General features: G+C 60.2%; 42 protein-coding genes (1 of these 42 cut by a window edge). 24 read left to right on the forward strand and 18 right to left on the reverse strand.

All coding sequences use genetic code 11. The features are described from left to right. Positions 1 to 123 precede the first annotated feature (123 nt). The 3 genes from acnD (at position 124) to prpD (ending at position 5658) form a co-directional block, all read left to right on the forward strand. On the forward strand, positions 124 to 2715 hold the full coding sequence (gene acnD, locus ACYZUD_RS33225; protein ID WP_462021976.1) for a Fe/S-dependent 2-methylisocitrate dehydratase AcnD: 2592 nt from the start codon (positions 124 to 126) through the stop codon (positions 2713 to 2715). 55 nt (positions 2716 to 2770) lie between these two features. After that, positions 2771 to 3961, forward strand: a complete 1191-nt coding sequence (gene prpF, locus ACYZUD_RS33230; protein WP_462021977.1) for a 2-methylaconitate cis-trans isomerase PrpF — start codon at positions 2771 to 2773, stop codon at positions 3959 to 3961. 212 nt (positions 3962 to 4173) lie between these two features. Beyond that, entirely contained in the window at positions 4174 to 5658 is a 1485-nt protein-coding gene (gene prpD / locus ACYZUD_RS33235; RefSeq protein ID WP_462021978.1) for a 2-methylcitrate dehydratase, read from the forward strand. Between the two features lie 57 nt (positions 5659 to 5715). On the opposite strand, the gene ACYZUD_RS33240 is transcribed toward prpD, so the two are convergent. After that, a complete protein-coding gene (locus ACYZUD_RS33240; protein ID WP_462021979.1) occupies positions 5716 to 6648 on the reverse strand; it encodes a DMT family transporter in 933 nt (310 codons plus the stop codon). 92 nt (positions 6649 to 6740) lie between these two features. Between ACYZUD_RS33240 and ACYZUD_RS33245 the strand changes: the two genes are divergently transcribed. After that, positions 6741 to 8150, forward strand: a complete 1410-nt coding sequence (locus ACYZUD_RS33245) for an aminotransferase-like domain-containing protein (RefSeq protein ID WP_462021980.1) — start codon at positions 6741 to 6743, stop codon at positions 8148 to 8150. A gap of 27 nt (positions 8151 to 8177) precedes the next feature. Here ACYZUD_RS33245 and ACYZUD_RS33250 read toward each other — a convergent pair whose 3' ends face one another. Then, positions 8178 to 9089: a LysR family transcriptional regulator gene (locus ACYZUD_RS33250; protein ID WP_462021981.1), complete on the reverse strand. Its 912-nt coding sequence runs from the start codon at positions 9087 to 9089 to the stop codon at positions 8178 to 8180. 118 nt (positions 9090 to 9207) lie between these two features. On the opposite strand from ACYZUD_RS33250, the gene ACYZUD_RS33255 reads away from it, so the two are divergent. After that, positions 9208 to 10050 carry a type 1 glutamine amidotransferase domain-containing protein gene (locus ACYZUD_RS33255; protein WP_462021982.1) on the forward strand — a complete coding sequence of 281 codons (843 nt, stop codon included), beginning with the start codon at positions 9208 to 9210 and terminating at the stop codon, positions 10048 to 10050. Between the two features lie 115 nt (positions 10051 to 10165). On the opposite strand, the gene ppsR is transcribed toward ACYZUD_RS33255, so the two are convergent. Then, positions 10166 to 10984 (reverse strand): posphoenolpyruvate synthetase regulatory kinase/phosphorylase PpsR, encoded by an 819-nt coding sequence (ppsR, locus tag ACYZUD_RS33260; protein WP_462021983.1) that lies wholly within the window; start codon positions 10982 to 10984, stop codon positions 10166 to 10168. Positions 10985 to 11316: 332 nt separating this feature from the next. Between ppsR and ppsA the strand changes: the two genes are divergently transcribed. The 8 genes from ppsA (at position 11317) to ACYZUD_RS33300 (ending at position 19481) form a co-directional block, all read left to right on the forward strand. Continuing rightward, positions 11317 to 13692, forward strand: a complete 2376-nt coding sequence (gene ppsA, locus ACYZUD_RS33265; protein ID WP_462021984.1) for a phosphoenolpyruvate synthase — start codon at positions 11317 to 11319, stop codon at positions 13690 to 13692. Positions 13693 to 13898: 206 nt separating this feature from the next. After that, a complete protein-coding gene (locus ACYZUD_RS33270) occupies positions 13899 to 14888 on the forward strand; it encodes an alpha/beta fold hydrolase (RefSeq protein ID WP_462021985.1) in 990 nt (329 codons plus the stop codon). Between the two features lie 120 nt (positions 14889 to 15008). After that, positions 15009 to 15500, forward strand: a complete 492-nt coding sequence (rraA, locus tag ACYZUD_RS33275) for a ribonuclease E activity regulator RraA (RefSeq protein WP_462021986.1) — start codon at positions 15009 to 15011, stop codon at positions 15498 to 15500. Positions 15501 to 15526: 26 nt separating this feature from the next. Continuing rightward, positions 15527 to 16522 carry a zinc transporter ZntB gene (locus tag ACYZUD_RS33280; protein WP_462021987.1) on the forward strand — a complete coding sequence of 332 codons (996 nt, stop codon included), beginning with the start codon at positions 15527 to 15529 and terminating at the stop codon, positions 16520 to 16522. A gap of 63 nt (positions 16523 to 16585) precedes the next feature. Then, positions 16586 to 16834 (forward strand): CrfX protein, encoded by a 249-nt coding sequence (locus ACYZUD_RS33285; RefSeq protein ID WP_462021988.1) that lies wholly within the window; start codon positions 16586 to 16588, stop codon positions 16832 to 16834. 2 nt (positions 16835 to 16836) lie between these two features. Next, a complete protein-coding gene (locus ACYZUD_RS33290; RefSeq protein ID WP_008048604.1) occupies positions 16837 to 17661 on the forward strand; it encodes a mechanosensitive ion channel family protein in 825 nt (274 codons plus the stop codon). An 87-nt stretch (positions 17662 to 17748) separates the two neighbouring features. Next, the gene (sigX, locus tag ACYZUD_RS33295; RefSeq protein WP_026331741.1) at positions 17749 to 18339 is read left to right on the forward strand and encodes an RNA polymerase sigma factor SigX; all 591 of its coding nucleotides are present in this window, start codon (positions 17749 to 17751) and stop codon (positions 18337 to 18339) included. A 107-nt stretch (positions 18340 to 18446) separates the two neighbouring features. Continuing rightward, positions 18447 to 19481, forward strand: a complete 1035-nt coding sequence (locus ACYZUD_RS33300) for an OmpA family protein (RefSeq protein ID WP_462021989.1) — start codon at positions 18447 to 18449, stop codon at positions 19479 to 19481. A gap of 62 nt (positions 19482 to 19543) precedes the next feature. Here ACYZUD_RS33300 and cobA read toward each other — a convergent pair whose 3' ends face one another. From cobA to ACYZUD_RS33330, 6 genes are all read right to left on the reverse strand, one after another. Beyond that, positions 19544 to 20365 (reverse strand): uroporphyrinogen-III C-methyltransferase, encoded by an 822-nt coding sequence (gene cobA, locus ACYZUD_RS33305; RefSeq protein WP_462021990.1) that lies wholly within the window; start codon positions 20363 to 20365, stop codon positions 19544 to 19546. Positions 20366 to 20376: 11 nt separating this feature from the next. After that, a complete protein-coding gene (locus tag ACYZUD_RS33310) occupies positions 20377 to 23094 on the reverse strand; it encodes a nitrate reductase (RefSeq protein ID WP_462021991.1) in 2718 nt (905 codons plus the stop codon). Beyond that, positions 23094 to 23411, reverse strand: a complete 318-nt coding sequence (gene nirD, locus ACYZUD_RS33315) for a nitrite reductase small subunit NirD (protein ID WP_008146292.1) — start codon at positions 23409 to 23411, stop codon at positions 23094 to 23096. Before nirD ends, ACYZUD_RS33310 begins: the two co-directional genes overlap by 1 nt. Then, positions 23408 to 25861, reverse strand: coding sequence for a nitrite reductase large subunit NirB (gene nirB, locus ACYZUD_RS33320; protein WP_462021992.1), 2454 nt, complete (start codon positions 25859 to 25861; stop codon positions 23408 to 23410). The genes nirD and nirB overlap by 4 nt, the downstream gene beginning before the upstream one ends. Positions 25862 to 26257: 396 nt before the next feature. Then, positions 26258 to 27928, reverse strand: coding sequence for a protein kinase domain-containing protein (locus ACYZUD_RS33325; protein ID WP_462021993.1), 1671 nt, complete (start codon positions 27926 to 27928; stop codon positions 26258 to 26260). 7 nt (positions 27929 to 27935) lie between these two features. Continuing rightward, entirely contained in the window at positions 27936 to 29147 is a 1212-nt protein-coding gene (locus ACYZUD_RS33330; protein WP_462021994.1) for a nitrate/nitrite transporter, read from the reverse strand. Between the two features lie 37 nt (positions 29148 to 29184). On the opposite strand from ACYZUD_RS33330, the gene ACYZUD_RS33335 reads away from it, so the two are divergent. Beyond that, complete coding sequence (locus ACYZUD_RS33335) at positions 29185 to 29370, forward strand: hypothetical protein (protein WP_462021995.1); 186 nt, start codon at positions 29185 to 29187, stop codon at positions 29368 to 29370. A gap of 115 nt (positions 29371 to 29485) precedes the next feature. Here the strand turns inward: ACYZUD_RS33335 and ACYZUD_RS33340 are convergent, their stop codons facing one another. Further along, positions 29486 to 30061, reverse strand: coding sequence for an ANTAR domain-containing response regulator (locus tag ACYZUD_RS33340; protein WP_008027390.1), 576 nt, complete (start codon positions 30059 to 30061; stop codon positions 29486 to 29488). Positions 30062 to 30076: 15 nt separating this feature from the next. Beyond that, positions 30077 to 31288: a CmpA/NrtA family ABC transporter substrate-binding protein gene (locus tag ACYZUD_RS33345; RefSeq protein WP_462021996.1), complete on the reverse strand. Its 1212-nt coding sequence runs from the start codon at positions 31286 to 31288 to the stop codon at positions 30077 to 30079. 230 nt (positions 31289 to 31518) lie between these two features. Here ACYZUD_RS33345 and ACYZUD_RS33350 point away from each other — a divergent pair, with 230 nt between their 5' ends. Continuing rightward, positions 31519 to 32538: a quinone-dependent dihydroorotate dehydrogenase gene (locus ACYZUD_RS33350; protein ID WP_462021997.1), complete on the forward strand. Its 1020-nt coding sequence runs from the start codon at positions 31519 to 31521 to the stop codon at positions 32536 to 32538. 239 nt (positions 32539 to 32777) lie between these two features. On the opposite strand, the gene rmf is transcribed toward ACYZUD_RS33350, so the two are convergent. After that, on the reverse strand, positions 32778 to 32993 hold the full coding sequence (gene rmf, locus ACYZUD_RS33355; RefSeq protein ID WP_003223300.1) for a ribosome modulation factor: 216 nt from the start codon (positions 32991 to 32993) through the stop codon (positions 32778 to 32780). 529 nt (positions 32994 to 33522) lie between these two features. On the opposite strand from rmf, the gene rlmKL reads away from it, so the two are divergent. Both rlmKL and ACYZUD_RS33365 read left to right on the forward strand, forming a co-directional pair. Continuing rightward, positions 33523 to 35799 (forward strand): bifunctional 23S rRNA (guanine(2069)-N(7))-methyltransferase RlmK/23S rRNA (guanine(2445)-N(2))-methyltransferase RlmL, encoded by a 2277-nt coding sequence (gene rlmKL / locus ACYZUD_RS33360; RefSeq protein ID WP_462021998.1) that lies wholly within the window; start codon positions 33523 to 33525, stop codon positions 35797 to 35799. A 208-nt stretch (positions 35800 to 36007) separates the two neighbouring features. Beyond that, the gene (locus ACYZUD_RS33365) at positions 36008 to 38407 is read left to right on the forward strand and encodes a sensor domain-containing diguanylate cyclase (RefSeq protein ID WP_462021999.1); all 2400 of its coding nucleotides are present in this window, start codon (positions 36008 to 36010) and stop codon (positions 38405 to 38407) included. 134 nt (positions 38408 to 38541) lie between these two features. Here ACYZUD_RS33365 and dacB read toward each other — a convergent pair whose 3' ends face one another. Next, positions 38542 to 40002 (reverse strand): D-alanyl-D-alanine carboxypeptidase/D-alanyl-D-alanine endopeptidase, encoded by a 1461-nt coding sequence (gene dacB, locus ACYZUD_RS33370; RefSeq protein ID WP_462022000.1) that lies wholly within the window; start codon positions 40000 to 40002, stop codon positions 38542 to 38544. Between the two features lie 234 nt (positions 40003 to 40236). Here dacB and ACYZUD_RS33375 point away from each other — a divergent pair, with 234 nt between their 5' ends. After that, positions 40237 to 40581 carry a YggL family protein gene (locus ACYZUD_RS33375; protein WP_007896965.1) on the forward strand — a complete coding sequence of 115 codons (345 nt, stop codon included), beginning with the start codon at positions 40237 to 40239 and terminating at the stop codon, positions 40579 to 40581. 137 nt (positions 40582 to 40718) lie between these two features. On the opposite strand, the gene ACYZUD_RS33380 is transcribed toward ACYZUD_RS33375, so the two are convergent. Continuing rightward, a complete protein-coding gene (locus ACYZUD_RS33380) occupies positions 40719 to 41909 on the reverse strand; it encodes a benzoate/H(+) symporter BenE family transporter (protein ID WP_462022001.1) in 1191 nt (396 codons plus the stop codon). 344 nt (positions 41910 to 42253) lie between these two features. Here ACYZUD_RS33380 and ACYZUD_RS33385 point away from each other — a divergent pair, with 344 nt between their 5' ends. After that, positions 42254 to 43018, forward strand: a complete 765-nt coding sequence (locus tag ACYZUD_RS33385; RefSeq protein WP_217834020.1) for a GntR family transcriptional regulator — start codon at positions 42254 to 42256, stop codon at positions 43016 to 43018. Between the two features lie 181 nt (positions 43019 to 43199). Here the strand turns inward: ACYZUD_RS33385 and guaD are convergent, their stop codons facing one another. The 4 genes from guaD to xdhA form a co-directional block, all read right to left on the reverse strand. Beyond that, complete coding sequence (gene guaD, locus ACYZUD_RS33390) at positions 43200 to 44504, reverse strand: guanine deaminase (protein WP_462022002.1); 1305 nt, start codon at positions 44502 to 44504, stop codon at positions 43200 to 43202. An 8-nt stretch (positions 44505 to 44512) separates the two neighbouring features. Then, the gene (xdhC, locus tag ACYZUD_RS33395) at positions 44513 to 45358 is read right to left on the reverse strand and encodes a xanthine dehydrogenase accessory protein XdhC (protein ID WP_462022003.1); all 846 of its coding nucleotides are present in this window, start codon (positions 45356 to 45358) and stop codon (positions 44513 to 44515) included. 116 nt (positions 45359 to 45474) lie between these two features. After that, positions 45475 to 47874 (reverse strand): xanthine dehydrogenase molybdopterin binding subunit, encoded by a 2400-nt coding sequence (gene xdhB / locus ACYZUD_RS33400; RefSeq protein ID WP_462022004.1) that lies wholly within the window; start codon positions 47872 to 47874, stop codon positions 45475 to 45477. After that, the gene (gene xdhA / locus ACYZUD_RS33405) at positions 47867 to 49321 is read right to left on the reverse strand and encodes a xanthine dehydrogenase small subunit (RefSeq protein ID WP_462022005.1); all 1455 of its coding nucleotides are present in this window, start codon (positions 49319 to 49321) and stop codon (positions 47867 to 47869) included. Before xdhA ends, xdhB begins: the two co-directional genes overlap by 8 nt. A gap of 266 nt (positions 49322 to 49587) precedes the next feature. Between xdhA and ACYZUD_RS33410 the strand changes: the two genes are divergently transcribed. The 5 genes from ACYZUD_RS33410 to ACYZUD_RS33430 all read left to right on the forward strand — a co-directional run. Then, on the forward strand, positions 49588 to 50247 hold the full coding sequence (locus tag ACYZUD_RS33410) for a GntR family transcriptional regulator (protein WP_462022006.1): 660 nt from the start codon (positions 49588 to 49590) through the stop codon (positions 50245 to 50247). Between the two features lie 2 nt (positions 50248 to 50249). Next, positions 50250 to 53738 carry a chromosome segregation protein SMC gene (gene smc / locus ACYZUD_RS33415; protein ID WP_462022007.1) on the forward strand — a complete coding sequence of 1163 codons (3489 nt, stop codon included), beginning with the start codon at positions 50250 to 50252 and terminating at the stop codon, positions 53736 to 53738. 257 nt (positions 53739 to 53995) lie between these two features. Next, positions 53996 to 54850 (forward strand): cell division protein ZipA, encoded by an 855-nt coding sequence (zipA, locus tag ACYZUD_RS33420; RefSeq protein WP_462022008.1) that lies wholly within the window; start codon positions 53996 to 53998, stop codon positions 54848 to 54850. Between the two features lie 142 nt (positions 54851 to 54992). Continuing rightward, positions 54993 to 57368, forward strand: a complete 2376-nt coding sequence (gene ligA, locus ACYZUD_RS33425) for an NAD-dependent DNA ligase LigA (RefSeq protein ID WP_462022009.1) — start codon at positions 54993 to 54995, stop codon at positions 57366 to 57368. A gap of 81 nt (positions 57369 to 57449) precedes the next feature. Beyond that, positions 57450 to 57671 carry the 5' end (the start) of a zinc-binding metallopeptidase family protein gene (locus tag ACYZUD_RS33430; protein ID WP_462022010.1) on the forward strand. 942 nt of this gene lie beyond the right edge of the window, so only the first 222 of its 1164 coding nucleotides appear in the window; it begins with the start codon at positions 57450 to 57452; its stop codon lies off the right edge, out of view.

Raw genomic sequence — 57671 nt, forward strand, 5'->3', positions numbered from 1 at the left:
TCAACATTGATGTCGACAGTTGCATCGCTATCGCGAGCAGGCTCGCTCCCACAGTGGATTGTGTTCAGTTCAAGCCTTGTGCCAGGCCTCACCTTTTGAAACTACCGTGACCGAGTCCTGACGATGAACACTGAATTCCGCAAACCGCTGCCCGGCAGCCATCTGGATTACTTCGACGTCCGCGCGGCTGTCGAGGCCATCCAGCCCGGCGCCTACGATACCCTACCGTACACCTCCCGCGTGCTGGCGGAAAACCTTGTGCGTCGCTGCGACCCGGCCACGCTCACCGAATCCCTGAAGCAATTCATCGAGCGCAAACGCGACCTCGACTTCCCATGGTTCCCGGCCCGCGTGGTGTGCCACGACATTCTCGGCCAGACCGCTTTGGTCGACCTCGCCGGCCTGCGCGACGCCATCGCCCTGCAAGGTGGCGACCCGGCGCAAGTGAACCCGGTGGTGCCGACGCAACTGATCGTCGACCACTCCCTGGCCGTTGAGCGCGGTGGCTTCGATCCGGAGGCGTTCGAGAAGAACCGCGCCATCGAAGACCGTCGCAACGAAGACCGTTTCCACTTCATCAACTGGACCAAGAAAGCCTTCAAGAACGTCGATGTGATTCCGCCGGGCAACGGGATCATGCACCAGATCAACCTGGAGAAAATGTCGCCAGTGATCCAGGTGCGCGACGGCGTGGCATTCCCCGACACCTGCGTCGGCACTGACAGTCACACCCCGCACGTCGATGCGCTGGGCGTGATCGCCATTGGCGTGGGTGGTCTGGAAGCCGAAAGCGTGATGCTTGGCCGCGCATCCTGGATGCGTCTGCCGGAAAGCGTCGGCGTCGAATTGACTGGCAAGCTGCAACCGGGCATCACCGCCACCGACATGGTGCTGGCACTGACCGAGTTCCTGCGTCAGCAAAAAGTGGTCGGCGCGTGGCTGGAATTCTTCGGTGAAGGCGCCTCCGCGTTGACTCTTGGCGACCGTGCGACCATCTCCAACATGGCCCCGGAATACGGCGCTACCGCAGCGATGTTCTACATCGACCAGCAGACCATCGACTACCTGAAACTCACCGGCCGTGAAGACGAGCAGGTGCAACTGGTCGAGAGCTACGCCAAGACCACCGGCCTGTGGGCTGAGAGCCTGAAAGGCGCGCAATACGAGCGCGGGTTGACCTTCAACCTGTCCTCGGTGGTGCGCAACATGGCCGGCCCGAGTAACCCGCACGCCCGTGTGGCGGTTTCGGACCTGGCCGCCAAAGGCATCTCCGGCCAGTGGGACGAAGTGCCCGGCCAGATGCCGGACGGTGCGGTGATCATCGCCGCCATCACCAGTTGCACCAACACCAGCAACCCGCGCAACGTCATCGCTGCCGGTCTGCTGGCGCGCAATGCCAACAAGCTCGGATTGACCCGCAAGCCGTGGGTCAAATCGTCCCTGGCGCCCGGTTCGAAAACCGTGGCGCTGTACCTGGACGAAGCCGGCCTGACCACCGAACTGGAACAACTCGGGTTCGGCATCGTCGCCTTCGCTTGCACGACGTGCAACGGCATGTCCGGTGCGCTGGATCCAGTGATTCAGCAAGAAATCATCGACCGCGATCTGTACGCTACCGCCGTACTCTCCGGCAACCGCAACTTCGACGGGCGGATTCACCCGTACGCCAAGAATGCGTTCCTCGCTTCGCCGCCATTGGTCGTGGCTTACGCCATCGCCGGCACCATCCGTTTCGACATCGAAAAAGATGTGTTGGGCGTGGTCGACGGCAAGGAAATCCGCCTGAAAGACATCTGGCCGAGCGACGAAGAGATCGACGCGGTGGTCAAGGCGTCGGTCAAACCGGAGCAGTTCCGCCAGGTCTACATCCCGATGTTCGCCATCCACGAAGACACCGGCCCGAAAGTGACGCCGTTGTATGACTGGCGCGAAATGAGCACCTACATCCGCCGTCCGCCGTACTGGGAAGGCGCACTGGCCGGGGCGCGTCCGCTCAAGGGCATGCGCCCGCTGGCGGTGCTGCCGGACAACATCACCACCGATCACCTGTCGCCTTCGAACGCCATCATGCTGGACAGCGCCGCCGGCGAATACCTGGCGAAAATGGGCCTGCCGGAAGAGGACTTCAACTCCTACGCGACGCACCGCGGCGACCACCTGACCGCGCAACGCGCGACCTTCGCCAACCCGAAACTGTTCAACGAAATGGTTCAGGAAAACGGCAAGGTCAAGCAGGGTTCTCTCGCTCGCGTCGAGCCTGAAGGCCAGGTCATGCGCATGTGGGAAGCCATCGAAACCTACATGGAACGCAAACAGCCGCTGATCATCATCGCTGGCGCTGACTACGGTCAGGGTTCGTCCCGGGACTGGGCGGCCAAAGGCGTGCGTCTGGCCGGTGTGGAAGCGATTGCCGCCGAAGGTTTCGAGCGCATTCACCGCACCAACCTGGTGGGCATGGGCGTGTTGCCACTGGAGTTCAAGCCGGGTACCGACCGCAAGACCCTGGGCATCGACGGCAGCGAAACCTACGACGTGATCGGTGAGCGTACTCCGCGGGCCGAACTGACGCTGGTGATCAATCGCAAGAACGGCGAACGCGTCGAAGTGCCGGTGACCTGCCGCCTCGACACCGCCGAAGAAGTGTCGATCTACGAGGCCGGCGGCGTGCTGCAACGCTTCGCGCAGGACTTCCTTGAATCGGCGGTTGCCGTTTAAATCACGACGCGCGAGCAGGGGATTTCAAGTCCCTTGCTCGCTATAGAGGAGCACCATGGCTCACGCACCCCAGATCAAGATTCCCGCCACCTACATGCGTGGCGGCACCAGCAAAGGCGTGTTCTTCAGCCTCAAAGATCTGCCCGAAGCGGCACAGATTCCCGGCCCTGCGCGCGACGCATTGCTGTTGCGCGTAATCGGTAGCCCCGATCCGTACGACAAGCAAATCGACGGCATGGGCGGCGCGACCTCCAGCACCAGCAAAACCGTGATCTTGTCGAAAAGCATCAAGGCCGATCACGACGTCGATTACCTGTTCGGTCAAGTCTCCATCGACAAGCCTTTCGTCGACTGGAGCGGCAACTGCGGCAACCTGTCGGCAGCGGTCGGTTCGTTCGCCATCAGCAACGGTCTGGTAGACGCCAGCCGCATTCCGCAGAACGGCGTGGCCGTGGTGCGCGTGTGGCAGGCCAACATCGGCAAGACCATCATCGCCCACGTGCCGATCACCCACGGTGAAGTCCAGGAAACCGGCGATTTCGAACTCGACGGCGTGACCTTTCCAGCCGCCGAAGTACAAGTCGAATTCATGGACCCGGCGGCGGAAGAAGAGGGCGGCGGCGGTTCGATGTTTCCTACCGGCAACCTGGTGGATGACCTGGAAGTACCTGGCGTCGGGACCTTCAAGGCGACCATGATCAACGCCGGCATCCCGACCATTTTCGTCAACGCCGAAGACATCGGGTACACCGGCACCGAGCTGCAAGGCGCGATCAACAGCGACCCGAAAGCCCTGGCGATGTTCGAGACCATCCGCGCTTACGGCGCATTGCGCATGGGGCTGATTTCCAACCTCGACGAAGCGGCGAAACGTCAGCACACGCCCAAAGTGGCCTTCGTTGCCAAGCCAGCGGACTATGTTGCATCCAGCGGCAAGGCGATTGCGGCGGGCGATGTCGACCTGCTGGTGCGCGCGCTGTCCATGGGCAAGTTGCACCACGCAATGATGGGCACGGCAGCCGTGGCCATCGGTACGGCCGCAGCGATTTCCGGCACCTTGGTCAATCTCGCAGCGGGCGGAATCGAACGCAACGCCGTGCGCTTTGGGCATCCGTCCGGAACGTTGCGCGTGGGCGCCGAGGCCAGCCTGGTGGACGGTGAATGGAAAGTGAACAAAGCCATCATGAGCCGCAGTGCGCGGGTGTTGATGGAAGGCTTCGTCCGCGTGCCGGGGGATTCTTTCTAACACCCATCCAGAAATAAACACAAAACCCTGTGGGAGCGAGCCTGCTCGCGATGAGGCCATCACATTCAACATCTATGTTGCAAGTTACACCGCCATCGTGAGCAGGCTCGCTCCCACAGGTGATTGCATTGCCAAAATAAGAGTGTTGTAACCGACTGAGATTTATCTGAACCGAGGTCCCATCAACGAACCACTTCAAGAGTGAATCGAACATGAGCGCCAACGTCGACCTGAACAACCGCCCCGACTACGACACGGTCCTGCAGGACATCGCCGACTACGTCCTGAATTTCAAAATCGAGTCCAGAGAAGCTTTGGACACCGCCCGCAATTGCCTGATCGACACCCTCGGCTGCGGCCTTCTGGCCCTGCGCTTTCCCGAATGCACCAAACACCTGGGCCCGGTCGTCGAAGGCACGATCGTCCCTTTCGGCGCCCGCGTGCCGGGCACCAGTTACCGGCTCGACCCGGTCAAGGCAGCCTGGGACATCGGTTGCATCATTCGCTGGCTCGATTACAACGACACTTGGCTCGCCGCCGAATGGGGTCATCCGTCCGATAACCTCGGTGGCATTCTCGCGGTGGCCGATCATCTGTCGCAAAAACGCCTGGCCAATGGCGACGCGCCGCTGACCGTTCGCGCGGTGCTCGAAGCGATGATCATGGCCCACGAGATCCAGGGCGTCATCGCACTGGAAAACTCCTTCAACCGCGTAGGCCTTGATCACGTCATCCTGGTGAAAGTTGCCTCGACTGCCGTCACCGCCAAACTCATGGGCGCCAATCGCGAGCAGTTGCTGTCCGCGCTGTCCCACGCGTTCGCCGACGGCCAGGCGCTGCGCACGTATCGGCATGCGCCGAATGCCGGGTCGCGTAAATCCTGGGCGGCGGGCGATGCGTCCAGCCGTGGCGTGCGTCTGGCAGACATCGCGATGCGTGGCGAGATGGGCATCCCCGGCGTGCTGACCGCCAAGCAGTGGGGCTTCTACGACGTGTTGTTCAGCCACACCAACAACGATCTGGCGCTCAAATCCGAGGACAAGCGGGCTTTCAGTTTCTCCCGCCCGTACGGCAGTTACGTGATGGAAAACGTGCTGTTCAAGATCAGCTTCCCTGCCGAATTCCACGCACAAACCGCCTGCGAAGCCGCCGTCACCTTGCACCCGCAGGTCAGAAATCGCCTGCACGAAATCGATAAAATCGTCATCACCACCCACGAGTCGGCGATCCGCATCATTTCCAAGGTCGGTCCGCTGGCCAACGCGGCGGACCGCGATCACTGCATTCAATACATGACGGCGGTGCCACTGGCCTTTGGCAATCTGGTGGCCGAGCAATACGAAGACGATTTCCACTCTGCGCACCCGATCATCGATGTGTTGCGCGAGAAAATGGTCATCGTCGAAGACCCGCAGTACACCCGCGAATACCTTGAGGCCGACAAGCGCTCGATCGCCAATGCGATACAGGTATTTTTCAAGGACGGCACCAGCACCGAGAAGGTGGTCGTCGAGTATCCAATCGGCCACCGCCGTCGCCGTACCGATGGCATTCCGTTGCTGGAAGACAAGTTCAAGGCCAACCTGACGACGCGTTTCACTGCCCAGCGCAGCGCCGAGATCTTTGCGTTGTGCAAGGATCAGACAGCGCTTGAAGCGACGCCGGTCAACCGCTTCGTCGACTTGTTCGTCATCTGAATGGATGCACACAGTCCCTGTAGGAGCTGCCTTCGGCAGCTCCTACAGGGGCCGTTTTCAGCTGTTGAGCCACTTCTCCACCGGCAACTTGGTGATGGCAAAACCTGTCAGCAGAACCGCCGAGTAAACCATCAACTCCCGCGAAAGACTTTGCCCCTCATACCACGCACCGATGATCACCGCGAACACCGGAAAAATGATGAACACGAACGACAAAATGATCGGGCTCAGCCGTTTTAGCAGCAGGAAATAAACGATAAACCCGCCCACCGATGCCACCAGTCCCAGGTAGAGCAGGGCGCTCCAGGAGCGCACGGTAATGTCATCGAGCACCGGCGATTCGAAGCTCAGTCCCGCAACGAACAGCATCAAACCGGCGATGCCGATGGGCAGGGTGTTGTAGGTGATCACGCTGATCGAACGGCCGTGTTTCTTGGTCACCACGTAACACAGCGCATGCATCACCGCCGCGCAAAGGATCGCCAGTACACCAAACAACTCGGCGTGGTCCAGATGCAGGCCCTGGCTGCGGATAATCATGAACAGGCTGGCGAACCCGATCGCGATGCCGAGCACTTGCGAAGGGTAGATTTTCTCCCGCAGAAACAACGCCGAAAACATCAGGATGAACACGGGCATACAGCTGAACAGCAACGCCGTCAGACCGGACGAAACGTGCATTTCGCCGTAGTTGAGCAAGTAGTAGGGCAGGCTGAAATACGACAGCGTGACGAAGACAAAGAACCAGCGGCTTTGCCTGGGAAACAGCAGCGGCTCACGGCGTAGCAGGGCGAAGCTGAGGAACAGGGGGAAGGCGATGAGGAACCGCAGGCCGGCGGCGGTCAGTGGCGGCACGCTCTCGACGGCAATCTTGATCCCCAACCAGGTCGTGCCCCAGCTCAGGCAAACGATCAGGAACAGTACGCTGGTGATCAGCGCGGACAGCCAGGGTTTTGCAGTACTTGAAGTCGCGCTGATAGCGATGGGCATGATCGAGCTCCTTTCGTCGTCGGAATTGACCTTTGGGGGAAAAAGATTTATCCCTGATTGAACCTGTTTTCAGCACGCTATTCGGGAAGGTAATGACTGTCAAAGTAAGTATTGCCATGGTGTCAATCCTGCGGGACGGGCTCATCAATGGCGTGGGCGTGAAGTACAAGCGCCTCGCCGTCGCCGTCGAAAAAGGCATCGCCGAGGGGTTGATCGAGCCCGGCTGCAAATTACCGCCGCATCGACTGTTGGCCGATAGCCTGGGCGTCACCATCGGCACCATCAGCCGCGCTTACGGCGAACTCGAACGAGTAGGGTTGGTGGTCGCTCGCGTAGGAGACGGCACCTATGTGCGTCAGCGCGGGATGGAACGTTCGCGGGACGGTGGCTTCCGCAATGTCAGTGATGAACCGCAGGCGTTTTTCGACATGAGCCGCAATCAGCCGATTCCGGGGCAGGAAGCGGTCTTCTTGAGTCAGAGTCTGCAAGCACTGTCTGTCGATACTGAGACGTTGCTACACATCAGCGGCTACACCGCCGATGTTGGTCTGCAGCGCTATCGTGCGGCGGGCGCGCACTGGCTCAGGCATGGGGTGTTTGCCCCGAGCGCCGATCAGATCGTTTGCGTGAATGGCGGCCAGCACGGTCTGTTGTGTGCCTTGATGGCGCTGCTCAAGGCTGGCGATACCATGGTGACCGAACACCTGACCTATCCAGGATTGATCGCCGTTGCACGCATGCTTGGCATCAAGCTCATTGGCGTCGCGATGGATGATGAAGGATTGATGCCCGACGCTTTGGAAGAGGTTTGCCGCAACCATCGTGTGTCGGCGTTGTATTGCACACCAACGATCCAGAATCCTACGGCGGCGGTGATGTCCGTCGCACGGCGTGAGGCGATTGCGGAACTCTGTCGGCAGCACAATCTGTTGATCTTCGAAGACGAAGCCCACGCGGTGTTGGCTCAACAGCGACCGTTGCCCTTGAGTCATTTCGCCCCGGAGCGCTCGGTGCTGATCGGCAGCCTGAGCAAGGCGGTATCGGCCGGTTTGCGGGTTGGTTATCTGCATGCGCCGCAACCGTTGATCGGACGATTGAGCGCGGCAGTACGCGGCACCTGCTGGATGGCCAGCCCGCTGACGCTGGAGGTGGCGAGCCTGTGGATAGAAAACGGCGTCGCGGAGCAGTTGCTGGACCAGCAGATTGTTGAAATAGGTCGGCGCAAGGCATTGGTGAGTGGGCTGATGGAGGGGTTGGCCTACAAAGCCCATCCGCACAGTCCGCACTTCTGGGTCGAAGTGCCCGAGCCGTGGCGGGCCTCGCAGGTTGCGGCCGAGCTCAAGGAGAATAATTATCGGGTGGCCACCGCCGAAATGTTTGCGGTCGGGCATGGGGCGGTGCCGCAGTTTGTTCGGGCGAGTGTTTGTAATTCGACGGGGGATGATCGGTTATTGCTGCAAGGGTTTGAAGCGCTGGCGGGGGCGCTGAGGGAGACCGTGTAAGCGTTGGTTCGCCGACGGGAGCAGGCCTTAAACGGCCTGTCCGGCCTCCAGAACCAGAAAGTCAATCAACGCCCGCGCCGCTGCCGGCAACTGCCGATGAGGCGGATAAATCACTGAAAACGGTCGACTCCGACCGCCATAAGCTTCAAGTACCTCAACCAGTTCGCCGCGTTCGATTCGCTCTCTGACGATGAAGTCGTAGGTCTGGCAGAGCCCCAGTCCACTTTGCGCCAGTGAGACAATGCCCAGCACGTCGTCGGACACTTGCACATCCCCCGTAGGCACCCATTCCAGCGCCTGGCCGTTGTCGTGAAACAACCACGGCCCGATCCGCCCGCTGCTGGGCATGACAAACGGCAGGCAGGCATGAGCAGGCAAGTCACTGAGTTTTTGTGGGGTGCCGGCGCGGTGCAGATAGTCCGGCGCCGCCACTACGCGCAGACGCGCGTCTTCGAGTTTGCGTCCGATCATCCCGCTGTCCGGCAAGTGACCGAGACGGATCGCCAGGTCATACCCTTCAGCCACCAGATCGACATTGCGGTTGGTGATGCTCAACTCGATCCGCACCTGCGGATAAGTTCGGGCAAAGCGTGCGAGCAGCGGGGGCAATCGGTAATGCCCGTAGGTCGTCGGCACGCTCAGGCGCACGCGGCCGCTCAAGGCGCCGTCCTGGCCCTGGATCCGGCGTTCCGCATCGTCGATCAAGTTGAAGGCCGAGCGCGTCTGTTCCAGATAGAGCAGGCCCGCTTCGGTCAGGCTGAGGCGGCGAGTGGTGCGCCTGAGCAGTTGCACGCCGAGCCGCGCTTCAAGCCGCGAGAGGGCGCGGCTGATCACCGACGGCGTGGTGCCCAGCGCCACCGCGCCGGCACTGACGGTGCCTTTCTCGACCACGGTGACGAAGGCTTCGACGTCGGCCAGGTAATCGAATCGACGGGCCATTATTGTCTCCAGAGGCCAAGTGATGTTCGTGATGGTGAGTTTATCGCCGAAGACGGCATCAATACAGTGAGCGGCTTGGAGGGGCAATCCGGCCTCGTCGAACCTGCTCGGAGATCGCATGAAAAAGCTCACCACGTTGGCACTGACTGCCACACTTGCCGCCACCAGCGTTGGCGCCCAGGCTGACAACGTGTTGGTGGTCCTGTCGGACGCCAATCATCTGGATTTGAAAGACGGCAAAGTGTTCTCCACCGGTTTTTACCTCAATGAGCTGTTGCAGCCGGTGAAGCTGCTGCTGGATGCCGGTCACACCGTGACCTTCGCGACGCCCAAGGGCAACGTGCCAAGCCTGGACACGTCCTCGGTCGACCCGATGTATTTCAACAACGACCAGGCCGAGCTCGAGCGCTATAAGGCGTTGCTGGAAACACTGAAAATCACATCGCCCCAGGCTTCACCGGTAATCAGTCTGTCTCGGGTCGAGCAGATCGGTTACGCACATTTCGATGCGGTCTACATCCCGGGTGGTCATGCGCCGATGCAGGATCTGCTAACCAGCGCGCCACTGGGCCGGTTGCTGACGAATTTTCACACCCATGGCAAAACCACCGCGCTGGTGTGCCATGGTCCGATCGCGCTGCTGTCGGCGATGCCGAAGGCAGCGGAGTTTGTCGGGCAACTGGAATCGAAAGGGCAGGCTGCGGCTGATCCGCAATGGATCTACGCGGGCTACAAAATGACCGTGATCAGCAATCAGGAAGAGGAACTGGCCAAGGGCCTGTTGAACGGTGGGGCGATGAAATTCTACCCGCAGACCGCGCTGCAGCAGGCGGGTGGGCAGTTCAGCAGCAACACGGCACCGTGGACGTCCCATGTGGTGCAGGATCGAGAGTTGATTACCGGGGAGAACCCGGGTTCGGCGCTGGAGGTGGGCAAAGAGTTGCTCAAGCGTCTTAAGTAACACCGAGTTATCGTTCTTCGCGAGCAGGCTCGCTCCCACATTGACCGCGTACGGCGACACGGTTTCCTGTGGGAGCGAGCCTGCTCGCGATAGCGGTGTGACAGACGCTGCAAAACTACTTGAACCGCCGCTCCACCCCTTTCTCCACCAGAATCTTCGCCGAAATTTCTTCCACCGAAAAATGCGTGGAATTGATGTTCGGGATGTTCTCGCGTCGAAACAGATTCTCCACCTCGCGCACTTCGAATTCGCACTGGGCATAGCTCGAATAGCGGCTGTTGGGCTTGCGCTCGTTGCGGATTGCGGTGAGGCGGTCCGGGTCGATGGTCAGGCCGAACAGCTTGTGCTGGTGGGCGCGCAGGGCGCTTGGCAGTTGCAGGCGCTCCATGTCGTCTTCGGTCAGCGGGTAGTTGGCCGCGCGGATGCCGAATTGCATGGCCATGTACAGGCAGGTTGGGGTTTTGCCGCAGCGCGACACGCCCACCAGGATCAGGTCGGCCTTGTCGTAATAATGCGTGCGCGCACCGTCGTCGTTGTCGAGGGCGAAGTTCACCGCCTCGATGCGCTCCATGTAATTGGAGTTGGTGCCAATGGAGTGGGACTTGCCGACGGTGTAGGAAGAATGCTCGGTCAGTTCCTGTTCGAGAGGCGCCAGGAAGGTCGAGAAAATGTCGATCATGAAACCATTGGACGTTGCGAGGATCTCACGGATGTCCTGGTTCACAATGGTGTCGAAGATGATCGGCCGAAAGCCGTCGTTTTCGGCGGCCTTGTTGATTTGTTGTACCATGGCCCGCGCTTTATCCACGTTGTCGATGTACGGACGCGTGAATTTGCTGAAGGTAATGTTTTCGAACTGCGCCAGGAGGCTTTGGCCGAGGGTCTCGGCTGTGATGCCGGTGCCGTCGGAAATAAAGAAAGCAGATCGTTTCATTTGCACCTTGGGCCTTAAGTGAGTGTCCTGTATCACAAGTGCGTACCTTTATGGCGGCGCCTGTTGTCGCCATACTACGTTGCCGCTCCTCGCCATAGCCAGCTATGACTTGTCGCGGCGCCTTGTCTGGCAACAACAGTCACTCGCCAAAAAGGCACGCACTTGCGACACAGGACACTTGTGACGAATCTTGGATATGATAGGCGCGATTTGCCGGCCGCCAGTGGCCCGCATTCTCACTTATTTTCCAGGTCCAGGCCATACAGCTGGCAAACGCTCCCTGTAGCCGCCGGCTTCTGAGCTTTTCCAACACAGTTAGTGGAGAGATCACCTTGGTAGAGTACGTAGTTTCCCTCGATAAGCTCGGCGTCCATGATGTAGAGCATGTGGGGGGCAAGAACGCATCCCTGGGCGAGATGATCAGTAACCTTGCAAGTGCCGGTGTATCGGTGCCCGGTGGCTTCGCCACGACAGCTCAGGCTTATCGTGATTTTCTGGAACTGAGCGGCCTGAACGATCAGATCCACGCCGCCCTCGACGCCCTGGACGTCGACGATGTCAACGCCTTGGCCAAGACCGGCGCCCAGATCCGTCAATGGATCATGGAAGCCGAATTCCCCGAGAAGCTCAACGCCGAGATCCGCACCGCGTTCGCCACGCTGTCGGCCGGCAACCCTGACATGGCCGTGGCCGTGCGCTCTTCCGCTACCGCCGAAGACCTGCCGGACGCTTCCTTCGCCGGTCAGCAGGAAACCTTCCTGAACATCCGTGGTGTCGAAAACGTCATTCGCGCCGCCAAAGAGGTGTTCGCTTCGCTGTTCAACGACCGCGCCATTTCCTACCGCGTCCACCAAGGCTTCGACCACAAGCTGGTGGCCCTGTCGGCCGGTGTGCAGCGCATGGTCCGTTCCGAAACCGGCACCGCCGGCGTGATGTTCACCCTCGATACCGAATCGGGCTTCCGTGACGTGGTGTTCATCACCGGCGCCTACGGCCTGGGTGAAACCGTCGTACAAGGCGCGGTGAACCCGGACGAATTCTATGTCCACAAACAAACCCTCGAGGCAGGCCGTCCGGCCATCCTGCGCCGTAACCTGGGCAGCAAAGCCATCAAGATGATCTACGGCGAAGTGGCCACGGCCGGCAAGTCGGTCAAGACCATCGATGTGGACAAGGCTGATCGCGCACGTTTCTGCCTGACCGACGCCGAGGTCAGCGAGCTGGCCAAGCAAGCGATGATCATCGAGAAGCACTACAAGTGCCCGATGGACATCGAATGGGCCAAAGACGGCGACGACGGCAAGCTCTACATCGTTCAGGCCCGTCCTGAAACCGTGAAGAGCCGTACCTCGGCCAATGTCATGGAACGCTACCTGTTGAAAGAAACCGGCACCGTGCTGGTTGAAGGTCGCGCCATCGGCCAGCGCATCGGCGCCGGCAAGGTGCGGATCATCAAGGACGTGTCCGAGATGGACAAAGTCCAGCCAGGCGACGTGCTGGTTTCCGACATGACCGACCCGGACTGGGAACCGGTCATGAAGCGCGCCAGCGCCATCGTCACCAACCGTGGTGGCCGTACCTGCCACGCGGCGATCATCGCTCGCGAGCTGGGCATCCCGGCCGTGGTCGGTTGCGGCAACGCCACCCAGCTGTTGCAAGACGGCCAGGGCGTGACCGTTTCCTGCGCTGAAGGCGACACCGGCTACATCTTCGAAGGCGAACTGGGCTTCGACATCAAGAAAAACTCCGTGGACGCCATGCCTGATCTGCCGTTCAAGATCATGATGAACGTCGGCAACCCGGACCGTGCCTTCGACTTCGCACAACTGCCGAACGCCGGTGTGGGCCTGGCCCGTCTGGAATTCATCATCAACCGCATGATCGGTGTTCACCCCAAGGCGCTGTTGAACTACGACGGTCTGCCGCAGGAAATCAAGGACAGTGTCGACAAGCGCATCGCCGGTTACGACGAGCCGGTTGGTTTCTATGTCGATAAACTGGTCGAAGGCATCAGCACCCTGGCCGCTGCGTTCACCCCGAAAAAGGTCATCGTGCGTCTGTCGGACTTCAAGTCCAACGAATACGCGAACCTGATCGGCGGCAAGCTCTACGAGCCGGAAGAAGAAAACCCGATGCTGGGTTTCCGTGGTGCTTCGCGTTACATCAGCGAAGCGTTCCGTGACTGCTTCGAACTCGAGTGCCGCGCCCTGAAGCGTGTGCGCAATGAGATGGGCCTGACCAACGTTGAAATCATGGTGCCGTTCGTCCGTACCCTGGGTGAAGCGAGTCAGGTGATCGACCTGTTAGCAGAGAACGGTCTGAAGCGTGGCGAAAACGGCCTGCGCATCATCATGATGTGCGAACTGCCGTCCAACGCGATCCTCGCCGAAGAATTCCTCGAGTTCTTCGACGGCTTCTCCATCGGTTCCAACGATCTGACTCAGCTGACGCTGGGCCTGGACCGTGACTCCGGGATCATCGCTCACTTGTTCGACGAGCGTAATCCGGCGGTCAAGAAGCTACTGGCCAACGCCATTGCCGCGTGCAACAAGGCTGGCAAGTATATCGGCATTTGCGGTCAGGGCCCTTCGGACCACCCGGACCTGGCCAAATGGCTGATGGAGCAGGGCATCGAAAGCGTCTCGTTGAACCCCGATTCCGTACTGGAAACCTGGTTCTTCCTGGCTGAAGGTCAAACTTCGGCTTGATGGTGTTGCTGGTCTAGGAGCGAGCTCGCTCGCGATGGTGGCTAACGATGACGCGTGTTTGCTGGATAAACGCGGTGTTCTGAAGTCTTTCGCGAGCAAGCTCGCTCCTACAGACGGTGAATGAAGTCCCGGTCGATCGTCCGGGTCTTTAAGATTCAAGCAGGGCGGGCTCCTCAGGAAGCCGCCCTTTTTTGTGCAAGAGCATTATGCAAAGCAGCAGCAACCTATTTCCTGTCGCCCTGATCAGCGCCGAGCGGCGCGGCGATCTGAGCGAAGACGTCTATCGTTTGAAACCCGGCAACAGCCCTGACGGCACTGTCGAACTGGCTGTAACGCGCCTGGGCATGGCCGACGAGCCGGCCGTGCGCGGCGTGCCGGTGATTTTGTTGCACGGCAGCTTTTCCAATCGACGCTTCTGGTTTTCCCCTAAAGGTTTGGGACTGGGCGCTTATCTGACGCGCCTGGGATTCGACGTGTGGATTCCGGAAATGCGTGGTCATGGCTTGTCTCAGCGCAACCAGAATTACCGCAAGAACCGCGTCGCCGACTACGCTCGATACGATCTGCCAGCCATTGGCGCATTCGTTCGTGAGCAAAGTGGCCAGGTCCCGCACTGGATCGGTCACTCGCTGGGCGGCATTACGCTGGCGGCGGCATTGGGCGGTGAATACATCGGCGAGCCTGTCGTGGCGTCTGCGGCGTTCTTCGGGACGCAGGTCAGTCGCACTTACTGGCCGTTGAAGATTCCGCCGGTGGAGTGGAGCGGGCGCTTCATTCTCAAGCGTTTTGCCCAACTGTCGGGCTCACGGCTCAAGCGCGGCCCGGAGGACGAGCCGATTGGCCTGGCCCTGGAAAGCATGCGCTGGTACGGGCTGTTCGGGCGCTTTGGCGATGCCGACAAGGATTGGTGGGCCGGACTGGCGGAAATCCGGTTGCCGGTGCTGGCCGTGAGTGCTGCGGGAGACCATCAGGACCCGACCTGGGCCTGTCGCAAGCTGTTCGATCAGGTGGGTTCCGGGCACAAGCAATTCATCAACCTGGGCCGCGAACAGGGTTTCGGTGAAAATTTTGGGCACGTGGAAATGCTTGTCAGCAAAGCGGCCCAGGTCGAAGTCTGGCCGTTGGTGGCGAGCTGGCTGGCGGATCAACAGACACCGTTGCTGGGTGAAAAGCCGGATCTTGCTACGGCAAGCTGAGCCAGATGCTCTAACAGGGGCATTTCGCTCTGATCGGCTTGCGGCTAAGATATGACGCATTGAGCTTTTCTGGTCACTTTGCGACATCTCGATTGTCTTCCTCTCTACAGGAGTTTCTCGATGAACCATTACATCACGCCTGACCTGTGCGACGCCTATCCGGAGCTGGTACAGGTGCTGGAACCGATGTTCAGTAATTTCGGCGGCCGTGATTCTTTCGGTGGCGAGATCGTGACCATCAAATGCTTCGAAGACAACTCTCGGGTCAAGGAGCAGGTCGAGCTCAAGGGGAATGGCAAGGTGCTGGTGGTCGACGGTGGCGGTTCCCTGCGTCATGCGTTGCTGGGTGACATGCTGGCCGAGAAAGCCTCGAAAAACGGTTGGGAAGGGCTGGTGATCTACGGTTGCATCCGCGACGTAGATATCATCGCGCAGACCGATCTGGGCGTTCAGGCCCTCGCCAGCCACCCGAGGAAATCCGACCGGCGCGGGCTCGGCGATCTCAACGTAGCGGTGACTTTTGCCGGTGTGACGTTCCATCCAGGCCATTACATCTACGCGGACAACAACGGCGTGATCATCTCGCCAAGCCCGCTGAAAATGCCTGAATAAAAGCGCTGACCAACAAAGGGGTGAGGATGTTCGAGGAAGAAAACGCGCAGTGGGGGCTGGTGCATGCCCTGGTGCTGGATGGTAAAGGCGGTGCGCGTTCGATAGCCCGGACTGAACTCGACGACTTGCAGCTGCAGGCCCATGAAAGCCTGTGGTTGCACTGGGATCGCAGTCATCCGCAAACCCAGACCTGGCTGCGCAAATCCAGCGGCCTGAGCGAATTCAGCTGTGATCTGTTGCTGGAAGAAAACACCCGTCCGCGTCTCTTACAGCTTTCCGACAGCGAACTGCTGCTATTTTTGCGCGGGGTCAACCTGAATCCGGGTGCCGAACCGGAAGACATGGTCTCGGTTCGGATCTTCGCCTCGGCCCAGCGGGTGATTTCCCTGCGTCTGCGCCCGTTGCGCGCCACCGATGAGTTGCTGGTGCAGCTCGCCGAAGGCAAAGGACCGAAAACCGCCTCCGAACTCATCCTTTGTATGGCCCAGTACCTCACCAACAAGGTGCAGGATCTGGTCTCCTGCCTCTCGGAAGTGGTCGATGAGGAAGAAGAAAAGCTGGATGCCGACGAACGGTATACACCCGAGCACGGAGCCATTTTGCAGATCCGTCGCCGGGCTGCTGCGTTGAAGCGGTTTCTTGCTCCGCAGCGGGATATTTTCGGTCAACTGACGCGGATCAAACTGCCATGGTTCGTCGAGGACGATGGTGATTACTGGAACGAATTGAACAACAGCCTGACCCGTTATCTCGAAGAGCTGGAATTGACCAGGGAGCGGGTGGGGTTGGTCCTTGAGGCCGAAGACCGGCGTTTGAGCGTGCGCATGAACCGCACGATGTACCGCTTCGGGATCATCACCGGGATCTTTTTGCCGATGAGTTTTCTGACCGGTCTTTTGGGTATCAACGTCGGCGGTATTCCATTCTCTGCCAGCCCTTATGGCTTCCTGATTGCCTGCCTGATGATGATCTCGGTGGCACTGGGGCAGTGGTGGTTATTCCGACGTTTGCGCTGGGTCTGACGATGCTTCATGTGACCCGAGCAAATTTGACCGCGTCTTTCACAGACATCACGAGAGGTGCGTATGCACGATCCGTTTGAACAGTCTTTGCGTGACATGCTGAACGCTTCGCCGTCCACCCGGGACGACGATGCCTGCCTGGGTCGCGTGCTGAAAACCGCCAATCGCCAGGTCGGCGCGGGCGATCTGTTCAGCCTGCTGGGCCGCTGGCTGCCCGCGCTGATGATCGCCCTGAACAACGGATCGGCCCATGTCTCGCCGGTCTCCCGTCTTCGTAAACCTACCGTTCGCACTGCTGATAAGGCTGATTGAATATGGAACTTGATCTCTGGACTCAGAGCCTCGTCACTGCAATGACTGCGTTATGGACCAAGGTTGCGAATTTCATTCCGAACCTGTTTGGCGCACTGGTTGTGCTGCTGTTGGGTTTTGTCGTGGCGAAACTTTTGGACACTTTGCTGTCAAAGTTGCTCGCCAAGCTGGGACTCGATCGCCTGATGGGTGGCACCGGTCTGACTAAATTGCTGTCCCGGGCGGGTCTTCAGGTACCGATCTCGACCCTGATCGGCAAGATTGTCTATTGGTTCGTTCTGCTGATATTTCTGGTTTCTGCCGCAGAATCCCTTGGACTTGAGCGAGTTTCGGCTACGCTGGACATGCTTGCGCTGTATTTGCCGAAAGTATTCGGCGCCGCGCTGGTGCTGCTGGTGGGTGTGTTGCTGGCGCAATTGGCCAATGGGCTGGTGCGTGGTGCGGCAGAGGGCGTAGGGCTGGATTACGCCTCCGGTCTGGGGCGAATTGCTCAGGGCCTGGTGATTATCATCAGTATTTCGGTCGCAATCAGCCAGTTGGAGGTCAAGACTGACCTGCTCAACCATGTGATTGTGATCGTATTGATTACCGTTGGTCTGGCGGTTGCGCTGGCCATGGGATTGGGAAGCCGGGAAATAGCCGGTCAGATTCTTGCGGGAATCTATGTGCGAGAGTTGTATCAGGTTGGGCAACAAGTGCGTGTTGGCGAGGTCGAAGGTCAGATCGAAGAGATCGGCACGGTTAAAACCACATTGCTGACCGATGAGGGTGAGCTAGTCTCTCTCTCCAATCGGATCCTCCTGGAGCAGCATGTGAGTAGCCGCTAACCCGGCAAACCCTGCTAATGTATGCCGCCGCAAAATGCCCTGAAAGGGCTGCGGCGGACATTGACCTGACTGTCGGCCCGACTTGTTTTGAATAAAGCTCAATCGCTCTCCACGCGCTACGACCCCCGCGAGCTCTCTGATGAGGAGTTGGTCGCGCGCTCGCATTCCGAGCTGTTTCACGTAACGCGCGCCTATGAAGAACTGATGCGGCGTTACCAGCGAACATTATTTAACGTCTGTGCACGATATCTTGGGAACGATCGCGATGCAGACGATGTCTGTCAGGAAGTGATGTTGAAGGTGTTGTATGGCTTGAAGAACTTCGAGGGGAAATCGAAGTTCAAGACATGGCTATATAGCATCACGTACAACGAATGCATCACGCAGTATCGGAAAGAACGGCGAAAGCGTCGCTTGATGGACGCATTGAGTCTTGACCCCCTTGAGGAAGCGTCTGAAGAAAAGGCGCCGAAACCCGAGGAGAAGGGCGGACTTGATCGCTGGCTGGTGTATGTGAACCCGATTGACCGTGAAATCCTGGTGCTACGATTTGTCGCAGAGCTGGAATTTCAGGAGATCGCAGACATCATGCATATGGGCTTGAGTGCGACAAAAATGCGTTACAAACGTGCTCTAGATAAATTACGTGAGAAATTTGCAGGCATTGCTGAAACTTAGTTCGGCGCAAATATCTCTTACGTGTAGGCAAGTTCTGATAGAATTGCCGCCGAGTTGTCCCCCGGTTTGCGGGACTGCTTCACAATCACCAGATGGGGATTTAACGGATGAAACTGAAAAACACCTTGGGCTTGGCCATTGGTTCTCTTATTGCTGCCACTTCGTTCGGCGCGCTGGCACAAGGCCAAGGCGCAGTTGAAATCGAAGGCTTCGCCAAGAAAGAGTACTATGACAGCGCTCGTAACTTCAAAAACGACGGCAACCTGTTCGGTGGTTCGGTTGGTTACTTCCTGACCGACGACGTTGAACTGCGTCTGGCCTACGACGAAGTTCACAACGTTCGTGGCGAAGATGGCAAGAACATCAAGGGCTCCGATACCGCCCTGGACGCTCTGTACCACTTCAACAACCCAGGCGACCTGGTACGTCCATACGTATCCGCTGGTTTCTCCGACCAGAGCATCGGCCAGACCGGTCGCGGTGGTCGTAACGGTTCCACCTTCGCCAACGTTGGCGCCGGTGCCAAGCTGTACTTCACCGAGAACTTCTACGCCCGTGCCGGCGTTGAAGCTCAGTACAACATCGACCAGGGCGACACCGAGTGGGCTCCAAGCGTCGGTATCGGTGTGAACTTCGGTGGCGGCTCCAAGCCTGCTGCTGCTCCAGTTCCAGCACCAGCTGAAGTCTGCTCCGACAGCGACAACGATGGCGTTTGCGACAACGTTGACAAGTGCCCGGACACCCCAGCCAACGTAACTGTTGACGCTGATGGCTGCCCAGCAGTTGCTGAAGTTGTTCGTGTTGAGCTGGACGTGAAGTTCGACTTCGACAAGTCGGTAGTCAAGCCTAACAGCTACGGCGACATCAAAAACCTCGCTGACTTCATGAAGCAGTACCCATCCACCAGCACTACTGTTGAAGGTCACACTGACTCCGTCGGTCCTGACGCTTACAACCAGAAACTGTCCGAGCGTCGTGCAAACGCCGTTAAGCAAGTTCTGACCAACCAGTACGGTGTTGAATCGTCCCGCGTTCAGTCTGTTGGCTACGGCGAATCCCGCCCAGTTGCTGACAACAAAACTGAAGCTGGTCGCGCTGTAAACCGTCGCGTAGAAGCGCAGGTTGAAGCTCAAGCTAAGTAATTAGCTCGCAGCTCTGAAAAGCCCGGCTTAGGCCGGGCTTTTCTTTGTCTGCGATTTAGGTTTTAGCGGGAGATTTGCGTTGCGGCGAAAAGATCGCAGCCTTTGGCAGCTCCTATGGGATTGGATTCGCACACGGTCAATGTCGGAGCTGGCAAAGGCTGCGATCTTTTGATCTCATCACAGGCCGCCACCGCGCCGATTACCAAAATGGCTGGGCTTTTGAGCTCGAAGGCGTAGGCATCCTCCTCCATGGCTGCCAGATCGCTCCGACATTCCCGTTGGTGCGGCAGGGAAGCGTTTTCAATCATCGCTACAGGCATGTCCGCCGCCATTCCGCCGGCCAGCAGTTGCTCGCGGATCTCGCTCAACTTCGCCACACCCATGTAGATCACCAGCGTCGTGCCGCCTTGGGCCAGGGCTTGCCAGTTCAGGCTGCTGCCATCCTGCGTATGGGCGGTGACCAGCGTCACCCCCCGAGCAACGCCGCGCAGGGTCAATGGAATATCGCATTGCGTCGCCCCGGCCAGCCCGGCGGTGATGCCATTGACCAGCTCGACGTCGACCCCGCGTTCGCGCAGCCACTGCGCCTCTTCACCACCACGGCCAAAAATGCACGGGTCGCCACCCTTGAGCCGCACCACGCATTTACCGTGGCGCGCATAACGCAGCATCAGGCGATGAATGAACGCCTGAGGTGTGGAACGACAGCCGCCGCGCTTGCCCACGGGAATGATCCGCGCCTGTGGGCAATGCTCCAGCACCGCGTCATTGACCAGATCGTCGATCAGCACCACATCCGCTTCTCTCAGTGCCCGTACCGCCTTGAGGGTCAGTAATTCAGGATCGCCAGGACCCGCACCCACCAGCCAGACTTTTGCGCTCATAGTGTTTTTCCTCACGAGATAACGGCGATCGGCTGCGCGGTGGCGGCCAGCAAACGCTTGATTTCCGGTACGCAGGAGCCGCATTGCGTGCCGCAGCCCAATTCTTGTTTCAACCCCTGCAAGTCCAGGCCTCGGCCGATGCCGGCACAGACCGCGCCTTGGCTGACGTTCATGCAGTTGCACAGGGTTTTGTTGCCGGTAGCCAGCGTATTGACCTGGCCTGGTGGTGCGCTCAGTGGCGCGAGCAGCCAGCGCCGTAGCTGTTCGTCGGCGCGACCTTCGAGCCACAGACTTTGCAGCCAGTGCTGGGCGAGGGTTTCGCCCGCCAGGCGAATCGCGGTGATCCGGCCGTTCTCGATCCGCACTCGTTTGCCGATGGAGCGTCGTGGGTCGTCGTAGGCCAAGACCGGGCCTTCGTTGAGCCCCAGGCATTGATCGATTTCGCGCAGCAGTTGCGGATCCGGCGGCGTGGCGCTGGCAGCGCGTATCAGCAGCGCTGGGCGTTCACGGCCGGCAAGGCTGAGACTGACGTAGGAAAACGCCTCGCACAGTGGTCGTAGCGTCTCAAAATGCTGTTGAACATCGCCCTCGATCAGTGCGAACAGCTGCCACGGCAGTTGCACGGGTTCCAGGCGCACGCCGCTGTGCTTGAGTTCGGGTTGTTTCGACAACGGGTCGAACGCCGGTTGAGTGATTGCGTTGACGCCGCCCTTGAGAAAACGGTCCCCCCAATGCATGGGCAGAAACGCCTGGCCGGGTCGTACGCTGTCGTCGCTGCTGACCGGCACGATCACCGCGCCTCGGCGACTTTTCAAGCTGACCAGATCACCCGGTTGCAGGCGATGACGGCGCAGTTCATCCGGGTGCAGGCTTAACACGGCTTCACTGACATGACCGAACAATTGCGCAGCGGTGCCGGTTCGGCTCATACCGTGCCATTGATCGCGCAGGCGGCCAGTGATCAGGGTCAGCGGGAAGCGTGCATCGCGTTGTTCCTTGGCGGCGCGGTAAGGGTCGACCACGAACTGCGCGCGTCCACTGGCTGTCGGGAAAATCCCGTCCAGATACAGTCGAGCCGTCCCCTCATTGGCACCCGTAGGGAAGGGCCATTGCTGTGGGCCAAGACGGTCGATCAGGTCGTGACTGATGCCGGACAGGTCGAGGTCGCGGCCGCGAGTCAGTTGCTTGTACTCATCGAAGATCTGCGCCGAGGTGTCGAACGCAAACAGGCTGGCTTGCTCGGGGCGCAGATGTTTTTCCAGGCGCTGTGCGAAATCCACGGTGATCGCCCAGTCGGAGCGTGCTTCACCAGGTGCGACGATTGCGCGGCGTACGTGGGAGATGCGCCGTTCGGAGTTGGTCACGGTGCCGTCTTTTTCGCCCCAACTGGCGGCAGGAAGCAGCAGGTCGGCGAACGGCGCGGTCTCGGTGGTGCGAAAGGCTTCTTGCAACACCACGAACGGGCAGGCTTCCAGCGCCGCGCGCACGACGGTCTGGTCCGGCATTGATTGCGCGGGGTTGGTGCAGGCGATCCACAGGGCTTTGATTTTTCCGTTGCGAACCTGTTCAAACAACTCGATCGCGGTGAGCCCGGTCTGTTCCGGAAGATTATCCACGCCCCAGTAAGCTGCGACTTCTGCGCGATGTTCGGCATTCGCGGCTTCGCGATGCCCCGGCAGCAGATTCGACAGGCTACCGGTTTCCCGTCCGCCCATGGCATTCGGCTGACCGGTCAGGGAGAAAGGTCCTGCGCCGGGCCGGCCAATTTGCCCGGTGGCCAGGTGCAGGTTGATCAGTGCGCTGTTCTTGGCGCTGCCGGCGGTGGACTGGTTCAGCCCCATGCACCACAACGACAGGAAACTCGGTGAAGTGCCGACCCATTCGGCGCATTGCTGCAGTTGCTCGACGCTGATGCCGCACAGCTGCGAAACCATTTGCGGCGTGTAATCGCGCACCAGGGTTTTCAACTCGGCCAAGCCTTGGGTGTGAGCCTTGATGAAATCGCGGTCGACCCAGTCTTCCCACAGCAGCAGGTGCAAAATCCCATGGAACAGGGCGACATCGGTGCCCGGCAGAATCGCCAAGTGCAAGTCAGCCAAATCGCAGGTGTCGGTACGACGGGGGTCGATGACGATGACTTTCATCTGCGGCCTGCGGGATCTGGCTTCTTCCAGGCGACGAAACAGTACCGGATGGGCGTAGGCCATGTTGCTGCCGACGATCATCACGCAATCGCTCAGTTCCAGGTCTTCATAGCTGCACGGCGGTGCGTCCGCGCCAAGGCTGCGTTTGTAGCCGACCACTGCCGAAGACATGCACAGCCGTGAATTGCTGTCGATGTTGTTGGTGCCGACCAGCGCTCGCGCCAGTTTGTTGAAACTGTAGTAATCCTCGGTCAACAACTGTCCGGAGATGTAGAACGCCACGCTGTCGGGGCCGTGTTCGGCGATGGTTTGGGCGAATACGTTGGCGGCGTGATCGAGGGCTGTATCCCAATCGGTGCGGCTGCGGGCCAGCCCCTTGCCGAGGCGCAGTTCGGGGTACAACGCCCGGGCGGTCAGGTCGCCGGTCAGGTGCAGGGTCGAACCCTTGCTGCACAGTTTGCCGAAGTTGGCCGGGTGGGCCGGATCGCCGCTGACGCCGAGGATGCGTTCGCCGTCATGCTCGATCAGCACGCCGCAGCCGACCCCGCAGTAGCAGCAGGTGGAAGTGGTGGTCTGGCGGTTCATCAGCTTGCTTCCCGCAGGGCCAGCAGCACCCGGCCATTCTCGACCCGTGCCGAATGGTGATGAGCGCAACCGATGTCCGGGGCCTGGGCTTCACCGGTTTCCAGGTCGATCTGCCAGTTGTGTAGCGGGCAGGCGACGCGTTTGCCATAGATCAAGCCTTGGGACAGCGGACCGCCCTTGTGCGGGCAGCGGTCGTCGAGGGCGAAAACTTCGTCGTCGCTTGTACGAAAAATCGCGATGTCACCTTTCGGTCCGGCAATGATCCGCGAACCGAGGGCATTGATCTCTTCCAATGCGCAGATATCCAGCCAGTTCATGCCAGCACCTTCAGGTTCTTCACGGTGATGACGTCGAATTCTTTCTTCAGCAGTGGCTGTTCCAGGCGTTCCTTCCACGGGTCCTGTTCGAACGACAGGGAGAATTGCAGGCGATCGTTGAGTGCCTTGCGTCGTTCGGGATCTTCCAGCACGGCTTTCTTGATGTGTTCCATGCCGACCCGTTGCAGGTAGTGCACGGTGCGTTCGAGGTAGAAGGCTTCTTCGCGATACAGCTGCAGGAACGCACCGTTGTATTCGCGCACTTCTTCGGCGGTTTTCAGTTTGACGAAGAACTCCGCGACTTCGGTTTTGATCCCGCCGTTGCCGCCGATGTACATCTCCCAGCCCGAATCCACGCCGATAATTCCCACGTCCTTGATGCCCGCTTCCGAGCAGTTGCGTGGGCAACCGGAGACGGCGAGTTTCACTTTGTGTGGTGACCACATGTTGAACAGGTCGTGCTCCAGCTCGATGCCCAGCTGCGTGGAGTTCTGGGTGCCGAAGCGGCAGAACTCGCTGCCGACGCAGGTCTTCACGGTGCGGATGGATTTGCCGTAGGCGTGACCAGACGGCATGTCGAGATCCTTCCAGACCCCCGGCAGATCCTGTTTCTTGATACCCAGCAAGTCGATGCGCTGGCCGCCGGTGACTTTGACCATGGGGACGTTGTACTTGTCGGCAACATCGGCAATGCGCCGCAGCTCCGAAGGATTGGTCACACCGCCCCACATCCGCGGGACTACAGAGTAAGTGCCGTCTTTCTGAATGTTGGCGTGGGCGCGTTCGTTGATCAGGCGCGATTGCGGATCGTCCTTGGCCTCGCCCGGCCAGGTGGAAATCAGGTAGTAGTTGAGCGCCGGGCGGCAGGTGGCGCAGCCGTTCGGCGTGCGCCAGTTCAGGTAGCTCATGGTGCCGGCGATGGTCAGCAAATGCTGATCGCGGATGGCCTGGCGGATTTGTCCGTGGTTGAGGTCGCTGCAACCGCAGATGGCTTTTTCGCTTTTCGGTTTGACGTCGGCTGCGCCGCCCACGGTGTTGATCAGGATCTGTTCCACCAGGCCTGCGCAGGAACCGCAGGAGCTGGCGGCCTTGGTGTGTTTCTTGACGTCGTCGACGCTGAACAGCCCATGTTCCTGAATCGCCTTGACGATGGTGCCTTTGCACACGCCGTTGCAGCCGCAGACTTCGGCGGTGTCGGCCATGCTCATGGCTTTGTCCTGGCCCTGGTGTCCTACATCGCCGAGTGCGTTTTCGCCAAACATCAGGTGATCGCGGATCTCGCCGATGGCGTGGTTCTCACGGATTTGCCGGAAATACCAACCGCCATCTGCCGTATCGCCGTACAGACAGGCGCCGACCAGCACGTCATCCTTGATCACCAGTTTTTTATAGACCCCACCGATCGGGTCGGAGAGGGTGATGGTTTCGGTGCCTTCACCGCCCATGAAGTCGCCAGCGGAGAACAGGTCGATGCCGGTGACTTTCAATTTCGTCGAGGTCACTGAGCCCTTGTAGGTGGCGAAGCCGAGTTGGGCGAGGTGGTTGGCGCAGACCTTGGCTTGCTCGAACAGTGGGGCAACGAGGCCGTAGGCGATGCCACGGTGGCTGGCGCATTCGCCGATCGCGTAGACCCGAGGGTCGTAGGTTTGCATCGTGTCGTTGACCAGAATCCCGCGGTTGCAGGGGATGCCGGATTTTTCCGCAAGTTCGGTGCTCGGGCGAATGCCGGCGGCCATAACGACCAGGTCGGCGGGGATGATGTCGCCGTTCTTGAACTCGATCGACCCGACCCGGCCATTGCCGGCATCGTGCAGGGCCTGGGTTTGCTCGCGGAGGCGAAAGTGCAGGCCGCGGGCTTCGAGGGCGGTTTGCAGCAGTTGGCCGCTGGTTTTGTCCAGTTGCCGCTCCAGCAGCCAATCACCGATGTGCACCACGGTGACATGCATGCCCCGCAGCATCAGGCCATTGGCGGCTTCCAGGCCCAACAAGCCGCCGCCGATCACGACGGCGTGCTTGTGGGTCTTGGCGGTGTTGATCATGGCCTGGGTGTCGGCAATGTCGCGGTAGCCGATCACGCCCTGCAAGGTGTTGCCCGGGATCGGCAGGATGAACGGGGTCGAACCGGTGGCGATCAGCAGGCGATCATATTCGGCTTCGGTGCCGTCTTCGGCGATCACACGGCGTTCGACCCGGTCGATCTCCACCACTTTGCGGTTGAGCAGCAGCTTGATGTTGTTGTTCAGGTACCAGTCCAGATCGTTGAGCACGATCTCTTCGAACGTTTGCTCGCCGGCCAGCACCGGCGACAGCAGGATGCGGTTGTAGTTGGTATGGGGTTCGGCGCCGAAGACCGTGATGTCGTACAGCTCATTGCTCAGCTTGAGCAGTTCTTCCAGGGTGCGAACCCCGGCCATGCCGTTGCCGATCATCACCAGTTTTAGTTTTTTCATCAGGTTCTCCGGGGAGCTCAGACCCGCCTCATCAGGGCTTTTCAGGTCTTGCTCGACAAATTTTGCGCAAACAAAAAAAGGCGTCCCGCTAGTTGCCTAGCGAGGACGCCTTTGTCCTGGTCCCGTTCTCTCGGGAAGCGCATCCTTCGTCGTTGAAGGCTGGGCTTTTATGTAAGTTGAAGAAGGTAATGCAGTGGTTGTGCCAACTTGCACAGGGGCCGGATATGCAGGCGTTTCTCAGGGGAAGAGGGTGATTGAGTGCACCGGTTCAACGCACGATGCCCGGTAATGAAGCAGAAAGATCAAAAGATCGCAGCCTGCGGCAGCTCCTACAGATGTACGCGATCCCCTGTAGGAGCTGCCGCAGGCTGCGATCTTTTTGGGGTAATGAAAATATCAGCCATGCAATGCCAAAAACAACAGCACCAGATTCACCACCAACGACAGCAGCGCCAAGGTCCGCCAGACCTTCAACGGCTCACGCTCCAGCAGCGGTCTGGGGCGCACGCTCAAACTGCGTCGCTCGCCCTGTTCCAGCAGCAGCAACCATTCTTCCGCCGTTTCAAAGCGCTGACCCGGATCCGCTGCAACGGCGCGCTCCAGGCTTTGCGCGAGCCATTCCGGCAAGTCGGGCCGGTAGCGACTGGCGCTGACCGGCACGCCAAACCGTGGGCGCTGGAACGCTTCGATTTCGCCGTAGGGATAGTGCCCGGTGAGCAGGAAATACAAGGTCACACCGACCGAATACAAATCCTGTTGCGGTGTCGGCGGGTCACCGCGAAAGGCTTCCGGCGCGATATAGCTGGGCGTTCCGGGCAGGGCAGAGGGCTGATCTTCGGACAGGCCGGGGCAGTAGGCGAGGCCGAAGTCCAGCAGGCGCAACTCGCCGTCGTCCCCCAGCAACAGGTTTTCCGGTTTGATATCACGATGGAGAATCTGCCGTCGATGCAGCATGCCGACCGCCCGCAGCAGGCGTTCGGCCAGATCCTGCCATTGGGCCAGCGGCAGCGGTCCGACTTTCCCATGCAGCTTTTCCAGGGTCGAACCTGAATATTCACGCATCACGTAGTACAAATGCTGACGCTGACTGGCGGCATGGACCTCAGGAAAATGCCGCCCGGCCACGCGCTTGAGAAACCATTCCTCCGACAGCAACGCTTGCCCGGCCTGGTGATCGTCGCGCAGGTGGCCGGGCAGGGTTTTCAGTAACCAGGGTTGCTGCTGACCGTCGCGCACCCGATAGAGCAGCGATTGCTGGCTTTGGCCGAGTATCCCTTCGACTTGCCAGCCCTCGAAGGTTTGACCCGGTTTCAGCGCTGGCGGCAGCGGCCATTGCTGCAAATGGATCAGCGCATCGCCAATACTCGTTTCACCGAGGGCATCGACCCGCACCAGCAAGGCACTGGCATTGTCCTGACTGCCGGCCAGATGCGCCGCGTTGACCAGGGTCTGCGCGGCGCTGCCCAGATCGGGTTGATCGCGCAAAATCGCCGCAATGGCGGTGTCGCCGAGCACGGCCCAGATGCCATCGCTGAGCAGCACGAAGCTTTCATTGAGGCGCAGTTCGCCGTCGAGAAAATCCAGCACCAGATGCTGATCCAGCCCCAATGCGCGCTTGAGCACATGCTGCATGCCCGGCTGGTCCCAGACGTGATCCTCGCTGACTCGCTGCAAGGTGTCGGCATGCCAGCGATAAACCCGGCAATCGCCGACATGCGCCAGGGTAAAACGCCTGCCGCGCATAACCAAAGCGCTAACGGTGGTGAGCAGTGGTTGCCCACCGCCATTGGCCTGCAACCAGCGATTCTGCGCCAGCAGCAGGCGATCCAGTGCCTGGGCGACGCCCCAGGTTTCCGGCGTGGCGTAGTAATCCAGCGCCAGGGCCTGCAGCGTCGAACGGGCGGCGAGCCCGCCATCGGCGCACTGGCTGACGCCGTCGGCGATGGCGAACAGGTAACCCTTGCTCGCCGCCAGTGCCGGGGCCGGCGTCACTAAGCGCAGAGCGTCCTGATTCTCCTCGCGAGGGCCGATGGCGCTCGCTTCGGCAAAACTCAGTTGCAGGCTCATTCAGCCCTCACACCCGTGCAGCAGTGACGGCTGCTGAGCCCCAAGTGGTTCTCCAGCGACGTTTCACGCCGTGCAGGCCGAACCAGGCGAGAACGCCGAGGCTGGCAAACAACCACAACGCCATTTGATAGCTGCCGGTGCTTTGCTTGATCGCACCCATACCGGCCGCCAAGGCAAAACCACCGATGCCGCCGGCCATGCCGATCAAACCGGTCATCACCCCGATCTCCCGACGAAAACGCTGCGGAACCAACTGGAATACTGCGCCGTTGCCTGCCCCCAAACCGAGCATGGTGCACACGAAAAGTGCCAATGCCGCGTAGGAACTTGGCAAGTTGAAACCCACTGCCGCGATGCAGATCGCCGCCACCGTATACATCGCCAGCAAGGTGCGAATGCCGCCGAAACGGTCGGCCAGTGCACCACCCAAAGGACGCATCAAACTGCCGCCAAATACGCAGGCTGCGGTGTAGTAGCCAGCGGTGACCGGGCTCAGGCCGTATTGGTCGTTGAAGTAGCCGGGCAGGGCGCTGGCCAGGCCGATGAAGCCGCCGAAGGTCACGCTGTAGAAAAACATGAACCACCAGCTGTCTCGGTCGCCCAACGCCTTGAAGTAGTCGGACATCGACTTGGCTTTCGGCCGCTCAGGGGCGTTCTTGGCCAGCCAGGCGAAGACAATGAGGGTCAGGATCAGGGGGATCAGCGCGAAGCCGAACACGTTGCTCCAGCCAAACGCGGCAGCCAGGACTGGAGCGATCAGCGCAGCAAGCACGGTGCCCGAGTTACCGGCCCCGGCGATGCCCATGGCCTTGCCTTGATGCTGTGGCGGATACCACTGCGACGCCAGCGGCAGGGCGACGGCGAAGGAGGCGCCGGCCACACCGAGGAACAGGCCCAATAGCAGCGCTTGTTCGTAACTGTGGATGCCGTGTTTCCAGGCGACGAACAGGGCGCAGATGACGATCACCTGGCCGATCAGGCCAGCGGTCTTGGGCGACAGGCGATCAGCCAGCAAGCCCATCAAAAAGCGCAGTATGGCCCCGGCCAGAATCGGCGTGGCCACCACCAGCCCGCGTTGCTGGGTGGTCAGTTGCAGGTCGGTGGCGATCTGCACCGCCAGTGGGCCGAGCAGGTACCAGACCATGAAACTCAGGTCGAAATAGAGGAAGGCCGCGAACAGTGTCGGGGTATGGCCGGATTTCCAGAAGCTTGAATTCATCGCGCACCTCAGCTGTTAGTCGTCTCGAGAAGGAGTCATGAGCTTGCAGGTGGGGCGCCGCAACGGCCGCACCACCGGCCCCGGGCTGTGGGGCCAAAACAAAAAAACGCCGCCACCCGATTCGCCATGGGCAAATGAGGTGAGCGACGTCTTTGTCGTAGGTGGGGCAACCGCCGTTGGTTACCTGTACCGATTACTTAGCGAGAACTGTGCCAACAACTGAAACCGAGTCGCTGCCAATCGCGAGCAGGCTCGCTCCCACAGGGGAATGGCGTCGTATGCAAATCAAGTGTGTGCGAGCCTGCTCGCGAAGGCGCCCTGACAGGCGCCACAGGGTTTCAGCCGAGCAGTTCACTCATGGCAATAATCTGCTCCGCCACCTGAATCAGCTTCTGCTGGCGGCTCATGGCCTGGCGGCGCATCAGGGTGTAGGCCTCTTCCTCGTTGCAGTCCTTCATCTTCATCAGCAGCCCTTTGGCCAGTTCGATGCGCTTGCGCTCGGCCAGTTGCTGGTCGCGGGCGTGCAGTTGCGCGCGCAGGGCCTGGTCGCTTTCGAAGCGCGCCATGGCCACGTCGAGAATCGGCTGCAAGCGTTGTGCGTGAATGCCTTCGACGATGTAGGCACTGACGCCAGACTTGATCGCCTGGCGCATCACGTCAGGGTCATGCTCGTCGGTAAACATCACGATCGGACGCGGTTGATCGCGACTGACCAGCACCACTTGCTCCATGACATCGCGGCTCGGTGACTCGGTATCGATCAGAATCACATCCGGACGCACCGTTTCGACGCGCGCGGGCAGGTCGATGGTCAGGCCGGACTCGTCGATCACCTCGAACCCGGCCTCGGTCAGGGCAGCTTTAAGGCGCCCGACTTTCTTCGCGGTGTCGTTGATCAGCAGGATACGCAACATATTCGCAGTCTCCTGTCAGCGGCTGGCGAGAAGGGGCGAGCTGCCGCTCATGGCGTGCAGCTTGAAACTGCGTGCGTAGGCAACTGGGTCCGAGCCGTCCCAGACCTTGCCGTCGATCAACTGGCTGCTGCGCATGTCCTGATTCCGAGCGGCGACACCAACCGCAGTGGCGGCCTCACGATACAAGTCTAGTTGCTGGACCTGACGGGCCACCGCGAGGTAGTCCGGGTCGTCACGCAATAAACCCCAGCGACGGAACTGGGTCATGAACCACATGCCGTCGGAGAGGTAAGGCAGGTTGACCTCGCCACCACCATGGAAGCGCAGCGCATGCGGATCCTGCCAGCGATTGCCCAGACCGTCGGCGTAGTCACCGAGTAGCCGTGGTTCGATGCAATCGAGTGGCGCATCGAGGTATTGCGGTGCGCTGAGCAATTGCGCGGCACTGCGGCGGTTCTCGGTGCTTTCTTCGATGAAACGGCTGGCCTCCAGAATCGCCATCACCAGTGCCCGGGCGGTGTTGGGGTATTGCTCGACGAAGGCGCGGGTGCAGCCGAGGACTTTTTCCGGGTGATCGGGCCAGATGGTCTGGCTGGTCGCCATCGTAAAGCCGAGATTCTGTTTCACGGCGCTGGCGGACCAGGGCTCGCCGACGCAAAAACCGTCGATACGCCCGGCTTGCAGGTGCGCGACCATTTGCGGCGGTGGCACCACCACGCTGTCGACGTCGTGCAACGGATGGATGCCCTGACTCGCGAGCCAGTAATACAGCCACATGGCGTGGGTGCCGGTCGGAAATGTCTGGGCGAAGGTGAGTTTTGGGCGAGTTTGGTGCACGTGCCGATCCAGTGCTTCAGGACTGGTCACGCCCAGGGCCTGCAAGCCGTGGGAAAGGTTGATGCTTTGGCCGTTGTGGTTCAGGCCCATGAGCACCGACATGTCAGTCGGGGCCACGCCGCCGATGCCCAGGTGCACGGCGTAGATCAAGCCGTACAGGCTGTGGGCGGCGTCGAGTTCGCCACTGACCAGTTTGTCCCGCAGGTTGGCCCATGACGACTGGCGCTTCAGATTGAGGGTCAGCCCGTAGGGCTGGGCGAAACCCTGGGTGGCGGCGACCACCACCGAGGCGCAGTCGCTCAGGGCCATGAAGCCGAGGTTGATTTCAGTCTTTTCCGGGGCATCGCTGCCGTTGACCCAGGCCAGTGGGCCCGCTGTGGTTTCATTCATGGCTAAACACCTTCCAAAAAAAAGCGTCGTCCCAGGCCCTCGCGTGAGCAAAGCCGGGTGACGACGCCATTGTCCTTCCACTCATCCCGTCGTTGGCATGAGTGCTGATGCCTATGCTGGTGCAAGGCATATGCCATCGCCCGCTGATTTTGTCGCACGCCTCGCTTGCGACGCCGATGCCCGGCTATAATCGCCGCCTCATTTCGCCGCCATTCGAGTCAAAGCCGCCCATGTACACCCTGGCCCGTCAGCTGTTGTTCCAACTTTCCCCGGAAACCTCCCACGATCTGTCCCTGGACCTGATCGGCGCGGGCGGGCGTTTGGGCCTCAACGGCTTACTGTGCAAGGCGCCGGCAAAAATGCCGGTGAACGTCATGGGCCTGGACTTTCCGAATCCCGTGGGGCTGGCGGCCGGTCTGGACAAGAACGGCGCAGCCATCGACGGTTTTGCACAATTGGGTTTTGGATTCGTCGAAATCGGCACCATCACCCCGCGTCCGCAGCCGGGCAATCCGAAACCACGGATTTTTCGTCTGCCGGAAGCCGAGGCGATCATCAACCGCATGGGCTTCAACAACCTCGGCGTTGATCACCTGCTGGCCCGCGTGGCCGCGGCCAAGTACAAGGGCGTGCTGGGCATCAACATCGGCAAGAACTTCGATACCCCGGTCGAGCGTGCGGTCGACGACTACCTGATCTGCCTGGACAAAGTCTACGCCCACGCGAGCTACGTGACGGTCAACGTCAGTTCGCCGAACACTCCTGGCCTGCGCAGCCTGCAGTTCGGTGACTCGCTCAAGCAATTGCTGGCTGACCTGGCCACGCGCCGAGCGGAACTGGCGCTGCGCCATGGCAAGCATGTACCGCTGGCAATCAAGATTGCGCCGGACATGACCGACGAAGAAACCGCTCAGGTCGCCCAGGCGTTGATCGAAACCGGGATGGACGCGGTGATCGCCACCAACACTACCCTGAGCCGCGTCGGCGTCGAAGGCATGGAATACGGTGACGAGGCGGGCGGTCTGTCCGGCGCACCGGTTCGTGACAAGAGCACCCACACCGTGAAGGTGCTGGCGGCGGAGCTGGCCGGTCGCTTGCCGATCATCGCCGTGGGCGGTATCACCGAAGGCAAGCACGCAGCTGAGAAAATCGCTGCGGGTGCGAGCCTGGTGCAGATCTACTCCGGTTTCATCTACAAAGGCCCGGCGCTGATTCGCGAGTCCGTCGATGCCATAGCAGCCCTGCGCTAAACCCTGTGGGAGCGAGCCTGCTCGCGATGACGGACTTACAGCTGACATTGTTGTTGAATGTCACACCGCTATCGCGAGCAGGCTCGCTCCCACAGGTGTGTTGGGCTCAAGGTGGAATTTTGGGGGCATAAAAAAGGGCTCCTCGAAGGAGCCCCTGGGCCGGAGCCCGCCGCCCGGATGGGGCGTGCGTGGTAAGTCGTTACGTAATCAGATTGTCGTGTCGGAGTGTGTGCCCTGTGTTAGCCGACGGCGTGAAGTTCGTTGAGTCTGTGGATTCCCGCAGTGCCGGTCATACCGTCCCAGTTGTCGCCTCGTCCTTCTCGCCAGCCGTTAATCCAGGCTTGGCGTACCGACGGTAGAGTAAATGGGCAAAGCTCACGGGATTTGCCACCAACGCCATATTGATATCCGCGCAAAAATGCTCTTTCCAACGGATCACGCTTAAGTCTTCTCATAGGGTGTTGCCCTCACTTGTTGACTGTATTTATCGCGTCGACCTCAATTGAGGTCTGGCAGAAAAACTCCTGCCGTTGGGGCTCGCTGCCGGCGTCGCGAGCCAAGGTGTTGACGTCGTTGCGGCGTCAACCTGTGTTGAGTTCTAACCAATGCGTCACATCGAGGGAATGATCGTTTTGTCATAAGGACGTAACGATAAAGATGGTAAAGCCATAAGTAACACGATGTTTGTCCCGTGTTTATTGGTCAAACCCCTGTATGATCGGCCCCCCGCAGGATGATGGAGTTAATTCTTTGATGAGAATTTCTCGCGTTGCAGTGAGCATTATTCGACGAAGGGTCGACTTATGACATTTTGTTGCATCAACTTTTTTATCTGCCTTTGCATCTAAGCTCTTTTAACCCGAGCAGCAAGGGTGGGACGGCACACCTTCGTGCCACGCGGGCGCTCTTTTAGAAAAGCGCCTGATTGAAAACCGGGTCGGCAATGCGTTGCCGGCTCACTTAGCTAAAGGTTCTGGAATTCCCATGTCCGATCGTTTCGAACTCTTCCTCACTTGCCCAAAAGGCCTTGAAGGCCTGCTCATCGAGGAAGCCGTCGGGCTTGGCCTTGAAGAGGCGCGTGAGCACACCTCTGCCGTGCGCGGCATGGCGACCATGGAAACCGCTTATCGCCTGTGCCTGTGGTCGCGCCTGGCGAACCGGGTGCTGCTGGTGCTCAAGCGTTTCCCGATGAAGGACGCCGAAGACCTCTACCACGGCGTGCTCGATATCGAGTGGCAAGACCACATGCTCAACGACGGAACCCTCGCCGTTGAATTCAGCGGTCACGGCTCGGGCATCGACAACACCCACTTCGGCGCCTTGAAGGTCAAGGACGCCATCGTCGACAAACTGCGCACCCCGCAAGGCGACCGTCCGTCCATCGACAAGCTCAACCCGGACTTGCGCATTCACCTGCGCCTGGACCGTGGCGAAGCGATCCTGTCCCTTGACTTGTCCGGCCACAGCCTGCACCAGCGCGGCTATCGATTGCAGCAGGGCGCGGCGCCGCTGAAGGAAAACCTCGCGGCCGCGATCCTGATTCGTTCCGGCTGGCCACGCATTGCGGCCGAAGGCGGCGCACTGGCTGACCCGATGTGCGGTGTCGGTACGTTCCTCGTAGAAGCCGCGATGATCGCCGCCGATATGGCGCCGAACCTGCGTCGCGAACAGTGGGGCTTTACCGCCTGGCTCGGCCACGTACCGGCGTTGTGGAAAAAACTTCACGAAGAAGCGACTGAACGTTGCGCGGCCGGCCTGGCCAAGCCACCGCTGTGGATTCGCGGTTACGAAGCCGACCCGCGCCTGATTCAACCGGGCCGCAACAACGTCGAGCGTGCCGGCCTGAGCGAGTGGATCAAGATCTACCAGGGAGAAGTCGGTACGTTCGAGCCGCGTCCGGACCAGAACCAGAAAGGCCTGGTGATCTGCAACCCGCCCTATGGCGAGCGTCTGGGCGACGAGGCAAGCTTGCTCTATCTCTACCAGAACCTCGGCGAGCGTCTGCGTCAGGCCTGCTTGAACTGGGAGGCCGCAGTGTTCACCGGCGCCCCGGACCTGGGCAAGCGCATGGGCATCCGCAGCCACAAACAGTATTCGTTCTGGAACGGCGCCTTGCCGTGCAAATTGCTGCTGATCAAGGTTACGCCGGACCAGTTCGTCACCGGCGAGCGTCGCACCCCGGAACAGCGTCAGGTCGAGCGCGAACAAGTTCGAGCCGAAGTCGAAGTCGCCGACAACGATGTGGCGCCGGGCAAGTACGAGAAGTACAACAAGAACGGCAACCCGATCAAACCGGCACCGGTGGTGATCGAGCAGCCGCGCTTGAGCGAAGGCGGGCAGATGTTTGCCAACCGTTTGCAAAAGAACCTCAAGGCGTTGGGCAAGTGGGTCAAGCGTGAAGGCATCGACTGCTACCGCGTCTACGATGCCGACATGCCGGAATATTCCATGGCCATCGACCTGTATCACGATTGGGTCCACGTCCAGGAATACGCCGCGCCGAAATCCATCGATCCGGAAAAAGCCTCGGCGCGTATGTTCGATGCCCTGGCGGCGATTCCGCAGGCCTTGAACATCGACAAGAACCGCGTGGTGGTCAAACGCCGCGAGCGTCAGAGCGGCACCAAGCAGTACGAACGCCAGGCGGCACAGGGCAAGTTCGTCGAGGTCAACGAAGGTGGCATCAAGCTGCTGGTCAACCTTACCGACTACCTCGACACCGGGCTGTTCCTCGATCACCGGCCGATGCGCATGCGCATTCAGAAAGAAGCCGAGGGCAAGCGTTTCCTCAACCTGTATTGCTACACCGCAACCGCCAGTGTCCACGCGGCCAAGGGCGGCGCGCGCAGCACCACCAGCGTCGACTTGTCGAAAACGTATCTGGACTGGGCGCGTCGCAACCTGTCGCTGAACGGTTTCTCCGACAAGAACCGCCTGGAGCAGGGCGACGTCATGGCCTGGCTCGACGCTTGCCGCGACGAGTACGACCTGATCTTCATCGATCCGCCGACCTTCTCCAATTCCAAGCGCATGGAAGGCATCTTCGACGTGCAACGTGACCAGGTGCAGTTGATCGACCTGGCCATGGCGCGCCTTGCACCGGGTGGGGTGTTGTACTTCTCCAACAACTTCCGCAAGTTCACGCTTGAGGAAAACCTCACCGAGCGTTACGCGGTCGAAGAAATCACCGCCCAGACCATCGATCCGGATTTCGCCCGTAACGGCAAGATCCACCGTGCATGGAAAATCACCGCCCGCTGACGGTTAATTTGATTGGAACAACTACTGTAGGAGCGAGCTTGCTCGCGATGAACCTGAGAGCACCGCGGGTATCCAGAACCCACGCGTTATCGTTCTCGACCATCGCGAGCAAGCTCGCTCCTACAGTGCTGGTCAAATTAGTGGCTAATAGCTATAACTCACTCAGGGCCAAAGGGCTTTCCCGCACCTGGCGTTTTGAGTTGCGTTTATGTCGTTGCACGCCGTGCGCCCAAAGATCCTGGGGTTTATCAGTGAAGATGTCTCGGCCTGGCTGGTCGCGCTTCTGGTATTGCTCGTCGGCGGGATTCTCACGGGGTTGCTGGCCTGGTCGACAACCAATCTGTTTCACCAACAATTGCGGCAACGTTTCCAACTGCTGGCCAGTGAACGTTACAGCCGTATCGAAGAACGTTTCGAAGATCAGGAGCAGCGCCTCGACGGGTTGCGCCGGTTCTTTGCCAATTCCGGTTCGGTCTCCCGAGCGGAGTTCGACGGTTACACCCAACCTCTGCTTCATCGAACCCAAGCGTACTCGTTCGCGCTACGGGTGACCCGCGCCGAACGGGCGGATTTCGAGCGCAGAATGCGTGAAGAGGGACTGCCCGACTTCACCCTGCGTGAACTCAATGCCGACGGCCAACTGCAACTGGCGGCCGACCGCGATGAGTATGTGGCGGTGCTCTATAGCCAGACCCAAAGCAAACTCGGCTCGCCGCTCGGCTACGACTTGCTGGCCCAACCCTTGCGCCGCTCCACCCTTGAACGGGCCGACCAGCACGGCGGGATGGCGGTGTCGCAGCCGATGCATCTGGTCAGTATCGAGCCGGCCTACGCGCGGGGTGTGCTGCTGGTCGCCCCGGTCATGCCCCGCAATGGTCCGGGCTTAGCGGCAACGAAACCCTACGGCTATGTGATGGCGGTGATCAGCATGCGCCAGTTGCTGGCGGACGGGTTGCCGGATGCGGGCCATGACTATCTCTCGGTGCGCATCCTCGATTTGTCCACCGACGACCAGCACGAAGTGCTTTATGAATCCTCCAACACGCCGGTCACCAGTGATTTGTCCGCGACCCGGCTGCTGCGGCTTGCCGACCACGACTATCAAGTCGACATCCAGCCCAGCGAGGCTTTCCGACAAGCCAACCATTCTTCGGTAACCAGCCTGGTGGTGCTGGGTGGCTTGCTCAGTGTGTTGCTCAGTGCGTTGCTTTATGTGCTGGTCAGTCAGCGTCAACGGGCGCTGAAAATGGTCGAGCAACGGACCCAGGAACTGCGCGCCCGTGAGCAGGAGTTGCGCGGCACCCATGGCCAACTGCGCGGGGTACTGAATGCTGCGACACAAGTGGCAATCATCGCCACCGACCTGCGCGGTGTCATCAGCACCTTCAACGCCGGTGCGGAGCAGATGCTCGGCTATACCAGCATGGAGGTGGTTAGCCATATGACGCTGGAAAATCTGCACCTGCCCCGGGAACTCCTGGCGCGCTCGGCGGAATTGAGCGCGCGTTATGGCAAACCGATCCCGACCTGCCAGGCAATGTTGGTCGAGGGCGGCGAGGAGGGTGGTCATGAAGCGCGGGAGTGGACGCTGATCCGTGGTGACGGCAGCCATTTGACGGTGAACATGCTGGCGACGCCGGTACTCGACGAGCAAGGTTTGTGGGTCGGGCACCTGGCGATCTGTATCGACATCACCGAGCGCAAGCGGGTCCACGAGGCCCTGGCAGCACGGGATCTGTTGTTGAAGAAACTCAGCGCCCATGTGCCCGGCGGAATCTACCAGTTCAAAATGGAGTTCGACGGGCGCTTCAGTGTGATCTACGCCAGCGATGGCATCCGCGAGATCTACGAACTCGAACCGGATGTGCTGTTGCTCAACGCTGAAGCCATCTTTACGCGGATTCATCCTCAGGACACCACGCGCGTGCGCGCCTCGATCCGGGCCTCGGCGGATACCCTCAGCCCGTGGCGCGAGGAATACCGCGTGCAGTTGCCAGTGCGTGGCCTGCGCTGGGTCCGTGGCGAAGCGACCCCGGAGGAACAGCCGGGCGGCGGCGTGCTCTGGCACGGCTACATCTCGGACATTTCCGACCTGAAGCGGGTGGAGGAAGAACTGCGGGCGCTGTCGGTGACGGATTCGCTGACCGGGATACACAACCGCCGCTACTTCCAGGAACGCCTGACCACCGAAATGGCCCGGGTCGAGCGCGGTGGCGGCGAACTGTCGGTGATCATGCTCGATATCGACCACTTCAAACGCATCAATGACCAGCATGGCCACGCGGTGGGCGATCGGGTGCTTCAGGCCGTGTGCGAGCGCATTGGCCATCGGCTGCGGCGCACCGACGTATTCTGTCGCCTGGGTGGCGAGGAGTTCATGGTGCTCTGCCCGGATATCGACGGCGAGCAGGCCCATGTGCTGGCACTGGAGTTGTGGCAAGGGTTGCGCAGTTCACCGATCGACGAGGTCGGGATCGTCACCGCGAGTTTCGGAATTGCCAGTTGGCGCGTGGGAGAGGGCGCGGATGCGCTGCTGCTGCGGGCGGACTCGGGGGTTTATGCGGCGAAGCAGGCGGGGCGTGATCGGGTGCAGGGCGAGATGAACTAAAGCCGGATGCCAACCCCTGTGGGAGCGAGCTTGCTCGCGATAGCGGTCTGTCCGTCACATCATGGCTGGATGTGACGCCGTTATCGCGAGCAGGCTCGCTCCCACATTTGATCTCCAGCGTTTGGAGTATCCGGTTACAACACCGAAGCCGTTTCCGGCACTTTAGGCTGGCGATACAGGTCCAGCAGCACCTGATCCAGCACCGAGGACGCGCCGAACGGGGCCTTGTCGTTGAGGATCGCCACCACCGCCCAGGTATTGCCGTTGACGTCGCGGCTGAAGCCGGAGATCGCGCGCACGGTGTTCAGGGTGCCGGTCTTGACGTGGGCTTCACCGCGCATCGCGGTGGTCTTCAAGCGTTTGCGCATGGTGCCGTCGGTGCCGGCAATCGGCATCGAACTGATGAACTCGGCGGCGTATGGGCTGCGCCACGCGGCTTGCAGCATCGCGGCCATTTCCCGCGCGCTCACTCGTTCTGCGCGGGACAGGCCGGAGCCGTTCTCCATCACCAGGTGCGGCGCGGTGATGCCTTTTTTCGCCAGCCACTGACGCACCACGCGCTGGGCCGCTTTGGCGTCGTCGGCGTCGGCGTCGGTGCGGAATTTCTGGCCCAGGCTGAGGAACAGCTGCTGAGCCATGGTGTTGTTACTGTATTTGTTGATGTCGCGAATGATTTCCGCCAGATCCGGCGAGAAGGCCCGAGCCAGGACCTTGGCGTCTTTCGGGGTTGGCGCCAGAACATCCTTGCCCTGAATGCTGCCACCCAGTTCCTTCCAGATCGCCCGCACGGCGCCGGCGGTGTAGGTCGCGTGGTCGAGCAGCGACAGGTAAGTCTGGGAGCTGCAGCCTTCGCCCAACTGACCGCCGACAGTCACGGTCACGCTGCCATCGGCCTGGGCCACCGGGTTGTACCGAACGCCACCGGCGCATTGCTTGGAGTTGACGGCCTTGACCTGGTTTTCGATGCGGATGCTGGCAATCGGCGGCTCCACGGATACCAGAACCCGGCCGTTATCGTTGCGCGCCACAAAGCGCAGGGCCTTGAGGTTGACCAGCAGCGAGTCGGGTTTGACCAGGAACGGTTTGTTCTCGTCATTGCCGTCGTCGTTGAATTCGGGCAGTTGCGGTTGCACGAAGAAATTGCGGTCCAGCACCAAGTCGCCGGTGACTTGCGTCACGCCGTTGGCCCGCAGATCGCGCATCAAGAGCCAGAGTTTTTCCATGTTCAGCTTCGGATCGCCGCCACCCTTGAGGTAGAGGTTACCGTTGAGAATGCCGCCGCTCAGGGTGCCGTCGGTGTAGAACTCGGTTTTCCACTGGTGGTTCGGGCCGAGCATTTCCAGGGCCGCGTAAGTGGTGACCAACTTCATGGTCGAAGCCGGGTTGACCGAGACATCAGCGTTGAAAATGGTCGGGGTGCCAGGGCCGTTGAGCGGAATCATCACCAACGACAAGGCGTTGTCCTGCAACTTGCTGGCCTTCAGGGCTTTTTCAACGTTGGGCGACAGGCCGGTGTTGATGGTGGCGGCGGAAACGGGGACGGCCAAGGGGAGAAGAAGGCTGGCCAGCAACAATGGACGCAAAGATTTGATCATCTGAAATAAGACCCTACAGGCGAGGGGGAAAAAGACGAGGGCATGAAGATAAATTCCCTCAGTGGTCATGAAAGTGTCGGCATTATGCCCCAAGGTGTAGCGGCTTGTGCCGTGCCCTGGCCCTCTAATCAGCTATTTTTTTACCGGCGGTAGGCGTCGCGCCGTTCTGAGGCGGGCAATCGGCAGCTTAAACTGCTAAAGTGCCGCCCGTTATTACTTATGAGGATTGTTCCAATGGCGACTAACCGTTCCCAGCGTCTGCGCAAAAAATTGTGCGTCGATGAATTTCAAGAGCTGGGTTTCGAACTGAACCTGGATTTCAAAGAAGATTTGGCTGATGAAGCCATTGATGCTTTCCTCGACGCGTTCCTGAAAGAAGCCATGGAAGCCAACGGTCTGGGCTATGTTGGCGGCGACGACTTCGGTCTGGTTTGCCTGCAGAAGCGTGGCTCGGTATCCGAAGAGCAGCGTGCCGCTGTTGAAGCCTGGCTCAAAGGCCGCAGCGAACTGACTGAAGCAACCGTCAGCCCGCTGATCGACGTCTGGTACCCGGAAAAGCCGATCAATCCGGTAGCTTGATGTTATAAAAAAACGGCGACCCAAGGGTCGCCGTTTTTTTTTTGTGAAAATCAAAGGATCGCAGCCTCGTTTCACTCGACAGCTCCTACAGGGCGACGCATTGTAGGAGCTGTCGAGTGAAACGAGGCTGCGATCTTTTAGTGTCTACGCCAGTTCAAGATCACCAACGTCAGCACCCCCGCCACAATCCCCCAGAACGCCGACCCCACGGAAAACAGCGTCAGCCCCGACGCCGTGACCATAAAGGTAATCAGCGCCGCTTCACGTTCCTTCACCTGGCTCATGGCAATGCTCAAACCGTTGATGATCGAGCCGAACAGCGCCAGCGCGGCAATCGACAGCACCAACTCTTTAGGCAACGCGGCAAACAACGCCGCCAGCGTCGCGCCGAACACCCCGGCGATCCCGTAGAAAATCCCGCACCAGACGGCTGCCGTGTAGCGCTTGTTGCGATCCTCGTGGGCATGCGGGCCGGTGCAGATCGCCGCGCTGATGGCGGCCAGGTTGATCCCGTGGGAACCGAACGGCGCCAGCAGCAGCGAGGCGATGCCGGTGGTGGTGATCAGCGGCGAGGCCGACACGTTATAGCCGTCGGCACGCAGCACCGCGATGCCCGGCATGTTTTGCGACGTCATCGCCACCACGAACAGCGGGATGCCGATGCTGATCGTTGCGGCGAGGGAGAAGTGCGGCGTGGTCCAGACCGGCATCGCCACTTCAAGATGGAAGCCGCTGAAATCCAGCAACCCCATAAGCCCTGACAACGCCGTACCGATCACCAGCGCGGCGAGCACCGCATAACGCGGTGACAGTCGCTTGACCACCAGGTACGTGAAGAACATCCCCAGCACCAGTGCGGTGCGGTGCTGCGCGGCGACGAAGATTTCGCTGCCGATCTTGAACAGAATCCCCGCCAGCAACGCCGCGGCCAATGAGGCCGGAATCTTTTTCACCAGCCGTTCGAAGCTGCCGGTCAAACCGCAGACGGTCACCAGCACCGCACAAGTGATGTAGGCGCCGATGGCTTCGCCGTAGGTCACGCCGCCCAGGCTGGTGATCAGCAACGCCGCGCCGGGAGTCGACCAGGCAATGGTGATGGGGGTGCGATAACGCAGGGACAGGCCAATCGAGCACACCGCCATGCCAATGGAGATTGCCCAGATCCACGACGAAATCTGCCCACTGGTCAGGCCCGCCGCTTGCCCGGCCTGGAACATCAGCACCAGAGAGCTGGTGTAGCCGGTCATCATCGCAATGAACCCGGCGACGATGGCCGAAGGCGACGTGTCGGCCAGAGGGCGGAGCTGCGTGTGTGTAGCGTCGTTCATGACGGCGGTGTTCCTTATTACGTACGAAAATATCCGAAGCGAAGTCGTCCAATGTAGGAGCTGTCGAGTGAAACGAGGCTGCGATCTTTTGATGTTGATTTCTCAAGATCAAAAGATCGCAGCCTCGTTTCACTCGACAGCTCCTACAGGGTTCTGGGTTAAAGCCTAAACTCAAACGTAAGCAATCGTTGCTATACAGCAAAGGCGACAAACAGCCGTACAGTCGTGTTGCCACCATCCATTGTGTACAATCGCGGTGTTTTTTACGCGATACTTGCCAGCGACCCACTGTGCCGTATTACAGTCACGGTCAATTCGCCGCAGTTCTCCCGACTCGAGTGCCCATGAACGAACAGTTGCAACCCCTCAAGAAACAACCGCGAGCAGGCAAAGCCGGCCGTAGCGGTACCCAGGACGATATTGTCTACGCGCATATCTTCGAGGCCATCCTCGAACAGCGTCTGGCGCCCGGCACCAAGTTGAGCGAAGAAGCGCTGGGGGAAATTTTCGGGGTCAGTCGCACCATCATTCGCCGCGCGCTGTCGCGCCTGGCCCATGAAGGTGTGGTCCTACTGCGGCCCAATCGCGGCGCTGTTGTTGCCAGCCCGAGTGTCGAAGAGGCCCGTCAGGTGTTCCTGGCGCGGCGTCTGGTCGAGCGGGCGATCACTGAACTGGCCGTTCAGCACGCCACTGCCGAGCAGATCGCCGAGTTGCGGCAGATGGTCAACGACGAGCGCGACAGCTTTTCCCGTGGCGATCGCGGTGCCGGTATCCGTCTGTCGGGCGAGTTCCACTTGAAGTTGGCCGAGGCGGCGAAAAACGCCCCGCTGATCAGCTTCCAGCGCAGCCTGGTCTCCCAGACTTCGTTGATCATTGCCCAATACGAAAGCGGCAATCGCTCCCATTGCTCTTACGACGAACACACCCAACTGATCGATGCCATCGAAGCGCGCAACGGTGAGTTGGCGGTGGACCTGATGATGCATCACATGGATCACATCGACAGCAAACTCAACCTCGACGAAGAAAGCGCGTCGGATGATTTGCATGCCGTGTTCTCGCATTTGTTGCAGACCAAGAAGCCAGGGCGGCCGGTCGCCAAACTCTGATTGTCGAGTGCTGCTGAAAAGATCGCAGCCTCGTTTCACTCGACAGCTCCTACATTGGAACGCGTAATCCTGTAGGAGCTGTCGAGTGAAACGAGGCTGCGATCTTTTGATCTTGCCCAACAGGCAATAAAAATCCCCCGGGGCTGTAGAGCTGCGGGGGATTTTTTATGCTCGAAAGCTTTTAGCGCTGATGCACCTGATTCCCCACCGCATAAGTCTGCAGAACAGTCCGGTCATCCCCCAGCGTCATCAACACAAACAACGTCTCGGCAATGTTATTGGCCTGCTTCAAGCGGTAGCTGAGCAGCGGCGTGGCGTTGTAATCCAGCACCAGGAAGTCGGCGTCGGTACCCGGCAGCAACGTGCCGATCTTGTCTTCCAGGCGCAGCGCTCGCGCACCCCCGAGGGTGGCCAGGTACAGCGATTTGAACGGGCTCAGTCGCGCCCCTTGCAGTTGCATGACCTTGTAGGCTTCGTTCAGGGTTTGCAGCAACGAGAAACTGGTGCCACCACCCACGTCTGTACCGAGGCCGACATTGAGTTTGTGCTTCTCGGCCATCGGCAGGTTGAACAAGCCACTGCCGAGGAAGAAGTTCGAGGTCGGGCAGAAAGCGATCGCCGAACCGGTCTCGGCCAGTCGTGCACATTCATCGTCGCACAGGTGCACGCCGTGGGCGAACACCGAGCGCTCGCCCAGCAACTGGTAGTGATCGTAAACGTCCAGGTAGCCTTTGCGCTCGGGGAACAGCTCCTTGACCCACTCGACTTCCTTGAGGTTTTCGCTGATGTGGGTCTGCATGTACAAATCCGGAAATTCGCTGAGCAACTGGCCGGCAAGGGTCAATTGTTCCGGGGTGCTGGTCGGAGCGAAGCGCGGGGTGACCGCGTAGTGCAAACGACCCTTGCCGTGCCAGCGCTCGATCAACGCCTTGCTTTCGACGTAGCTCGATTCGGCGGTGTCGGTCAGGTAGTCCGGGGCGTTGCGGTCCATCATCACCTTGCCGGCGATCATCCGCAGGTCCAGCTGTTCGGCGGCTTCAAAGAACGAATTCACCGATTGTGGATGGACGCTGCCGAACACCAGCGCAGTGGTCGTGCCGTTGCGCAGCAGTTCCTTGATAAAAATGCCCGCGACTTCATCCGCGTGAGCCTTGTTGGCGAATTGGCTTTCACACGGGAACGTGTAGGTGTTGAGCCAGTCCAGCAACTGCTCGCCGTAGGCACCGACCATGCCGGTCTGCGGCAAGTGGATGTGGGTGTCGATGAAGCCTGGGGTGATCAGTGCGTCCTGGTAATGGGTGATCTCGATATCGGCCGGCAGGGTCGGCAGCAATTCGCTGGCGTGGCCGAGCGCGCTGATCTGGCCGTTATCGACCACCAGCAGGCCGTCCTCGAAATACTCGTACGAGGCTTCGATGCCTACTTCGGCGGGGTCGGCGATGCTGTGCAGGATGGCGGCGCGGTAGGCTTTGCGAGTCAAAGGCATGTGATTTCTCAACTTGAGGCTTGGCTGCGGCGTGAAGCAGGCAGCAGTTTGGCGATCGATGATCCGGCGCTGGCGGTCTGCTGGCCGAAATTCGCGTTATAGGTGGCGATGATTTCGCCGGCGATGGAGATGGCAATTTCCACAGGCAACTTGCCTTTGACTTCGCCGATGCCCATCGGGCAGCGCATGCGTTGCAGCACTGCGCTGTCGAAACCGCGGTCACGCAGGCGATGTTCGAACTTCACCCGTTTGGTCTTCGACCCGATCAGGCCGAAGTAGGTGAAGTCGTTTCGCTTGAGGATCGCGGCGGTGAGTTCGAGGTCGAGCTGGTGGTTGTGGGTCATGACGATGCAGTAGCTGCCGGCGGGCAGGTCGTCGATTTCGTCCACCGGTTCTTCAGCGACAATTTTGCGTACGCCGTGGGGGATCTGTTCCGGAAATTCGGCTTCCCGCGAATCGATCCAGCGCACCCGGCAGGGCAGGCTGGCGAGCAGCGGCACCAGCGCCCGACCGACATGGCCGGCGCCGAACACGGCGATTTGCGCCTGGACCTGGCCCATCGGCTCGAACAGCAGCACGGTCACGCCGCCGCAGCACTGGCCGAGGCTGGCGCCGAGGCTGAAGCGCTCCAGATGCGTGTCCTGCTTGCCGCTGGCAAGCATCTCCCGGCCGATCTGCATGGCCTTGTATTCCAGATGCCCGCCACCGATGGTGTCGTAGGCCTGGGTGGCGCTGATGACCATCTTCGAGCCGGCATTGCGCGGCGTCGAGCCAAGCTCTTCGATGATGGTCACCAGCACGCAGGGTTCACCCCGGTTTTGCAGGTCGGCGAGGGCGTCGATCCAGTTGTACATATTCACCTCAACATTTCTGTTGTCTGTTCGGGCGTCTTCGCGAGCAGGCTCGCTCCCACAGGGGGAATGCATTCCAAATGTGGGAGCGAGCCTGCTCGCGATGGGCGCGCCTCGGTCTACAGCGAAGCCAACTCTGGCTCAGCCTCGGCAGCCTTGGCCACCTTCAACTGCCGCATCTGCTCACAGCCCCACAACACCCGCTCCGGAGTCGCCGGTGCATCGATTTTCGGTTGATGTTTGTAGTCGCCGAGGCTGGCCACGGCATCCTTGATCGCACACCACGCGGCGATGCCGAGCATGAACGGCGGCTCACCCACAGCCTTGGAATGGAACACGGTGTCTTCCGGGTTCTTGCGGTTTTCCACCAGCTTCACCCGCAGGTCCAGCGGCATGTCCGCCACCGCCGGGATCTTGTAACTGGCCGGGCCGTTGGTCATCAGTTTGCCCTTGTTGTTCCACACCAGTTCTTCCATGGTCAGCCACCCCATGCCCTGGATGAAACCGCCCTCGACCTGACCGATGTCGATGGCCGGGTTCAGCGAGTCGCCAACGTCGTGGAGGATGTCGGTGCGCAGCATCTTGTACTCGCCGGTCAGGGTATCGACGATCACTTCGGCGCAGGCCGCTCCGAAGGCGTAGTAGTAGAACGGCCGACCACGGGCCTGGCTGCGGTCGTAGTAGATTTTCGGGGTTTTGTAGAACCCGGTGCTCGACAACGACACCTGAGCGAAATACGCCTGTTGGATCAGCGATTCGAACGTCAGGATGTGATCGCGAACCCGCACGTGGCCGTTATGGAATTCCACGTCTTCTTCGCTGACCTTGTATTGCCGCGCGGCGAACTCAACCAAACGTTTCTTGATGATTTCCGCCGCATTCTGCGCCGCTTTACCATTGAGGTCGGCACCGCTGGAAGCAGCGGTCGGCGAGGTGTTCGGCACTTTTTCGGTGTTGGTTGCGGTGATCTGCACGCGGTCCATTTCGACCTGGAACACTTCGGCCACAACCTGCGCAACCTTGGTATTCAAACCCTGGCCCATCTCCGTGCCGCCATGGTTCAGGTGGATGCTGCCGTCGGTGTAGACATGGATCAGCGCACCCGCCTGGTTGAGGAAACTGGCGGTGAAGGAAATACCGAATTTCACCGGCGTCAGCGCCAGGCCTTTTTTCAGGATCGGGCTGTTGGCGTTGTAGCGACGGATCGCTTCACGACGCTCGGCGTACTGGCTGCTTTCCTCCAGTTCGGCGGTCATTTCCTCGAGCATGTTGTGTTCGACGGTCTGGTAGTAGTGGGTGACGTTGCGCTCGGTCTTGCCGTAGTAGTTGGCCTTGCGCACCGCCAGCGGATCGAGGGCCAGGTGCCGGGCAATCGCGTCCATCACTTCTTCGATGGCGACCATGCCTTGCGGGCCGCCGAAACCACGGTAAGCGGTGTTCGATGCGGTGTTGGTCTTGCAGCGGTGACCGTTGATGGTCGCATCGCCCAGGTAGTACGAATTGTCAGCGTGGAACATCGCCCGGTCGACAATCGAGGCCGAGAGGTCCGGCGAGCAACCGCAGTTGCCGGCCAGTTCCAGGGCGATGCCGTGCAGGCGACCGGTGCTGTCGAAGCCGACGTCGTACTCGACGTAGAACGGGTGACGCTTGCCGGTCATCAGCATGTCTTCGACGCGCGGCAGGCGCATCTTGGTCGGCTGACCGGTGAGGTGCGCAATCACCGCGCACAGGCACGCCGGGCTCGCCGCCTGGGTTTCCTTGCCGCCGAAACCACCGCCCATGCGGCGCATGTCGACGACGATCTTGTTCATCGACACGTCCAAAACCTCGGCCACCAGTTTCTGCACTTCGGTGGGGTTCTGCGTTGAGCAGTAAACGATCATCCCGCCGTCTTCGGTCGGCATCACCGATGAGATCTGGGTTTCGAGGTAGAAGTGTTCCTGGCCGCCAATGTGCAGCGTGCCCTGGATGCGATGTTCGGCAGTGGCCAATGCGTTGGCCGAATCGCCGCGTTGATGGGTGTGGCTGTCGAGTACGAAGTGGCGTTTGCGCAGGGCTTCGACCACGTCCAGCACGGGGTCGAGATCTTCGTATTCGATGATCGCGGCCATGGCGGCCTTGCGTGCGGTTTCCAGGTCTTTCGCCGCCACGGCGAGCACCGGTTGACCGACGAATTGCACGTCATCGATGGCCAGGAGCGGGTCGCCCGGCAACAGTGGACCGATGTCTTTCAGACCCGGTACGTCTTCGTGGGTGATGGCGATGCGCACACCTTCGAAGGCATAGCAGGGCTTGGTATCGATGCTGATGATTTTCGCGTGGGCGCGGTCCGATAGTCGGGCGTAAACGTGCAACTGGTTCGGGAATTCCAGGCGATCGTCGATGTACTGCGCTTCACCGGACACGTGCTTGGCGGCGCTGTCGTGCTTGACGCTACGGCCAACACCGGTGGTCAGGTCCTTGGCGAACAGTTCAGCCAGTTCGGCTTGGGTCTTCTCTACGGCGTGATGATTAGACATAAGCGGTCACCCGAGTCTCGATGTGCGGTGTTTGCAGTTCGATGAAGTATTTGCGCAGCAGGTTCTGCGCGCTGAGCAGACGGTATTCCTTGCTGGCGCGGAAGTCCGAGAGCGGTGTGAAATCGTCGGCCAGCGCAGCGCAGGCGCGTTCCACTGTTGCGTTGTTCCACTGCGCGCCGAGCAGCGCGGCCTCGCAGCTCTTGGCGCGTTTCGGGATGGCCGCCATGCCGCCGAAGGCAACCCGGGCATCCGCGATCACGCCGTTGTCGATGCGCAGGTTGAACGCGGCGCAGACCGCGGAAATGTCATCGTCCAGACGTTTGGACACCTTGTAGGCGCGGAACAATTGTTCGGCGCTGGCGCGCGGCACGATGATCTTCTCGATGAACTCGCTTTCCTGACGCGCAGTGACGCGGTAATCGATGAAGTAATCCTCCAGGGCCATGGTGCGGCGGGTTTCGCCTTTGCACAGGACGATCTGCGCGCCCAACGCGATCAGCAGCGGTGGCGAGTCACCAATCGGCGAGGCGTTGCCGATGTTGCCCCCGAGCGTGCCCTGGTTGCGGATCTGCAAGGACGCGAAGCGTTGCAGCAATTCGCCGAAGTCCGGGTACTCGGCCTTCAAGGCGTCGTAGCAATCGGAGAGGGCGGTCGCGGCGCCGATTTCCAGGCGATCGTCAAAGCGCTCGATGCGCTTCATCTCGGCGACGTTGCCGACGTAGATCATCACTGGCAGGGTGCGGTGGAATTGCGTGACTTCCAGCGCCAGATCCGTGCCGCCGGCCAGCAGGCGGGCCTGTGGATAAGCGTCATAAAGGTCAGCCAGATCGGCCACGGTCAGCGGCACGAGGCAGCGCTTGTCGCCACTGTTGAGTTCACCGATGTCGGTGGGGGCGATGGCTTTCAGGCGAGCGATGGTGTCCGCTTCGCGAGCATCGAACTGGTCGGGTTGCTTGCCACAGCAGGATTGTTCGGCAGCAGCGAGGATCGGCCGATAGCCGGTGCAACGGCAGAGGTTGCCGGCCAGGGCTTCATGTGCTTTGTGCGAGTCCGGTTGATCGCTGTTCTTTTGCAGCGCGAACAGTGACATCACGAAACCCGGCGTGCAGAAGCCGCATTGTGAGCCGTGGCACTCGACCATGGCTTTCTGCACGCTGTGCAGCTCGCCTTTGTGCTTGAGGTCTTCGACGCTGATCAGTTGTTTGCCGTGCAATGACGACACGAACGTCAGGCACGAGTTGAGGCTGCGATAGCGAATGTGTTCGCGGCCATCGTCATCCGTTTGCAGCTCGCCGACCACCACGGTGCACGCGCCGCAGTCACCGCTGGCGCAGCCTTCTTTGGTGCCGGGTTTGCCCACATGGTCGCGCAGATAATTGAGCACGGTCAGGTTTGGGTCCAGGGCGTGCTCGCTACGGAGTTCCTGGTTAAGTAAAAACTGGATCACGGAAGGCCTCGCAGACTCATTATTGTTGTTAACCGACTTGGACCGAATTTATCAGGTCTGACTTTTCGGTCAATGATTTTCTGACTTAAGGGTCAGAAAATAGCACTTTGTCGATAAACGACCCGCTTCTTCATTATTGACCCTCGCGGGCTAGCCTGCTTTTTGCTTGATTCGTGCCAAAAACCGCTGAGTGGGCACTCCGCCATGACCCTTCATGTGCGCTACACTGCGCCGCTTGTGCAGATCGAAGAGTTTGAAGGACAACCATGACGTTCAAGGCGCCGGACAGCCTCGCCGAGCAAATCGCTCACCACCTCGCCGAACGCATCATTCGCGGCGAAATGAAGCCGGGGGAGCGCATCCAGGAACAGAAGGTCACGCTGGCCCTCAATGTCAGCCGCGGTTCGGTCCGCGAGGCCTTGCTGATCCTTGAGCGCCGCCACCTGATCGCGATCCTGCCGCGACGCGGCGCCCACGTGACCGAGCTCACCGCCCACAAGGTGCAGAGCCTGTGCACGCTGATGAGCGAGTTGTACATCCTGCTCGGCAACGCCGTGGCCAGCGGCTGGCAAGCCCAGGCCGACCTGGCGCCGTTCGTGCAAATCCAGCAGCGCCTGACCGCCAGCTACGAGCGCCAGGACATCCGCACCTTTGTCGACGACAGCTTCAGTGTGATGCGCGCCGCGTACCCGTTCGCCAACAACCCGTACTTGCAGGAGACCGTCGAGAACCTGCAGCCGGCCATGAGTCGCGCGTATTTCCTCGCCCTGGACCAACGCAAGGCTTCAATGAGCGAGTTCCTGGAGCTGTTTGAACGCCTGCTCGCCGCCGTGATCGCCCGTGACTTTCCACTGATCCGCGTGGTGCTGACGGCTTACGCCCAGCGCAGTTGCGATCTGGTGGTTTCCGCCCTGACGGACGCTTAAGCGTGCGGCTCAAGTGCATCAAGCTGGCGGGGTTCAAGTCCTTCGTCGACCCGACCACGGTGAACTTCCCCAGCAATATGGCGGCGGTGGTCGGGCCCAATGGCTGCGGCAAGTCGAACATCATCGACGCCGTGCGTTGGGTAATGGGCGAGAGCTCGGCCAAGAACCTGCGCGGCGAGTCGATGACCGACGTCATCTTCAACGGTTCTACCAGCCGTAAACCGGTGAGCCAGGCGAGCATCGAGCTGGTGTTCGATAACTCCGACGGCACGCTGGTCGGCGAGTACGCGGCCTACGCGGAAATTTCCATTCGCCGCAAAGTCACCCGCGACAGCCAGAACAGCTACTTCCTCAATGGCACCAAATGCCGCCGTCGCGACATCACCGACATCTTCCTCGGCACCGGCCTCGGCCCGCGCAGCTACTCGATCATCGAGCAGGGGATGATCTCCAAGCTGATCGAAGCGAAACCGGAAGATCTGCGTAATTTCATTGAAGAAGCGGCCGGCATCTCCAAGTACAAGGAGCGCCGGCGCGAGACTGAAAACCGTATCCGCCGCACCCACGAAAACCTTGCCCGCCTGACCGACCTGCGCGAAGAGCTTGAGCGTCAGCTCGAACGCTTGCACCGCCAGGCCGAGGCGGCCAAGAAGTATCAGGAATACAAGGGCGAGGAGCGTCAACTCAAGGCCCAACTGTCGGCGTTGCGCTGGCAGGCGTTGAATGAACAGGTCGGTCAGCGCGAAGCGATCATCGGCACTCAGGAAATTACCTTCGAAGCGTTGGTGGCCGAGCAGCGCAACGCCGATGCGAGCATCGAACGCTTCCGTGACGGTCACCATGACCTGTCCGAACGCTTCAATCTGGTGCAGGGGCGCTTCTATTCGGTCGGTGGCGACATTGCTCGGGTCGAGCAAAGCATCCAGCACGGTCAGCAGCGTTTGCGTCAGTTGCAGGAGGACTTGAAAGAAGCCGAGCGCGCAGGCCTGGAAACCGAGTCTCACCTGGGCCATGACCGCACGCTGCTGCTGACCCTCGGCGAAGAGCTGGACATGCTCACCCCGGAGCAGGAAGTCACCAGCGCCGCCGCCGAAGAGGCCGCCGCCGCGCTGGAAGAATCCGAAACCACCATGCACGGCTGGCAGGAGCAGTGGGACACGTTCAACCTGACTGCCGCCGAACCGCGTCGTCAATCCGAGGTTCAGCAGTCGCGGATTCAGCAGCTCGAAACCAGCATGGAACGTTTGGCCGATCGTCAGAAGCGTCTTGGCGAAGAGCGTGCGTTGCTTTCGGCGGACCCGGAAGACGCGGCGATCATGGAGCTCGGCGAGCAGCTCGCGGCTAGCGAAGCGACCCTTGAAGACTTGCAGGCCAGCGAAGAGGCTCAGGTCGAGCGCCTTGAGCAACTGCGTCAGGAGTTGCAGCAAGCCTTGTCGGCGCAGCAACAGGCGCAGGGTGATTTGCAGCGCCTGAACGGTCGCCTCGCCTCGCTCGAAGCCTTGCAGCAAGCCGCGCTCGATCCGGGCACCGGCACCGCTGAATGGCTGCGTGAACAGCATCTGGCGGACCGTCCGCGTCTGGCCGAAGGCCTGAAGGTCGAAGCGGGTTGGGAGCTGGCGGTGGAAACCGTGCTGGGCGCCGATCTGCAAGCGGTGCTGGTGGATGACTTTGGTGATTTCGATCTGGCCGGGTTTGCCCAGGGTGATCTGCGTTTGCTCAGCCCGGCCAGCGATGGCGTGCGCGTGCCTGGCAGCTTGCTCGATAAGGTCGAGGCGCAGATCGATCTGTCGCCGTGGCTGGGGCAGGTCAAGCCGGTCGACAGCCTCGAACAGGCCTTGGCCTTGCGCGGTCAATTGGCTGCCGGCCAGAGCCTGATCAGCCGTGACGGTTACTGGGTCGGTCGACACTTTTTGCGCGTGCGTCGGGCCAGTGAAGCCGAAAGCGGCGTGCTGGCCCGTGGTCAGGAAATCCAGCGTCTGGGCCTTGAGCGTGAAGAGCGCGAAGCCACGGTCGAAACCCTGGAAACCCAACTTCAAAATCTCAGGGCGCAGCAGCGTCAGCAGGAAAACGGTCGCGAACATTTGCGCCGGTTGCTGCAAGACGAAGCGCGGCAGCAAGGTGAATTGAAAGCCCAGTTGTCTGCGGGCAAAGCCAAGGTCGAACAGCTGACGTTGCGTCGTACACGTTTGGACGAAGAACTCACCGAGCTGAGCGAGCAACGCGCGCTGGAGCACGAGAATATCGGCGAAGCGCGTCTGCAATTGCAGGAAGCCCTCGATGCCATGGCGCTGGACACCGAGCAGCGTGAGTTGCTGCTGGCCCAGCGTGACAGCCTGCGTGAGCGACTGGATCGCGTGCGTCAGGAGGCTCGGCAGCACAAGGATCACGCGCACCAATTGGCGGTGCGCTTGGGTTCGCTCAAGGCCCAGTACGACTCGACGCGTCAGGCGCTGGAGCGTCTGGAAATGCAGTCCGAGCGCCTGACCGAAAAACGCGAACAGTTGAGCCTCAATCTGGAGGAGGGCGAGGCGCCGCTGGAAGAGTTGCGCCTCAAGCTCGAAGAGTTGCTCGACAAACGCATGACCGTCGACGAAGAACTCAAGACCGCGCAAATGGCCATGGAAGACGCCGACCGCGAACTGCGTGATGCAGAAAAACGTCGCAACCAGGCCGAACAGCAATCTCAGTTGATTCGCGGCCAGCTCGAACACCAGCGCATGGAATGGCAAGCCCTGACGGTGCGCCGCAAGACCTTGCAGGATCAGTTGCTCGAAGACGGCTACGATCTCCACGGCGTGCTCGCCACCTTGGTGGCCGAGGCCAACGAGAAGGACGCCGAAGAGGAACTCGAACGCATTGCCGCACGAATTCAGCGCCTCGGTGCGATCAACCTGGCGGCCATCGACGAATACCAGCAACAATCCGAGCGTAAACGTTATCTGGATGCCCAGAACGACGATCTGGTGGAAGCGCTGGACACGCTCGAGAACGTGATTCGCAAGATCGACAAGGAAACCCGAAACCGCTTCAAAGATACCTTTGATCAGATCAATGGCGGTTTGCAGGCGCTTTTCCCAAAAGTTTTCGGTGGCGGCAGCGCGTATTTGGAACTGACGGGCGAAGATCTACTCGATACAGGGGTAACGATCATGGCGCGGCCGCCAGGGAAGAAGAACAGCACCATCCATTTGCTCTCCGGTGGCGAAAAAGCCCTGACCGCATTGGCCCTGGTTTTTGCGATCTTCAAGTTGAATCCGGCGCCGTTCTGCATGCTCGATGAAGTTGACGCGCCACTGGATGACGCTAACGTTGGACGCTACGCACGGCTGGTAAAGGAGATGTCGCAGACGGTGCAGTTCATCTATATCACCCACAACAAGATCGCCATGGAAATGGCCGATCAACTGATGGGTGTGACGATGCACGAACCGGGTTGCTCGCGTCTGGTGGCAGTGGATGTCGAAGAGGCGATGGCGATGGTGGATGCCTGAGTCGGCGTTTGTAGGGCAAGTATTTTTGAGTTGTAGGGTTTTTTACCTGTCTCGACTTGCTGGCCAATCGACATATTCGCGCAAGCCATTGTGACAGACGGTGTAAAGTTGCCTTTGGTCGTGCTAGTTTAATGTCAATTTTTCGTATACGTGGGCAAAACGCCTGTCAGAACATAGAGTTGGCGCCACGTTTTAAAGCGGTTTGCACGTTGTAAACCCCTTATTTTTCAGCATTTTTTATAGAGGCACGGGATTACATGGAAATCGGTCTGCGCGAGTGGCTGATCGTCATCGGCATTATTGTCATTGCCGGTATTCTTTTCGATGGCTGGCGTCGCATGCGCGGCGGCAAGGGAAAACTGAAATTCCGTCTTGACCGGAGTCTGTCCAATCTGCCGGACGAGGACACCAGCGCCGAGCTGTTGGGCCCGCCCCGCGTGCTGGATACCCATAAAGAACCGCAACTGGACGAGCACGATCTGCCGTCGGTGAGCATGCCTGCCCGTGAACCGCGTGAGTCGGGTTCCAAGCGCGGCAAGCGTGGTCACGGCGAACCTTCGCAAGGCGACTTGAATCTCAACCTGGATCTGGACGGCGGCCCGAGCTTCAGCAGTCGTGACGACGATTTCCCGGATGACACCAAGTCCTCGACGTCGGTCAGCGAAAAAGAACAACCGCAAGCCGAAGAAGTACTGGTGATCAGTGTGATCTGTCGCGACGCTGCCGGCTTCAAAGGCCCGGCGCTGTTGCAGAACATTCTGGAAAGCGGTCTGCGTTTCGGCGAGATGGACATCTTCCACCGCCACGAAAGCATGGCTGGCAACGGTGAAGTGCTGTTCTCCATGGCCAATGCGGTCAAGCCGGGTGTCTTTGACCTGGACGACATTGACCACTTCAGCACGCCGGCCGTGAGCTTCTTCCTCGGCCTGCCAGGCCCTCGTCATCCGAAGCAAGCCTTCGACGTGATGGTGGCTGCCGCACGCAAACTGTCCCAAGAGCTGAACGGCGAATTGAAAGACGACCAGCGTAGCGTGCTGACCGCCCAGACCATTGAGCATTACCGTCAGCGCATCGTCGAATTCGAACGTCGCGCCCTGACCCAGAAGCGCTAAAGTCAAAAGATCGCAGCCTCGTTTCACTCGACAGCTCCTACAGAAAATCGTGAACCCTGTAGGAGCTGTCGAGTGAAACGAGGCTGCGATCTCTTGATCTTGATGAGATGAGATTGAGCAGCCTCGGCTGCTCTTTTGCTTTATGAGAGAACAAACACCCATGACCGCCGCCAAAACCCGCATTCTAGAGCTGCGCGCTCAGCTGGATCAGCACAACTATCGCTATCACGTGCTGGATGAACCCAGTATTCCGGACGCCGAATACGACCGGTTGTTCAACGAACTCAAAGCCCTCGAAGCAGCCAATCCCGAGCTGATCACCAGCGACTCGCCAACCCAGCGAGTGGGCAGCGCGGCGCTGTCGGCGTTCACCCAGGTGCGCCATGAAGTACCGATGCTCAGCCTCGGCAACGCCTTCGAAGAAACCGACATGCGCGAGTTCGATCGCCGTGTGACGGAAGGTCTTGATCTGCCGGCCGGCGACCTGTTCGGTGGCGGTGCGGCGGTGGAATACAGCTGCGAACCCAAGCTCGATGGCCTGGCGGTCAGCCTGCTTTATCAGGACGGTGTGCTGGTGCGTGGCGCCACCCGCGGCGACGGCACCACCGGCGAAGACATCAGCGTCAATGTGCGCACCGTGCGCAATATCCCGCTCAAGCTACACGGCACCGGCTGGCCGGCGACCCTGGAAGTGCGCGGCGAAGTGTTCATGTCCAAGGCCGGTTTCGAGCGGCTCAACGCCACGCAACTGGAAGTCGGTGGCAAGACCTTCGCCAACCCGCGCAACGCGGCGGCGGGCAGTTTGCGGCAGCTGGATTCGAAGATCACCGCCAACCGTCCGCTGGAATTCTGCTGCTACGGCATCGGTCAGATTTCGGCGGACATTGCCGACACGCACATTGGCAATCTGCAGCAACTCAAGGCCTGGGGCCTGCCGATCAGTCATGAACTGAAACTGGCCCAGGGCATCGATGAATGTCTGGACTACTACCGCGACATCGGCGAGCGCCGCAATGCACTGCCTTATGAAATCGACGGCGTGGTGTTCAAGGTCAACAGCATCGCGTCTCAGCGTGAGCTGGGTTTCCGCGCTCGCGAACCGCGCTGGGCGATTGCCCACAAATTCCCGGCCATGGAAGAACTCACCGAATTGCTCGACGTGGAATTCCAGGTCGGTCGTACCGGTGCGGTGACGCCCGTGGCGCGCTTGAAACCGGTCAAGGTGGCCGGCGTCACTGTGGCAAATGCGACGTTGCACAACATGGATGAGGTTGCGCGCCTGGGCCTGATGATCGGTGACACCGTGATCATCCGTCGCGCTGGCGACGTGATCCCGCAGGTGGTGCAGGTGGTGATCGAGCGCCGTCCGGAAAACGCCCGACCCGTGCAGATCCCCGAGAAGTGCCCGGTCTGTGGTTCCCATGTCGAGCGCACGCAACTGGTCAAGCGCAGCAAGGGACGCGAGACCATCAGCGAAGGCGCGGTGTATCGCTGCGTCGGTCGTCTGGCCTGCGGGGCGCAACTCAAGCAGGCGATCATCCACTTCGTTTCCCGTCGTGCCATGGACATCGAAGGCCTGGGCGAGAAGAGCGTCGAGCAATTGGTGGATGAAGGTCTGGTGAATTCGCCGGCCGATCTGTACGCCCTGACGTTCGAGCAGATCGTCGATCTCGAAGGCTTTGCCGAGTTGTCGAGCAAGAACCTGCTCGGCGCTATCGAAGACAGCAAGCAGCCGAGCCTGGCGCGGTTCATCTACGCCCTCGGGATTCCCGATGTCGGCGAAGAGACGGCCAAGGTGCTGGCGCGTTCCCTCGGCTCTCTGGAGCGGGTTCAGCAGGCGTTGCCGCAAGTGCTCACGTACTTGCCGGATATCGGCCTGGAAGTGGCTCACGAGATTCACAGCTTCTTTGAAGATGCACATAACCAGCAAGTGATCAAAGAGCTACTCAAGCACGGCATGCAGATTCAGGATCAGGGCGAACTGGGGGCCGAGTTTGCGGCGAGTACCACGCTCGGCGGCTTCCTCGACAAGCTACACATTCCTTCGGTGGGGCCGGGCGGGGCGCAGAAGCTGGCTGACAAGTTCGGTTCGCTGGAAGGGGTTTTCGCTGCCGACTGGCTGGACATGCGTCAGGCTCTGCCGGAGAAGCAGGCGAATTCGGTTCGGGAGTTTTTTGCGGTCGCAGAAAATCGCCAGATTGCTGAGGCGGCTGAAAAGCAACTGCGCGATTTCGGCATGCATTGGCACAGCGAGAAAAAAGTCGTCGAAGGATTGCCGCTGGCAGGGCAGACCTGGGTGTTGACCGGTTCGCTGGAGTTGATGAGCCGCGATGTGGCCAAGGACAAGCTTGAAAGCCTCGGCGCCAAAGTGGCGGGGTCGGTGTCGGCCAAGACCCATTGCGTGGTGGCCGGGCCGGGTGCCGGTTCGAAGTTGGCCAAGGCCAATGAGCTGGGGTTGAAGGTGCTGGATGAAGAGGCGTTTGTCGGGTTTCTGAGCAAACACGGTATATCGGTTTAGTTGATCGTTCCCACGCAGAGCGTGGGAACGATCTTTGTGCGGTAATGATCTAGTCTTGGCAAGCCCCAGGGAGAGATCGCCATGTACCGCTTCTTCGAACAGCTCAGCTCGCGCATTGCCGCGCCCTTCATCGGTGAGAGCTCGCGCAACAGCAAGGTCTGGCAATGCCGCTGCGGGCAGTCGCTGTTCTTTCGTAACAGCCAGTGCCTGGCCTGTTCGGCGACGCTGGGTTATCAGCCGCAGCAGAGTCGCTTGTCTTCGCTGCAGCCCGGCTTGCAGGCGGATACCTGGATTCTCGACGCC

It is taken from the genome of Pseudomonas sp. XS1P51, assembly GCF_054897845.1.

Excerpts from the sequence above, each read along its gene's own strand:
- acnD (WP_462021976.1), top strand. The coding sequence starts at position 124 with ATGAACACTGAATTCCGCAAACCGCTGCCCGGCAGCCATCTGGATTAC.
- prpF (WP_462021977.1), top strand. The coding sequence starts at position 2,771 with ATGGCTCACGCACCCCAGATCAAGATTCCCGCCACCTACATGCGTGGC.
- prpD (WP_462021978.1), top strand. The coding sequence starts at position 4,174 with ATGAGCGCCAACGTCGACCTGAACAACCGCCCCGACTACGACACGGTC.
- ACYZUD_RS33240 (WP_462021979.1), bottom strand. The coding sequence starts at position 6,648 with ATGCCCATCGCTATCAGCGCGACTTCAAGTACTGCAAAACCCTGGCTG.
- ACYZUD_RS33245 (WP_462021980.1), top strand. The coding sequence starts at position 6,741 with ATGACTGTCAAAGTAAGTATTGCCATGGTGTCAATCCTGCGGGACGGG.
- ACYZUD_RS33250 (WP_462021981.1), bottom strand. The coding sequence starts at position 9,089 with ATGGCCCGTCGATTCGATTACCTGGCCGACGTCGAAGCCTTCGTCACC.
- ACYZUD_RS33255 (WP_462021982.1), top strand. The coding sequence starts at position 9,208 with ATGAAAAAGCTCACCACGTTGGCACTGACTGCCACACTTGCCGCCACC.
- ppsR (WP_462021983.1), bottom strand. The coding sequence starts at position 10,984 with ATGAAACGATCTGCTTTCTTTATTTCCGACGGCACCGGCATCACAGCC.
- ACYZUD_RS33270 (WP_462021985.1), top strand. The coding sequence starts at position 13,899 with ATGCAAAGCAGCAGCAACCTATTTCCTGTCGCCCTGATCAGCGCCGAG.
- rraA (WP_462021986.1), top strand. The coding sequence starts at position 15,009 with ATGAACCATTACATCACGCCTGACCTGTGCGACGCCTATCCGGAGCTG.
- ACYZUD_RS33280 (WP_462021987.1), top strand. The coding sequence starts at position 15,527 with ATGTTCGAGGAAGAAAACGCGCAGTGGGGGCTGGTGCATGCCCTGGTG.
- ACYZUD_RS33285 (WP_462021988.1), top strand. The coding sequence starts at position 16,586 with ATGCACGATCCGTTTGAACAGTCTTTGCGTGACATGCTGAACGCTTCG.
- ACYZUD_RS33290 (WP_008048604.1), top strand. The coding sequence starts at position 16,837 with ATGGAACTTGATCTCTGGACTCAGAGCCTCGTCACTGCAATGACTGCG.
- ACYZUD_RS33300 (WP_462021989.1), top strand. The coding sequence starts at position 18,447 with ATGAAACTGAAAAACACCTTGGGCTTGGCCATTGGTTCTCTTATTGCT.
- cobA (WP_462021990.1), bottom strand. The coding sequence starts at position 20,365 with ATGAGCGCAAAAGTCTGGCTGGTGGGTGCGGGTCCTGGCGATCCTGAA.
- ACYZUD_RS33310 (WP_462021991.1), bottom strand. The coding sequence starts at position 23,094 with ATGAACCGCCAGACCACCACTTCCACCTGCTGCTACTGCGGGGTCGGC.
- nirD (WP_008146292.1), bottom strand. The coding sequence starts at position 23,411 with ATGAACTGGCTGGATATCTGCGCATTGGAAGAGATCAATGCCCTCGGT.
- nirB (WP_462021992.1), bottom strand. The coding sequence starts at position 25,861 with ATGAAAAAACTAAAACTGGTGATGATCGGCAACGGCATGGCCGGGGTT.
- ACYZUD_RS33325 (WP_462021993.1), bottom strand. The coding sequence starts at position 27,928 with ATGAGCCTGCAACTGAGTTTTGCCGAAGCGAGCGCCATCGGCCCTCGC.
- ACYZUD_RS33330 (WP_462021994.1), bottom strand. The coding sequence starts at position 29,147 with ATGAATTCAAGCTTCTGGAAATCCGGCCATACCCCGACACTGTTCGCG.
- ACYZUD_RS33335 (WP_462021995.1), top strand. The coding sequence starts at position 29,185 with ATGAGCTTGCAGGTGGGGCGCCGCAACGGCCGCACCACCGGCCCCGGG.
- ACYZUD_RS33340 (WP_008027390.1), bottom strand. The coding sequence starts at position 30,061 with ATGTTGCGTATCCTGCTGATCAACGACACCGCGAAGAAAGTCGGGCGC.
- ACYZUD_RS33345 (WP_462021996.1), bottom strand. The coding sequence starts at position 31,288 with ATGAATGAAACCACAGCGGGCCCACTGGCCTGGGTCAACGGCAGCGAT.
- ACYZUD_RS33350 (WP_462021997.1), top strand. The coding sequence starts at position 31,519 with ATGTACACCCTGGCCCGTCAGCTGTTGTTCCAACTTTCCCCGGAAACC.
- rmf (WP_003223300.1), bottom strand. The coding sequence starts at position 32,993 with ATGAGAAGACTTAAGCGTGATCCGTTGGAAAGAGCATTTTTGCGCGGA.
- rlmKL (WP_462021998.1), top strand. The coding sequence starts at position 33,523 with ATGTCCGATCGTTTCGAACTCTTCCTCACTTGCCCAAAAGGCCTTGAA.
- ACYZUD_RS33365 (WP_462021999.1), top strand. The coding sequence starts at position 36,008 with ATGTCGTTGCACGCCGTGCGCCCAAAGATCCTGGGGTTTATCAGTGAA.
- dacB (WP_462022000.1), bottom strand. The coding sequence starts at position 40,002 with ATGATCAAATCTTTGCGTCCATTGTTGCTGGCCAGCCTTCTTCTCCCC.
- ACYZUD_RS33375 (WP_007896965.1), top strand. The coding sequence starts at position 40,237 with ATGGCGACTAACCGTTCCCAGCGTCTGCGCAAAAAATTGTGCGTCGAT.
- ACYZUD_RS33380 (WP_462022001.1), bottom strand. The coding sequence starts at position 41,909 with ATGAACGACGCTACACACACGCAGCTCCGCCCTCTGGCCGACACGTCG.
- ACYZUD_RS33385 (WP_217834020.1), top strand. The coding sequence starts at position 42,254 with ATGAACGAACAGTTGCAACCCCTCAAGAAACAACCGCGAGCAGGCAAA.
- guaD (WP_462022002.1), bottom strand. The coding sequence starts at position 44,504 with ATGCCTTTGACTCGCAAAGCCTACCGCGCCGCCATCCTGCACAGCATC.
- xdhC (WP_462022003.1), bottom strand. The coding sequence starts at position 45,358 with ATGTACAACTGGATCGACGCCCTCGCCGACCTGCAAAACCGGGGTGAA.
- xdhB (WP_462022004.1), bottom strand. The coding sequence starts at position 47,874 with ATGTCTAATCATCACGCCGTAGAGAAGACCCAAGCCGAACTGGCTGAA.
- ACYZUD_RS33410 (WP_462022006.1), top strand. The coding sequence starts at position 49,588 with ATGACGTTCAAGGCGCCGGACAGCCTCGCCGAGCAAATCGCTCACCAC.
- zipA (WP_462022008.1), top strand. The coding sequence starts at position 53,996 with ATGGAAATCGGTCTGCGCGAGTGGCTGATCGTCATCGGCATTATTGTC.
- ligA (WP_462022009.1), top strand. The coding sequence starts at position 54,993 with ATGAGAGAACAAACACCCATGACCGCCGCCAAAACCCGCATTCTAGAG.